This is a genomic window from Brevibacterium oceani, from assembly GCF_017948325.1.
Classification (GTDB): Bacteria; Actinomycetota; Actinomycetes; order Actinomycetales; family Brevibacteriaceae; genus Brevibacterium; species Brevibacterium oceani.
In genome coordinates this window covers 288358-344361 of the sequence record NZ_CP072846.1, presented here as the reverse complement: position 1 = coordinate 344361, position 56004 = coordinate 288358, and the positions used below count along the sequence as shown (strand labels likewise).

Annotated in this window: 55 protein-coding genes (2 of these 55 cut by a window edge); 25 read left to right on the top strand and 30 right to left on the bottom strand. The window is 65.2% G+C overall.

Annotated features, from left to right (window positions below; translation table 11 throughout):
* Window positions 1-293 carry the 3' portion of an NAD(+)--rifampin ADP-ribosyltransferase gene (locus tag J9314_RS01570; RefSeq protein WP_210604169.1) on the top strand. It extends 28 nt beyond the left edge of the window, so only the last 293 of its 321 coding nucleotides appear in the window; its start codon lies off the left edge, out of view; the stop codon is at window positions 291-293.
* Here J9314_RS01570 and J9314_RS01565 read toward each other — a convergent pair.
* The 5 genes from J9314_RS01565 to J9314_RS01545 all read right to left on the bottom strand — a co-directional run bounded on the left by J9314_RS01565 (window position 290) and on the right by J9314_RS01545 (window position 5471).
* On the bottom strand, window positions 290-760 hold the full coding sequence (locus J9314_RS01565; protein WP_210604168.1) for a carboxymuconolactone decarboxylase family protein: 471 nt from the start codon (window positions 758-760) through the stop codon (window positions 290-292). The two genes, J9314_RS01570 and J9314_RS01565, sit on opposite strands and share 4 nt — an antisense overlap.
* An 8-nt stretch (window positions 761-768) precedes the next feature.
* Window positions 769-1143, bottom strand: coding sequence for a GNAT family N-acetyltransferase (locus J9314_RS01560; protein WP_210604167.1), 375 nt, complete (start codon window positions 1141-1143; stop codon window positions 769-771).
* A 123-nt stretch (window positions 1144-1266) separates the two neighbouring features.
* Window positions 1267-2322 carry a pirin family protein gene (locus J9314_RS01555; RefSeq protein WP_210604166.1) on the bottom strand — a complete coding sequence of 352 codons (1056 nt, stop codon included), beginning with the start codon at window positions 2320-2322 and terminating at the stop codon, window positions 1267-1269.
* Window positions 2323-2408: 86 nt separating this feature from the next.
* Window positions 2409-2870: a MarR family winged helix-turn-helix transcriptional regulator gene (locus tag J9314_RS01550; protein ID WP_210604165.1), complete on the bottom strand. Its 462-nt coding sequence runs from the start codon at window positions 2868-2870 to the stop codon at window positions 2409-2411.
* Between the two features lie 273 nt (window positions 2871-3143).
* The gene (locus tag J9314_RS01545; RefSeq protein WP_210604164.1) at window positions 3144-5471 is read right to left on the bottom strand and encodes an MMPL family transporter; all 2328 of its coding nucleotides are present in this window, start codon (window positions 5469-5471) and stop codon (window positions 3144-3146) included.
* 120 nt (window positions 5472-5591) lie between these two features.
* Between J9314_RS01545 and J9314_RS01540 the strand changes: the two genes are divergently transcribed.
* The gene (locus J9314_RS01540; protein WP_210604163.1) at window positions 5592-6653 is read left to right on the top strand and encodes a VanZ family protein; all 1062 of its coding nucleotides are present in this window, start codon (window positions 5592-5594) and stop codon (window positions 6651-6653) included.
* Here the strand turns inward: J9314_RS01540 and J9314_RS01535 are convergent.
* Complete coding sequence (locus tag J9314_RS01535; protein WP_210604162.1) at window positions 6625-7101, bottom strand: Lrp/AsnC family transcriptional regulator; 477 nt, start codon at window positions 7099-7101, stop codon at window positions 6625-6627. The two genes, J9314_RS01540 and J9314_RS01535, sit on opposite strands and share 29 nt — an antisense overlap.
* A gap of 119 nt (window positions 7102-7220) precedes the next feature.
* On the opposite strand from J9314_RS01535, the gene J9314_RS01530 reads away from it, so the two are divergent.
* From J9314_RS01530 to J9314_RS01520, 3 genes are read left to right on the top strand one after another with little or no spacing between them, the layout of a single operon-like run.
* Window positions 7221-7808 carry an amidohydrolase gene (locus J9314_RS01530; RefSeq protein ID WP_210604161.1) on the top strand — a complete coding sequence of 196 codons (588 nt, stop codon included), beginning with the start codon at window positions 7221-7223 and terminating at the stop codon, window positions 7806-7808.
* Window positions 7809-7823: 15 nt separating this feature from the next.
* Window positions 7824-8438: a M20/M25/M40 family metallo-hydrolase gene (locus J9314_RS01525; RefSeq protein WP_210604160.1), complete on the top strand. Its 615-nt coding sequence runs from the start codon at window positions 7824-7826 to the stop codon at window positions 8436-8438.
* Window positions 8435-9523, top strand: a complete 1089-nt coding sequence (locus J9314_RS01520; protein ID WP_210604159.1) for a pyridoxal-phosphate dependent enzyme — start codon at window positions 8435-8437, stop codon at window positions 9521-9523. The genes J9314_RS01525 and J9314_RS01520 overlap by 4 nt, the downstream gene beginning before the upstream one ends.
* 60 nt (window positions 9524-9583) lie before the next feature.
* Here J9314_RS01520 and J9314_RS01515 read toward each other — a convergent pair whose 3' ends face one another.
* Window positions 9584-11119: a PepSY-associated TM helix domain-containing protein gene (locus tag J9314_RS01515; protein ID WP_210604158.1), complete on the bottom strand. Its 1536-nt coding sequence runs from the start codon at window positions 11117-11119 to the stop codon at window positions 9584-9586.
* Window positions 11120-11244: 125 nt separating this feature from the next.
* Window positions 11245-11931, bottom strand: a complete 687-nt coding sequence (locus tag J9314_RS01510) for a hypothetical protein (protein ID WP_210605477.1) — start codon at window positions 11929-11931, stop codon at window positions 11245-11247.
* Between the two features lie 81 nt (window positions 11932-12012).
* Here J9314_RS01510 and J9314_RS01505 point away from each other — a divergent pair, with 81 nt between their 5' ends.
* Both J9314_RS01505 and J9314_RS01500 read left to right on the top strand, forming a co-directional pair.
* Window positions 12013-12465 (top strand): hypothetical protein, encoded by a 453-nt coding sequence (locus tag J9314_RS01505; RefSeq protein WP_210604157.1) that lies wholly within the window; start codon window positions 12013-12015, stop codon window positions 12463-12465.
* A gap of 2 nt (window positions 12466-12467) precedes the next feature.
* On the top strand, window positions 12468-12884 hold the full coding sequence (locus J9314_RS01500; protein WP_246490551.1) for a PadR family transcriptional regulator: 417 nt from the start codon (window positions 12468-12470) through the stop codon (window positions 12882-12884).
* A 63-nt stretch (window positions 12885-12947) separates the two neighbouring features.
* Here the strand turns inward: J9314_RS01500 and J9314_RS01495 are convergent, their stop codons facing one another.
* Window positions 12948-13898: a ketopantoate reductase family protein gene (locus J9314_RS01495; protein ID WP_210604156.1), complete on the bottom strand. Its 951-nt coding sequence runs from the start codon at window positions 13896-13898 to the stop codon at window positions 12948-12950.
* Window positions 13899-14031: 133 nt separating this feature from the next.
* On the opposite strand from J9314_RS01495, the gene J9314_RS01490 reads away from it, so the two are divergent.
* Window positions 14032-14751: a TetR/AcrR family transcriptional regulator gene (locus J9314_RS01490; protein WP_210604155.1), complete on the top strand. Its 720-nt coding sequence runs from the start codon at window positions 14032-14034 to the stop codon at window positions 14749-14751.
* On the opposite strand, the gene J9314_RS01485 is transcribed toward J9314_RS01490, so the two are convergent.
* The 3 genes from J9314_RS01485 to J9314_RS01475 form a co-directional block, all read right to left on the bottom strand.
* The gene (locus tag J9314_RS01485) at window positions 14729-16201 is read right to left on the bottom strand and encodes a DEAD/DEAH box helicase (protein WP_210604154.1); all 1473 of its coding nucleotides are present in this window, start codon (window positions 16199-16201) and stop codon (window positions 14729-14731) included. The genes J9314_RS01490 and J9314_RS01485 overlap by 23 nt on opposite strands.
* Window positions 16129-18234 (bottom strand): SNF2 helicase associated domain-containing protein, encoded by a 2106-nt coding sequence (locus J9314_RS01480; RefSeq protein ID WP_210604153.1) that lies wholly within the window; start codon window positions 18232-18234, stop codon window positions 16129-16131. The genes J9314_RS01485 and J9314_RS01480 overlap by 73 nt, the downstream gene beginning before the upstream one ends.
* Before the next feature lie 139 nt (window positions 18235-18373).
* Entirely contained in the window at window positions 18374-19012 is a 639-nt protein-coding gene (locus J9314_RS01475) for an isochorismatase family protein (RefSeq protein ID WP_210604152.1), read from the bottom strand.
* Window positions 19013-19211: 199 nt separating this feature from the next.
* On the opposite strand from J9314_RS01475, the gene J9314_RS01470 reads away from it, so the two are divergent.
* Entirely contained in the window at window positions 19212-20162 is a 951-nt protein-coding gene (locus J9314_RS01470; RefSeq protein ID WP_210604151.1) for a GlxA family transcriptional regulator, read from the top strand.
* A 48-nt stretch (window positions 20163-20210) separates the two neighbouring features.
* On the opposite strand, the gene J9314_RS01465 is transcribed toward J9314_RS01470, so the two are convergent.
* Together J9314_RS01465 and J9314_RS01460 are read right to left on the bottom strand one after the other, a co-directional pair.
* Window positions 20211-21071: an aldo/keto reductase gene (locus J9314_RS01465; RefSeq protein WP_210604150.1), complete on the bottom strand. Its 861-nt coding sequence runs from the start codon at window positions 21069-21071 to the stop codon at window positions 20211-20213.
* Between the two features lie 227 nt (window positions 21072-21298).
* A complete protein-coding gene (locus J9314_RS01460; protein ID WP_246490550.1) occupies window positions 21299-21688 on the bottom strand; it encodes an MmcQ/YjbR family DNA-binding protein in 390 nt (129 codons plus the stop codon).
* A gap of 87 nt (window positions 21689-21775) precedes the next feature.
* On the opposite strand from J9314_RS01460, the gene J9314_RS01455 reads away from it, so the two are divergent.
* Window positions 21776-22969, top strand: a complete 1194-nt coding sequence (locus J9314_RS01455) for an ArsB/NhaD family transporter (protein ID WP_246490549.1) — start codon at window positions 21776-21778, stop codon at window positions 22967-22969.
* Between the two features lie 50 nt (window positions 22970-23019).
* Here J9314_RS01455 and J9314_RS01450 read toward each other — a convergent pair whose 3' ends face one another.
* From J9314_RS01450 to J9314_RS01435, 4 genes are all read right to left on the bottom strand, one after another.
* The gene (locus J9314_RS01450; protein ID WP_210604148.1) at window positions 23020-24420 is read right to left on the bottom strand and encodes a dihydrolipoyl dehydrogenase family protein; all 1401 of its coding nucleotides are present in this window, start codon (window positions 24418-24420) and stop codon (window positions 23020-23022) included.
* Window positions 24421-24570: 150 nt separating this feature from the next.
* A complete protein-coding gene (locus tag J9314_RS01445; protein ID WP_210604147.1) occupies window positions 24571-25911 on the bottom strand; it encodes an enolase C-terminal domain-like protein in 1341 nt (446 codons plus the stop codon).
* Between the two features lie 11 nt (window positions 25912-25922).
* Window positions 25923-27557 (bottom strand): aldehyde dehydrogenase (NADP(+)), encoded by a 1635-nt coding sequence (locus J9314_RS01440; RefSeq protein ID WP_210604146.1) that lies wholly within the window; start codon window positions 27555-27557, stop codon window positions 25923-25925.
* Window positions 27558-27563: 6 nt separating this feature from the next.
* Window positions 27564-28511: a 5-dehydro-4-deoxyglucarate dehydratase gene (locus tag J9314_RS01435; RefSeq protein WP_210604145.1), complete on the bottom strand. Its 948-nt coding sequence runs from the start codon at window positions 28509-28511 to the stop codon at window positions 27564-27566.
* A 218-nt stretch (window positions 28512-28729) separates the two neighbouring features.
* Here J9314_RS01435 and J9314_RS01430 point away from each other — a divergent pair, with 218 nt between their 5' ends.
* From J9314_RS01430 to J9314_RS01420, 3 genes are read left to right on the top strand one after another with little or no spacing between them, the layout of a single operon-like run.
* Window positions 28730-29854 carry an L-talarate/galactarate dehydratase gene (locus tag J9314_RS01430; RefSeq protein WP_210604144.1) on the top strand — a complete coding sequence of 375 codons (1125 nt, stop codon included), beginning with the start codon at window positions 28730-28732 and terminating at the stop codon, window positions 29852-29854.
* A gap of 14 nt (window positions 29855-29868) precedes the next feature.
* Window positions 29869-31149 (top strand): glucarate dehydratase family protein, encoded by a 1281-nt coding sequence (locus J9314_RS01425; protein ID WP_210604143.1) that lies wholly within the window; start codon window positions 29869-29871, stop codon window positions 31147-31149.
* Between the two features lie 31 nt (window positions 31150-31180).
* Entirely contained in the window at window positions 31181-32500 is a 1320-nt protein-coding gene (locus J9314_RS01420) for an Nramp family divalent metal transporter (protein WP_210604142.1), read from the top strand.
* Between the two features lie 153 nt (window positions 32501-32653).
* Here the strand turns inward: J9314_RS01420 and J9314_RS01415 are convergent, their stop codons facing one another.
* From J9314_RS01415 to J9314_RS01395, 5 genes are all read right to left on the bottom strand, one after another.
* Window positions 32654-33589 (bottom strand): NAD(P)-dependent oxidoreductase, encoded by a 936-nt coding sequence (locus tag J9314_RS01415; RefSeq protein ID WP_210604141.1) that lies wholly within the window; start codon window positions 33587-33589, stop codon window positions 32654-32656.
* 96 nt (window positions 33590-33685) lie between these two features.
* Entirely contained in the window at window positions 33686-34081 is a 396-nt protein-coding gene (locus tag J9314_RS01410) for a universal stress protein (RefSeq protein WP_210604140.1), read from the bottom strand.
* Complete coding sequence (locus tag J9314_RS01405) at window positions 34078-35592, bottom strand: tripartite tricarboxylate transporter permease (protein WP_210604139.1); 1515 nt, start codon at window positions 35590-35592, stop codon at window positions 34078-34080. The genes J9314_RS01410 and J9314_RS01405 overlap by 4 nt, the downstream gene beginning before the upstream one ends.
* A gap of 13 nt (window positions 35593-35605) precedes the next feature.
* The gene (locus tag J9314_RS01400) at window positions 35606-36190 is read right to left on the bottom strand and encodes a tripartite tricarboxylate transporter TctB family protein (RefSeq protein ID WP_246490548.1); all 585 of its coding nucleotides are present in this window, start codon (window positions 36188-36190) and stop codon (window positions 35606-35608) included.
* On the bottom strand, window positions 36162-37163 hold the full coding sequence (locus J9314_RS01395) for a Bug family tripartite tricarboxylate transporter substrate binding protein (RefSeq protein ID WP_210604138.1): 1002 nt from the start codon (window positions 37161-37163) through the stop codon (window positions 36162-36164). The genes J9314_RS01400 and J9314_RS01395 overlap by 29 nt, the downstream gene beginning before the upstream one ends.
* A 140-nt stretch (window positions 37164-37303) precedes the next feature.
* On the opposite strand from J9314_RS01395, the gene J9314_RS01390 reads away from it, so the two are divergent.
* Window positions 37304-38179, top strand: coding sequence for a LysR family transcriptional regulator (locus tag J9314_RS01390; protein WP_210604137.1), 876 nt, complete (start codon window positions 37304-37306; stop codon window positions 38177-38179).
* 75 nt (window positions 38180-38254) lie between these two features.
* Here J9314_RS01390 and J9314_RS01385 read toward each other — a convergent pair whose 3' ends face one another.
* The 4 genes from J9314_RS01385 to J9314_RS01370 all read right to left on the bottom strand — a co-directional run bounded on the left by J9314_RS01385 (window position 38255) and on the right by J9314_RS01370 (window position 42163).
* The gene (locus J9314_RS01385; RefSeq protein WP_210604136.1) at window positions 38255-39013 is read right to left on the bottom strand and encodes an HpcH/HpaI aldolase family protein; all 759 of its coding nucleotides are present in this window, start codon (window positions 39011-39013) and stop codon (window positions 38255-38257) included.
* 134 nt (window positions 39014-39147) lie between these two features.
* Window positions 39148-39699 (bottom strand): dihydrofolate reductase family protein, encoded by a 552-nt coding sequence (locus tag J9314_RS01380; RefSeq protein WP_210604135.1) that lies wholly within the window; start codon window positions 39697-39699, stop codon window positions 39148-39150.
* A gap of 272 nt (window positions 39700-39971) precedes the next feature.
* Entirely contained in the window at window positions 39972-41585 is a 1614-nt protein-coding gene (locus J9314_RS01375; protein ID WP_210604134.1) for a GMC family oxidoreductase, read from the bottom strand.
* Complete coding sequence (locus J9314_RS01370) at window positions 41585-42163, bottom strand: hypothetical protein (protein WP_210604133.1); 579 nt, start codon at window positions 42161-42163, stop codon at window positions 41585-41587. Before J9314_RS01370 ends, J9314_RS01375 begins: the two co-directional genes overlap by 1 nt.
* 152 nt (window positions 42164-42315) lie before the next feature.
* On the opposite strand from J9314_RS01370, the gene J9314_RS01365 reads away from it, so the two are divergent.
* The 3 genes from J9314_RS01365 to J9314_RS01355 all read left to right on the top strand — a co-directional run bounded on the left by J9314_RS01365 (window position 42316) and on the right by J9314_RS01355 (window position 44505).
* Window positions 42316-43101 carry an IclR family transcriptional regulator gene (locus tag J9314_RS01365; protein ID WP_210604132.1) on the top strand — a complete coding sequence of 262 codons (786 nt, stop codon included), beginning with the start codon at window positions 42316-42318 and terminating at the stop codon, window positions 43099-43101.
* 178 nt (window positions 43102-43279) lie between these two features.
* Window positions 43280-44065 (top strand): SDR family NAD(P)-dependent oxidoreductase, encoded by a 786-nt coding sequence (locus tag J9314_RS01360; RefSeq protein WP_210604131.1) that lies wholly within the window; start codon window positions 43280-43282, stop codon window positions 44063-44065.
* A gap of 110 nt (window positions 44066-44175) precedes the next feature.
* The gene (locus J9314_RS01355) at window positions 44176-44505 is read left to right on the top strand and encodes a putative quinol monooxygenase (RefSeq protein ID WP_210604130.1); all 330 of its coding nucleotides are present in this window, start codon (window positions 44176-44178) and stop codon (window positions 44503-44505) included.
* Between the two features lie 166 nt (window positions 44506-44671).
* On the opposite strand, the gene J9314_RS01350 is transcribed toward J9314_RS01355, so the two are convergent.
* Window positions 44672-45175 (bottom strand): NADPH-dependent FMN reductase, encoded by a 504-nt coding sequence (locus J9314_RS01350; RefSeq protein WP_210604129.1) that lies wholly within the window; start codon window positions 45173-45175, stop codon window positions 44672-44674.
* Between the two features lie 352 nt (window positions 45176-45527).
* Here J9314_RS01350 and J9314_RS01345 point away from each other — a divergent pair, with 352 nt between their 5' ends.
* The 8 genes from J9314_RS01345 (at window position 45528) to J9314_RS01310 (ending at window position 54537) form a co-directional block, all read left to right on the top strand.
* The gene (locus tag J9314_RS01345; RefSeq protein ID WP_210604128.1) at window positions 45528-47048 is read left to right on the top strand and encodes an amidase; all 1521 of its coding nucleotides are present in this window, start codon (window positions 45528-45530) and stop codon (window positions 47046-47048) included.
* A 100-nt stretch (window positions 47049-47148) separates the two neighbouring features.
* Window positions 47149-48438, top strand: a complete 1290-nt coding sequence (locus tag J9314_RS01340) for an MFS transporter (protein ID WP_210604127.1) — start codon at window positions 47149-47151, stop codon at window positions 48436-48438.
* A 61-nt stretch (window positions 48439-48499) separates the two neighbouring features.
* The gene (locus J9314_RS01335) at window positions 48500-49027 is read left to right on the top strand and encodes a MaoC family dehydratase (RefSeq protein WP_210604126.1); all 528 of its coding nucleotides are present in this window, start codon (window positions 48500-48502) and stop codon (window positions 49025-49027) included.
* Window positions 49028-49116: 89 nt separating this feature from the next.
* Window positions 49117-50277 carry a CaiB/BaiF CoA transferase family protein gene (locus J9314_RS01330; protein ID WP_210604125.1) on the top strand — a complete coding sequence of 387 codons (1161 nt, stop codon included), beginning with the start codon at window positions 49117-49119 and terminating at the stop codon, window positions 50275-50277.
* A 4-nt stretch (window positions 50278-50281) separates the two neighbouring features.
* Window positions 50282-51436, top strand: a complete 1155-nt coding sequence (locus tag J9314_RS01325; RefSeq protein ID WP_210604124.1) for an acyl-CoA dehydrogenase family protein — start codon at window positions 50282-50284, stop codon at window positions 51434-51436.
* Window positions 51437-51450: 14 nt separating this feature from the next.
* Window positions 51451-52818, top strand: a complete 1368-nt coding sequence (locus tag J9314_RS01320) for an MmgE/PrpD family protein (RefSeq protein ID WP_210604123.1) — start codon at window positions 51451-51453, stop codon at window positions 52816-52818.
* Window positions 52811-53668 carry an HpcH/HpaI aldolase/citrate lyase family protein gene (locus J9314_RS01315; RefSeq protein ID WP_210604122.1) on the top strand — a complete coding sequence of 286 codons (858 nt, stop codon included), beginning with the start codon at window positions 52811-52813 and terminating at the stop codon, window positions 53666-53668. Before J9314_RS01320 ends, J9314_RS01315 begins: the two co-directional genes overlap by 8 nt.
* A 179-nt stretch (window positions 53669-53847) precedes the next feature.
* Complete coding sequence (locus J9314_RS01310; RefSeq protein ID WP_210604121.1) at window positions 53848-54537, top strand: FadR/GntR family transcriptional regulator; 690 nt, start codon at window positions 53848-53850, stop codon at window positions 54535-54537.
* A 409-nt stretch (window positions 54538-54946) separates the two neighbouring features.
* Here the strand turns inward: J9314_RS01310 and J9314_RS01305 are convergent, their stop codons facing one another.
* Window positions 54947-55636, bottom strand: a complete 690-nt coding sequence (locus J9314_RS01305) for a helix-turn-helix domain-containing protein (protein ID WP_210604120.1) — start codon at window positions 55634-55636, stop codon at window positions 54947-54949.
* Window positions 55633-56004, bottom strand: the 3' end of a protein-coding gene (locus tag J9314_RS01300) for a tripartite tricarboxylate transporter permease (RefSeq protein ID WP_210604119.1). 1143 nt of this gene lie beyond the right edge of the window; 372 of the gene's 1515 nt are visible here — the last part of the coding sequence; its start codon lies off the right edge, out of view — the gene reads right to left on this strand; the stop codon is at window positions 55633-55635. The genes J9314_RS01305 and J9314_RS01300 overlap by 4 nt, the downstream gene beginning before the upstream one ends.

Genomic DNA, 56004 nt, shown 5'->3' with positions numbered 1-56004 from the left:
TCGACGGTGCCGGGCTCGCCGCCGAGATCGCCGCGCTCGGACCCGACGACGACAGCCCACGGGGAGAACCGCACGTCTACGAGGTCGAACCACTCGGCGAGTTCGTCGATGACCCGAACGTCACCGACAAGAAGTTCCCGGGCAACCCCACCCGCTCGTACCGGAGCACCGAACCGCTGCGCATCATCCACGAGGTCGAGGACTGGAAGCGGCTGAGTCCGCAAGACCTGCAGATGTGGCGGGAACGGCTCGCCGCGATCCGCGAGGACGACGACAAGCAGATCCTCAACTAATCCTGCTGGGCTCCGAACACCGGATGGTCGCTGGCGATCGAGATGCGGTTGAACGCGTTGATGAGGACGACCGACCACTCGATCGCCGAGATCTGCTCTGTGCTCAGGTGCTGAGCGGCATCGGCGGCGATCTGGTCGCGATCGGCGGTCTTGTCGAGCACGGTCAGCGACTCGGCGAGAGTCAGTGCCGCGAACTCCTGATTGCTGAAGATCTCGGCCTCGTGCCAGCTGGGCAGCACATCAAGCTTGAGCTGAGAGACCCCGGCCTTCCGCGCTGCCGGAGCGTGGATGCTCAGGCACGTGCGGCAGCCGTTGATCTGCGAGACCCGCGTGTTCACGAGCTCGATGAGCCCGTCGTCGAGTCCTGCGGCACGCGAGGCCTTCCGGGATGCCGCGGCCGCCTGGGCCATGGCCCTATAGTTCTCGGGATGGATCTTGTCGATGAAGGGGCGACTCGCGTTGCTCATCGGCCCGCTCACGCCTGCCGCTTGACGATGTCGATGTCGGCGCCGGTGGCATTGCGGAACTTGCCGCCCTGTGCGGTGTAGTCATCGCCGGTCTCCTGCAGCTTCTTGACGAACAGCGGGCACACCGGCACCACCGTGACTCCGCGTTCACGGGAGTCATCGAGCGCCTCGGCGACGAGGAACTTCGACAGTCCCCGACCGCCGAACTCCTCGTCGACGACCGTATGGAAGAAGATGCGCTCGGTTTCGGCCTCAGGACCGGGCAGGTAGTACGCATGCCCGGCGACCGTACCGTCGGCGACGGTGATCTCATAGGACTGGGTGTCCTCGTTGAGTGCCACGGTCACCTCGGCGCCGGTCTTGTCCTCGAATGTCTTCGCCATGGCAAGAACTCCTTCGTCGTAATCTGCGGGAGTCGGCAAACTGATGCCGACCTGTCGGTACTGGGTGGAGCGGAATTCGGCGCGGTTCTATTCCGCGGGTCCGTACTGTTCCTCCGGTCCGATCTATTCCGCGGGCCCACCTTGGACCTGAGGCGGAGGATTTCTCCGCGGTCTGATCGTGACGTCGGGCAGCCTCGGCGCGGGAAGCCTTCCCATGTCATCGGCATTGCGACCGGGTCCGCCCTTGCCGACGTAGCCGTCGACGACGCCGAAGCGGTCGCCTTCGGCCTGCCATTCCTCGCGGAATCGGGCGATCTCCTCATGGGTGCGGCCGACGAAGTTCCACCACATGACGATCTCTTCGGGGAAAGGTTCCCCGCCGAGGAGGATGAGTCGGGCGGGTTCGTCGCTGCGATTGGCGATGCGCAGCTCCTCAACGCCGGTGCCCGTGTAGCCGACCGCCGCGACGGGCAGGTCGACGTTCTCCAGCGCGATGTCGCCGGAGTCGACGAGAAGGCCATGCTCGAATCCCGGGTTCACGGGCAGGTCGATGCTCGCACCGGGGTCGAGTCGGATCTCGGCGCCGAGCAGCGGCGAGTGAGTCTGCACCGGAGATTCCGTTCCCCAGAGTTTTCCGAGGAAGACGAGCATCTCCCCACCGTCGAAGGACACGGGCGTGGGTTCGAAGTGCTCGAACTCGCGTTCGGGCTGGTGACGGGTGGCATCGGGCAGCGCCAGCCAGAGCTGGACGCCGTGGAGGGTCGTGGTCTCCTCGGTCGAGACCTCTGAGTGGCAGATGCCGGCCCCGGCGGTCATGAGATTGACCTCGCCGGGCAGGACGAGGCCGGCGTTACCGCCGGAGTCGATGTGCTGGATGGCGCCGTCGAACAACCAGCTCACGGTCTGCAGCCCGGTGTGCGGGTGCGGGGCGACGTCCATGCCGCCGGTGACCGAGACGTCGGCGGGCCCGTAGTGGTCGACGAAGCACCAGGGGCCGATGAGGGAGCGCTGCCGTTGGGGCAGGGTGCGGCGCACGGTCATCGCCCGCGGGCCGCCGAGCGGCACGTCTCGGGAGGTGATGATCTCGACCGGGGAGCGTCCCTGCTGGTCACATGCCGGACCAGGCAGTCCCCCGGCCTTGCAGACGACTTGATCGGGGCGAGTCTCGACGTTGCTCATGGCCACATCGTAGTCCTCTTCGCAGTGGGTGGGGAGTCGGACCGTCTCCGATCAGGAACTGGCTCCCGCCTGAGGAACTGGCTCCCCTACTCGACAGGGCGGACCTTCGACACGAGTTCGAAGATCTCGTCGGCCTCGGCATCGGTGAGCCCGGCGAAACCGGCAAGGATGATCTCCGCATTCGTCGCGGCCGCCTCGTCGCAGAGCCGCAGTCCCTCCTCGGTCAGCGCCACGAACACGCCGCGATGGTCCTCCGGGTCGGGCTCCTGCCTCACGAGACCTCGCTCCTCGAGCTTGCCGAGCAGCCGACTGAGCGCGCTGCGGCCGATCACCAGGCTGCGCAGCAGGTCACGGTGGCGCACCGGCGACTCAGGTCGGGCATTGATGAGCACGTCGAACTCGTTGACGGTCAGTCCGTGCCGGGTCCGGAACTCCTGTTCGAACCTCGTCATGAAGTCCCGATACTTCTCCATCATCAGACGCCAGGCAGCGATCTTGATCGGACCGTTCTGCCTGATCATGCTGCTCACCGGAGTCGTCGTGTCCATCGGTCCGCCCTCGCTAGTCGATGTGGCATGCCACACTCTTGTTGCATAGTCAACAAAACAGTAGTTCAATGGTATACCCGGCCCCGTTTCAGGGGCTCGTCGACCACCCCTCGACGTCGATATCCGGTACATCCCCAACGTGCCCCCGGCTGCAGAGGTCGGACAGAGTCGCCCCACGACTCCGATCTCACTCCGGGGGTATCGTATTGCCGGCTCGGCTCCCCTGCCGTCATTTCGACCTCGCCGAGGTGGCTCGCCCGGTCCGCGCCCAGCTCAGTCCCGCGGGATCCGCTTCCGCCACGGCCACCACACGCCGCGTCCGATGTCGTGGACGAGCGCCGGGACGATGAGCGAGCGCACGAGGATCGCATCGAGCAGCACACCGAAGGTGACGATGAAGGCGAGCTGGACGAGGAACATGATCGGAATGACTCCGAGGGCGGCGAAGGTCGCCGCGAGCACCACACCCGCCGAGGTGATCACCCCACCCGTGGCCACGAGCCCCTTGAGCACGCCGGCCCGTGTGCCGACCTTGAGTGATTCCTCGCGCACTCTGGACATGAGGAAGATGTTGTAGTCGATGCCGAGTGCGACGAGGAAGACGAAGGCGTAGAGCGGCACCGACGGATCCGCCCCGGGGAAGCCGATGATGTGGTTGAACACCAGGGCCGAGACTCCCACGGCGGTGCCGAAGGACAGCACGGTCAGGGCCACGAGCAGCAGCGGTGCGAACAGGGATCGCAGCAGCAGGATGAGGATGACCGTGATGACGAGCAGGATGATCGGGATCGCCAGGGCACGGTCCGCCTCGGCGGTGGTGTTCGTGTCGAGGTCGACCGCGGTCTCCCCGCCCACCAGCGCATCGGGGTCGATGCCGTGGACGGCGTCGCGGATGTCCGTCACCGTCGTCTCGGCGGCCAGGGAGTCCGCGGCGTCGGAGAGAGTGACCTCGAGCAGGACCTGACCGTCGACCTCAGTGGGCTCGATCGTCACCGAGTCGCCGGGTGCGCCTCCGCTGCCCGCCGCGCCTCCGCTGTCGGAACCGCCCTGTGGGGGCTGGAGCTTCCCGTCCTCGTCGATGCCGATAGTTCCGCTCGGGGAATCCTCGGCCGCCACGGTCATGGATCCGACACCGCCGAGGTGGCCGACCGCCTCGGCGGCTGTGCTCAGTTCGTCCGCGTCGATGACGACCTGGGTCGGGGTCCCGGACCCGCCGGGGTAGTGCTCGGCCAGGACGTCCTGACCGTCGCGGGCCTCCGAGTCGCCGAGGACGAATTCGCTCTGCGCCACCCCGGAGGCCTTGAACTGCGGGACGGCGAGGAGCGGCAGGACCAAGAGGACGACGAGACCGACCCAGATGAGCCGCGGACGGGCGGCGATCACCTCGGCGATGCGGGCCCACAGGCCCTTCTTCTCCGGCCTCGCCGAGGCGGCCGCCACCTGGGGTCGGAACGGCCAGAACACGGCGCGACCGATGATGATGAGCGCGGCCGGCAGGAAGGTCAGCGCGGCGAGCATGGCCACGGCGATGCCGATGGCCGCGACCGGCCCGAGCGCACGCGTCGAGGCGAGGTCGGTGAGCAGGAGGACGAGGAGGCCGGCGATGACGGTGCCTCCGGAGGCGGCGATCGGTTCGGCCACGCCCTTGAGCGCGGCGAGCCCGGCACGCACGCGATCCGGCTCGGTTGTCAGGGCGTCGCGGAAGCGGGCGACGACGAGGAGGGAGTAGTCCGTGGTGGCGCCGACGACGAGGATGAAGAGGATGCCCTGGACTTGGCCGTTGATGAGGAGGATCCCGGCGTCGGCGAGGTGCCAGATAACGAAGATCGACGCAGACAGCGCGGCCACGGAGGTGAAGAGGACGATGACCGGCAGCAGCGGTGAGCGGTAGACGATGACGAGGATGACGAAGACCGCGATGAGGGCGACGAGAAGGAGGATCCCGTCGATGCCGGCGAAGGCCTCGGAGAGGTCGGCCGCGAATCCTGCCGGGCCGGTGACGTAGACATCGGCGACCGTGGCCGGGGTCGGAACATTGCCGGACTCGTCCGGGGTGGCATCGGCGGCGTTGGCGGTCGGGAAGGCGCTGCTGATGATGTCTCTGATCTTCTCGACGTCGTCGCCCGTGGTGTCCGAGGAGACGGGGAGGATGATCTGGAGGGCGTCGCCGTCTTCGGCGGGGATGACCGGTGAGGCGTCGGCGGCGAGCAGACCGTCGTCGTCGAGCTGTTTGGCCACGTCGTCGAGGGCGGCTGTGTCGTCTTCGGTGACGCCGTCGGTGTTATCGAGGACGACGATGGCGGGGACGTAGTCATCGTCGCTGAAGCGGTCGATGATCTCCTGGGCGCGGGTGGATTCGGCGGATTCGGGGAGGAACGAGGAACGGTCGTTCGTGGCCACCTCGGAGATCTTGCCGAAGTAGGGGCCACCGACTCCGGCGATGCCGACCCAGGCGACGAGCAGGATCGCGAAGAGGGTGATGAGGTTGCGGCGGGCAGGGACGGGGGCGCGGTGGGTGGGGGCACTTGCCGAGGGGCCTGCAGTTCGATCGTTGTCGGGGCGAGGGGGCTGGGGTGTACGGGTCAGCAGGAAGTGCGGCATGAGTCCAGCCTACGCGGCGGATCGCGGCGTGGGAGAGGAAAACCGGGCGACGCTCCTGCAGACACCACCTCGACTCGTTCCGGCTGCCGCTGACCTGGGCGAACACGTAGGGTTACGAGCATGAGCTCCTTCGTTCTTCCTGCCTTCGTGGCCGTCCTCGTCGGCTGCGGCATCGCCGTGCTCGCGTTCGTGCCGTTCGTCGCGATCAGCTATCGTCGCCGAGGCGGACTGACGTTCTGGCGCACGTTGATATGGCTGGCCGCCGCGATCTACGCGATGGCGCTGTGGACGTACACGCTGTTGCCGGTCCCACCGGCCGATGAGGTCACCTGCGCGGCCGTGCAGCTGGTCCCGTTCCAGTTCGTCAGCGACATCCTCAGTTTCGACACCGGCAGCGTCCGCGCCCTGATGACCAACCCTGCGGTTCTGCAGGCGGCTCTCAACGTCATCCTCTTCGTCCCGCTCGGCTGGTTCGTCAGGCAGCTCGCCGGACGCGGCATCGTCGTGGCGACGATCACGGGACTGGCCGCCTCGGCGCTCATCGAGGTCACCCAGATCACCGGGATCTGGGGCATCTACTCCTGCGCCTACCGGGTCTTCGACGTCGACGACCTCATGATGAACACGTTCGGTGCATTCCTCGGCTCCTTGGCGAGCCTGCTCCTCCTTCGCAGGCAGGAGGGCCTGCAGGCACCCGATGCTCCCCGCCCGCTCACGCTGACCCGTCGGCTGACCGGCATCCTCTGCGACCTGCTCATCTGGGGGCTGTTCGGCTGGACGGTCGCCCTCGCCGTCGGAGTCATCGCGGCTGTCCTCGGCGACGGGACGATCACCGAACCGGGGCAGATCGTCACATTCATCGGCTTCGCTCTGCCCTTCGCCGCACAGCTTTTCTCCGTCCTCAGCCGGGGAGTCACCCTCGGCGAACGGCTCGTCCTCATCGCGGCCGTGCAGGTGCGGGGCCCGGTTGCGGTCGGTCGGGTCCTGCGGTTCCTCTTCGGCATCGGCGGTTACATGCTGCTGTCGCAATGGACGTTCCCGCTGTCCGGACTGCTCCTCTTCTTCCTCGTCGTGGTCTCGGCCGTCATGGTGTTCACCACCCGCCGCCACCGCGGACTGGCATGCGTGGTGTCGGGGACCGAGATCGACGACGTCAGAGCGACGGCCGCAACGGCACCGTGAGGCCGACCTTCGCGGCGTCCATGACGACCTGGGTGCTGAAGCGGCGGATGTTGTCGTTGCCGAAGAAGAGCTGCCGGGTCAGCTCCGTGTATTCGGCCATGTCCTTGACCAGGAGGATGAGCACGAAGTCCCACTCCCCCGCCACGTAGTAGCACTGCTGGACCTCCTGACCTTCGACCAACGAGGCACGGACCGCATCGAGCTTGTCCAGCTGTTCGCTCTCGACGGCGAGCTGGGCGATGACCCGCACCGGGCGACCGAGGAGTTCCGGGGCCAAGGTCAGAGTGCTGCCGAGGATGATGCCCGCCTCGGTCAGCCGTTTGAGACGCCGGTTGACCGCCGCAGTCGACAGCCCGACGCGCGCACCCAGAGCCGATTGGGGCAGACGCGCATCGGCCTGCAGGGCTTCGAGCAGTCTCAGGTCGATGTCGTCGAGAGAGGTGTCCACCCCCTCAGTCTCAGCGTTCCGCACACGCGGCGCAATATCTTTGCGTGAGACCCGGCTGAAACCGACCACTTTGTCAGTTCCAGTTGAACGACTTCACGCCTCTGCAGGATTCTGAGGACATGACAGCAGAACACATCGACCTCGCCACCCAGTGGCGCAGGCACCTCCACCAGATTCCGGGCACCGAATTCGACGTCGCCGAGGCCGCCGACTTCGTCGCCCGCACCAGCACCGACCTCGGCTGGGAGGTCACCACCGGTGTCGGTGGCAGCGGTGTCGTCGCCTCCCTCACCCGCGGCACGAGTCCGCGGACGATCGCCCTGCGCGCGGACATGGACGGGCTGCCCATCGAGGAACGCACCGGCGTGCCTTACGCGTCGAAGAACGTCGGCGCCATGCACGCCTGCGGGCACGACGGGCACATGGCGATGGTACTCGGAGCCGCCTCGGCGCTGGCGAAGGACATCGCCTTCGGCGGAACCGTCCGTCTGTTCTTCCAACCGGCGGAGGAGCCGGGCACCGGCGCCGAGGCGATGATCGCCGACGGACTGTTCGACCGGTTCCCCACCGACGAGGTCTACGGACTGCACAACATTCCGGGCCTGCCGGCCGGCGAGATCCATACCCGCCCCGGACCGCTCATGGCCGCCGAGGACAACTTCGAGATCCGCATCTCCGGCCGCGGCGGGCATGCCTCGGCCCCGTAGCACGTCATCGACCCCATGGTGATCGGCGCCGAGGTGGTCCTGTCCCTGCAGACGATCGTCGCCCGCAGCGTCGATCCGCTCGACGCGGTCGTCGTCTCCTGCACAGAGCTGACCACCGACGGCGCCCGCAACGCCATCCCCGATCAGGTGGTCATCCGCGGGGACGCGCGGACATTCACCGACACCGACAGTGCGCTGGTCGAGACCCGTATCCGGGAGATCGCCGAGGGTGCCGCTCTGGCCCATCGCGCCTCAAGCGAGGTCATCCACACCCGCGTCTTCCGCCCGACGATCAACGACGTCGACTGTGTCGGCCATGCCGCCGCGGCAGCCGAGTCAGCACTCGGAGCCGACAAGGTCGACGCCGCCTGTCGACCGATCACCGCCAGCGAGGACTTCGCCGCCTATGCCCGCGCGGTACCGGCCTGCTTCGCCTTCCTCGGCGCCGGCGAGATCACCGAAGGCGGCGCGGCCGATGGTGGCGGCGCGGCCGGAAGTGGCACTGTCGGCGGCGGTATGGCCCCGCTGCACAGCCGCGACTTCGACTTCAACGACGCGATCCTCGGCGCGGGGATCGACTTCTACACCGCACTCGTCACCGCCCGCTTACCCGAAGGGAACCGCTCATGACCACCACCACCGCTGCCTGGACCGCCAATGACCGTGACCGCTCCTGGTCGAGTCCCGACCAGGACGATGCGGCCCTGGACTTCCACCGCAGCCTGGCCGGGTACGAGCCCACCGCGCTCACCCCGCTGCCGGAGCTCGCCCGCGAACTCGGGGTCGCCGCGGTCTTCGCCAAGGACGAGTCGACGCGGCTGGGCATGCCCGCGTTCAAGGCCCTCGGTGCCTCGTGGGCGGTTCACCGTGCCCTTGAGTCGGCGCAGGCAGGCACCGACGCCGAGGTGGTCACCGCCACCGATGGCAACCACGGCCGCGCCGTGGCCCGGTTCGCGCGGGAGGCGGGACGTCCGGCTCGCATCTTCGTGCCGGCCGGCGGCATCCATCCGAGTGCCGTCGCCGCGATCCGCGGTGAAGGTGCGGAGGTCGTCGAGCTCGAGGCCAACTACGACCAGACCGTCACAGCGGCCGCCGACTACGCGGCCGCCAATGGCGGGGTGCTCGTCCAGGACACCGCGTGGGAGGGCTACGAAGAGGTTCCCGGATGGATCGTCGACGGCTACTCGACGCTGTTCCGTGAGATCGACGCGCAGCTGAGAGAGGCCGGCCGCCACGCGCCCGATCTGGTGTGCGTGCCGACCGGGGTCGGCTCCCTGCTGCAGGCCGGGCTGGCGCACTACCGGCGGGCGAGCGCCGGCGGCGACACAGCAGTCGTCTCGGTCGAAACCGAGGCGGCGGCGTGCATGGGGCCGAGCCTCGAAGCAGGCCACCCCGTGACGGTGGAGACCGGACAGACGATCATGTCCGGACTCAACTGCGGAACCCCCTCCTCGCTGGCGTGGCCCTTGATTCGCAACGGCCTCGACGCCGCGGTGACGGTCAGCGACGCCGCCGCCATCGATGCCGCCCACCGGCTCGCCGATCTCGGGGTGGCCGCGGGACCCTGCGGAGCCGCCTCGTTGGCGGGGGCCCGGGAAGCACTCACCGGCGCGGACGCGGAAACCCATCGTCGGCACCTGAGGGTGGACGCCGACAGCGTCGTCGTCCTCACCATCACGGAGGGGTCCGAAGCCAACCCGGTGCCCGACGCCTGAGGCTCGAAGCCTGAAGCCTGTCGCCTGAGTCGCGCCGGCACCGGGGAGGCTTCGCCGCGATCAGCTCGTCACTGGTCCTCGTCGTCTCGCTCGGAGACCGAGGGCCACGTCGATGATGAGGAACACCACGAGGCTGATCCCCACCATCGGCAGGAACACACCGATGCCGAACGCGGCGAGGACGACCGCCCCGAGCCCCCACCACGGCGCGCCTCGCAATGCTCCTCGGGGTGGGAGGACCCCGAAGCGCCTCGACGGATCGTGCTTCGGACGGCGCTGCCACCACATGAGATAGCCCCAGACCACCATCGAGGCGATGCCGATGGCGAGGACGAAGAGCACGATCTGGTTGGCCAGTCCGAACAGGGAGCCCATGTGCAGGTCGATGCCCCAGCGGGCGAGCTTCGCCGCGATGCCGTAGTCGGCGAAGTCGACCCGATCGGTGACCTCCATCGTTCTCGGGTCGAAGGCGACGGCGTCGACCTTCGTGGGGAAGCTGCGCTGGATCTCCTGGACCACCCACGCCGAGTTCGCGTCCGCAGGCGGCAGAATCTCGACCTGACCGGTGTCGATGTTGACCCCGTGCGCCATGGACAGCATCATGTCGAAATCGGCCGGATCGACCTCGGACGTTGCCGACGCAGTGCCGGATCCCGTGCCGTCCGTGTGGCCCTCATGGCCTTCGTGGCCGGAATGGCCTTCGTGGCTATCGTGCCCGGATTGGTCACCGGCACTGCCGGCATCAGCCGAACCCGTAGCCGACTCCCCCGCGAGCTCCGTCGAGACCGCCGGCGTCTCCCAGCTCAGTGCCGCACGCAGCTGCGTGACGTTCGCACCGCCGAGCTGGGACCAGGTGATCCCGGTGGCGGAGAGGAACAGCATTCCGATTGCCGCCCAAATGCCGACCGAGGCGTGCCAGGAGAAGGTGCGTCGCAGGCCCGTATGCTTTCGGTTCGGGCGCAGCATCTGTCCTGGTCGGCGCGTTCGTCGTGCCCGTTGGATCCAGAGCACGAGACCCGCGGCCGCGACGATTCCCAACCATGAGGCGGCCAGTTCGCTGTAGAGACGTCCGACATCGCCGAGGTGGAGGCTGCGGTGCAGCTGGTCGATCCACGTCCGCAGCGGCAGGGCACCCGAAGTTCCGTACACGGTGAGGTCACCGACTACCTCGGCGGTGGATGGGTCGACGAAGATCGCTCGGGATTCGCTCTCCCCCAGGCTGGGGTCGGCGTACATCACCCGGGTGGTGTCTCCGGGTTCGGGGGCCGGGCGCACCGCCGAGGGCTCGGCACCGCCGCCGAACGTCGCGTTCGCGGACTCGATCTGCGCGGCCAGCGGAAGCGGGTGATCGGTCGGGGGAACGCTCAGCTGGTCGGCGTAGACGATCTTTTCGAGTTGCGGACTGATCGCGTAGGCCGCCCCGCTGAGCGCTGCGATGAGGATGAACGGGCCGATGAGGATGCCCGCGTAGAAGTGGAGGCGGCGCAGGAGCGGGCCGAACCACGGGGAGGGGCGCCGGTCCGATTGTCGTTCGTTCCGGCCGCCGGTCGAGACTTGGCCCGAGTTTTCGGGCATGGTGTCAGAGGGTGTTGTCATGATCATGCTTTCTGTCGGATCTGCGCTGAGGCAGACCCAGGCGACCAGGGCAGACCTGATCGACCGGGTGCGGTCAGCAGAGATCGCATCGGCTCACGGGAGCCGATGTACGGATGTGATGGGTGTCAGAAAGCAGGCTGTGGTGGGCCCCGCCGCAGTACCGGGGACCGGAGCACGCCGAGGCTGCGCGGCACCACCGGTTCGACGCTGACCTGCGTGCGTGGTCCGGATATCGGTGTCCGCAGGAGGATGAGTCGCGGGATGATCGCCCCGATGATGAGGCGGGCGAACTCGCCGAGCATGACCGGCAGCCGCTCGGCCCAGTAGATCATCGCGATCGTCACGATCCCGGCGATGCAGTGGGACACAAGCATGGCGGGTGAGGCGTGGGAATGCATCGCGTGCTCGGTGGCCATGGTTGTGTCCATGGTCGGCATTGACGCGTGCGCGGCGTGAGCTCCCTGCATCGAGTGAGCTCCGGACATCGCCCGACCAGCAGCGAGATGGGCCGAGTGGCCGCCGAGGAGGCCGCTCAGCCAGCTGCCGGCCCCGGTCGCACCGGTCTGGGTGAACAGGGAGAAGAGCAGGTGGAACAGGGCTTGGCTGACCCCGACCGAGACCGCCAGTCGTGGCAGTGAGAGTCGCCGTCCGGCGAGGAGGACGCAGATGAGACTCGACAGCGCCAGCGGCACTATGATGCCCATCGCAGTCGGGAGGGCTCCCCCGCCGAGCAGGTGCGAGGTCAGTGCGACGAAGGTCGCCGCTGCCGCGGCCAGGATGCCGCGCAGTGTGCGCCGGTGCCTGGCTCTCATCTCCACGCAATCATTCTCACACAGTGCGCTGGGAGGATGTGCCTCTTGAATCAAGCAATGAACCATAGGTACAGTACCAGTATGTCTACAATGTCGCAGACCTCATCGCCCGCCAACGCTCGAACACTTCTGCTCCCCTATGCGCTCGGCCTCATCATCGCCATGCTCATCGTCCAGGTCGTCATCGCCGCCACCGGCGGAGAGGTCACAGTCCTCGCCGGGATCCTCACCGCCATTGTGGCTCTGGGAATCGCGGCGTGGCTGTGGAAGAACCTGCGCGTGCTCAAGCGTGTCCGCTTCGGAGTCGCCATCGCACACGTCATCGCGTTCGTCACGGTGACCACCTCGTACAACTTGCACGCGATCGTTCGCCTCATGGCCGCGGGCGCTGTCGACAGGACCGCTTCGGACATTGCTCAGGCCGCCCTCGGTGGCTCGTGGTTCGGAGTCACCATCGTCATGAGCGCCCTCTGGGGCTTCGGCCTGCTCATCCACCTCGTCGGCGCGGTCCTCGGCCGCGGCTGGGAGGACTGAGCGTGGCCGAGACGTCACGCGCCACTGGGGACGGCGAAGCCGCCGGCAAGATGGAGGGCGCGCCCAAACGATTCCTCTCCCCGGAGGAACAGGAGTGGCTCGACCATCGCGTCGACTCCTGGGTTGAGACGTACAAGAAGTCGATGCTCACTCCGGTCACGCTCTCCCTCGTCGCCGCGCATCAGCCGGCCGAGATCTCGACCATCGCCGAGGCGGTCACCGCCGCCACCGGCTGGCAGATCACCGAGCGCGGCCTCTACCGCACGATCAAACGTCTGCAGGATTCCGGCCTGCTGCAGAGCACCGCCGTCGCTGCCCCGCGGACCGGGGCGAAACGCAAACTTCTGTCCCTGACCCCGCTGGGGGCGAGCTTTCTCGACGGAATCAGGGGCAACCTCGTCGAGGTTCCGAGTCAATAGCGCCCTACCGTCATCGCCTCGACTCCCGACGGACCCGATCGTCCGGCCAACGGTCGTACGAACCTATGCGAACGCGGGCTCATTCGCTTCGAGCTTGGGAACCGCGACTCCCAGACGCCTGGCATCGGCAAGGACATCTCGCGGGTAGATGGCCTTCGCCTCATAATCGATATGACCGGTGTCCTGAGCCTGTCTCATCGCGACAGCGGGGACCGTGTCGGCGGCCAGCAGCTTCTTCATCACAATGGCGAGGACTCCCGCAGGAACATACTTCGCCGCGGCCGCGCCGAGCCTCGCGGTGCCGCCTTTCGCCGTGAGTACGGGGATCATGTCGCGGATGAGTCGGACGACTTCGCGCAGCGCCGGCCGCGATCGAACGAGAGCATCGAAACTTCCCATTCTCAGCCAACCGACCATGATGGCGGCATCGAGGATGATGTGAAACCACAGCCAGCTCCGGAAGTCTGCCACGTGCGAGATCGAGAATCCGGCGGCTTCGAAGAGCTCGGTGACCTCACGATGTCGGGTGGTGCGACTCGACCCATCGATATCGCCGAAGAAGACGGCTTTGACGAATCCGCCGCGCAGCGTATGACCGGAGAACCCTCCCCCGCCGCCGGGGAAGCCCCACACGACCTGCTCGTGCGGCAACGCCCTCACCACGTCTGCGGGCTCGGCCCAGACGTTGCTGAAGATGAGCACGGTGGCGCTGCCGACCCGAGTGCTGAGGAAGTCGACCACGGCCTCCAGTTGGTCGTGATTGACGCTGACGATGATGAGATCGTAGTCGTGATCGGGTTCGAGATCCTCACGCAGCGTGATCGGCCACGACCCTTTCACCGGCGTCCCCTTCACCGACTTCTTCCTGCCGTCTCTGATGTCCAGATCGACCGACCGGCCGAAGTCGGCGGCACGTCCGGGACGAACGTAGAAGTCGACATCGTTGCCCGCCTTGTCGAGGGCCCATCCATACAGCGTCGAAATGACGCCGCGTCCGAACATCAGTACCTTCATCTCCGCCACTCTCCTCTGCACCCTACGGTGCCTCTCGCTGCCCCACAGTATGTGGAACGCAGTTTCCACTTACGGATAGGCTAAGCGGAGGAATCATCGCTGCATTCCGAATCCGGAGGAAGTGAGAGAAGAAATGGCCGAGCCGACTCAGATCGACGCGCAGGACACCGGCAGCCACACCCCACGCACAAGGCTGCGAGCTGATGCCGCCCACAACCGTGCTCGTATCATCGCAGCGGCCAGGCAGCTCTTCGCTGACCGCGGCATCGACGTCCCCATGACCGCAATCGCCCGGCGAGCGGGGGTCGGCGCGGCCACCCTGTTCCGTCGGTTCCCAGATCGCAGGTCACTCATCGACGAGGTGTTCTCGACTCAGATCACGCATTGCGAATCGGTCCTCGACGATGCCGCGGCCGACCCGGACCCGTGGCACGGTTTCTGCACCTTCGTCGAAGAGCTCGGCCAGATGCAAGTCGAGGATCGTGGATTCACCGAGGCCTTCCTCACCACGATCGCCGACGACTCGGATTTTGACGAGAAGAGCAATCACGCAGAATCGACGTTTGCGAGACTCGCCCACCGGGCACAGGAATCCGGCCGACTGCGCCGCGACTTCGACCCCTCCGATCTGCTGCTCATCTTCTTCGCCAACAGCGGCGTCAGCATGGCTCCACCCGAGCACGCCCACGCACTCTCCAGGCGCCTCATCGCCTACCTGCTCCAGAGTTTCGACACGAAGGGTCACGGTAGCTGGCAGCCACTACCCCACCCCGGGCGAATGGCGCTCAAGGACGTCTTCGATTCTGCTTCTCAAACGGGTCGTCGACCGCTCACCCCTCCAGCAGGCCCTTGATGTCCGCGGCCGAGATCACCTCGCTGAACGCGCTGCCCTCGTCCATGAGCGCGGTGAAGAGTTCGGCCTTCTTCGTCTGCAGCGCGAGCACCTTCTCTTCGATCGTGTTCTCGGCGACGAGTCGGTAGACCATGACCTGCCGGGTCTGACCGATGCGGTGCGTCCGGTCGACGGCCTGATTCTCGGCCGCGGGATTCCACCACGGGTCGAGCAGGAACACGTAGTCAGCCTCGGTGAGGGTGAGTCCGAATCCGCCGGCCTTGAGGCTGATGAGGAACACGGGAGCGCTGCCCTCACGGAAGGCTTCGATGACCTTCGTCCGATCCGTCGTGGACCCGTCGAGGTAGACGTAGTCGATCCCGTTGTCCTCGAGTTCGGTCGCCACCGCACGCAGGTAGCTCGTGAACTGACTGAACACGAGCGCCCGGTGACCCTCGTCGCCGACCTCGCGAAGATGACTCATGAGCACCGCGAGTTTGCTCGAGGCGATCCCGGAGTCCGCGTAGGCGGCCACGATCCCGGGATCGAGCGCGAGCATCCGCAGCAGGGTCAGCGACCGGAAGATCGCGAACCGGTTCTTCTCGAAGTCGCCGAGGAGGCCGAGCACCTGCTTGCGTTCGCGCTGCAGCACCGTGTCGTAGAGTCGCCGGTGCGCGGGTTCGAGTTCGACGGTGAGCACCTGTTCCTGCTTCTCCGGCAGGTCTGCGGCGACGAGGTCCTTGGTCCGGCGCAGCATGAATGGGCGCAGCCGCGACCGCAGCCGATCCATCCGGCCCGGGGCCTCGCCCGATTCGATCGGCCGGCCGTAGTCGTCTCTGAAGCGCTTCGCGTTCGGAAACAGTCCCGGCGAGGTGATCGCCGTCAGCGACCACACATCGGTGAGCGAATTCTCCATCGGCGTGCCCGTGATCGCCAGCCGGAACGGGGCCTCGAGCCGACGGGCCGCTCGGTGCGTCTTCGCCTGGTGGTTCTTCATGAATTGGGCTTCGTCGAAGATGACGCCTGCCCAGTCGAGGTCGGCGAATTCGTCGATGTCGAGCCTCATCACCGCGTACGAGGTGACGACGATGTCGGCGCCGGCGACCGCCTCGGTGACGGGGCTCTTCCGCTTCTTCGCGGTCGCCCCGACCTCGGTCACGCTCAGGTGCGGGGTGAACTTGCGCGCCTCGAGCACCCAGTTCGCCACCACCGAGGTGGGAGCGACGACAAGGAACGGAGCCCGGGTCTCGCGTTCGCTCCGATCGTGGTCGATGAGGGCGAGTGTCTGCAGGGTCTTGCCCAGACCCATATCGTCGGCGAGGATCCCGCCGAGGTGGTGCTGACGGAGGAATGCCAACCACCGGAAGCCCTCCACCTGGTAGGGCCGCAGCTGCGCGTTCACGGTCTCGGGCACGGCCACCTCGGCGATGGTGTCGAGATTGCGCAGCCCGCGTCCATGAGTTCGGACCATCGGGGATCGTCGGCGACGTCATCGGCGAGGTCTTCGAACTCGTCGTACAGGGCGGTCTGATAGCGGCTGATCTGCGGATTCTCGGGCGAGAAGCCGTCGAGGGCGTTCGCCTCGGCGAGCAGTTCGCGCAGGCGATCGAAGGCGGGGTTGTCCAGGGAGAAGAACGATCCGTCCTCGAGGATGAGGTGGGACTGCTCTTGGGCGAGTGCGGTGAACAGGTCGACGAAGGGGATCTCACGGCCGTCGACAGAGACGTCGATGCCGAGGTCGAACCAGTCCGAGTCATCGGTCGCCTCCGTGCGGACGCTCACCTGTGGGGTCGCCTCGAGTTCACGGAAGTCGGGGGCGTTGTCGCTGTCTGCGTAGGTGACGGTGACGTCGTCGAGCTCGTCGATTCGGGGCAGGACCCGGGTGCTGTAGGTGGCGGCATCGATGCCGCTCAGGGTGGTCGATTCTGTTCGGGCAGCGTCGGGGTCGATGGCGCGCAATCGGCGGAGCACAGCGTGTTCGAACTTCTGGTCGCGGCCGCGCACTTGGTCGGACAGTTCGCTGTGGTGAGGCACCAAGGGGAACGTCCGTTGCGGCGAATAGTAGGTCCATGACCAGGACAGACGCATCGTCGGAGTGGTTGGGCTCTGGTCGCGGCGGTGCTTGTCGGAGCCGCGTTTGGCTGGGTCGCGCTTGTCGGGGCCTTCGTAGCTGATGTGCAGGTTGAGGTGCGGGGACTTCTCGACGGGCAGGTCGACGGATCCGTCGCTGCTGAAGACCCGCTGGTCGCCGGCGTGGTCGCTGCCAGTGCGGTCACTGCCGCGCCGGTTCGGCGGCGTCCGCAGAAGCGGGAGGATGCGGCCGAAGAAATCCTCGTGACCCGTGGCCGGAATTCTGGTCACGGCGGCGTCGCTGAGGATGGTGTGCTGCGGTGGGGTCAGTGGTTCGTTCAGTGGCGCAAGGGTGATCCGAGCCTTCGACTTGCCGACCATCTCCAGGCCGTAGACGCCGGTGCGTCCGATGGGTCGGACATTACGGGCAGGGACCTGTCGACCGTCGATGGCGATGTCGGAGCGAAGCAGGAGGTCGTCATCACTGCTGGTGAGATCGAGGTGGAATTCCGCCTGCCGACCCAGCTGGATCTCGATCTGTTTGTCGGCACTGACGAGAGGAATATCGAGGTCAGCGGCCTGGTTGAGCAGCTCCCAGAGGAAGGGCGAACCGAAGTCATCGAGCGAGAGCATTGCGGTCGCGGACGCATAGCCGGGGCGGCCGAGACCGTCGTCAAGGGTGACCAAGCGGTAGAACCATTCGAACTGGTCGGCATCGAAGCGGGAGGCGTTGAGTCGTGAGGTGAACCAGTGCCACCCCGCCTGTCCTTTGATCCAGTTGCCCTTCGCTCCGGGTACGAGCGGTCGCGCGTACAACTGCGGCTCGGGTTCGTCGGCGAGCTCGGTGACCTTGAGCCTCGAGGGGGCTCTGTTGAAATAGCTGCGCTGCGGGGGACGGTGGAGTTCGAAGCCGAGGGCCACGGCCTCCGTCTGCGGACTCGAACCGAGGGACGCCTCGACGATGCGGTCGAGCCGTTGCTGCCATTCCGGTTTCGGCGGGCACCGGGCAGGTGCCCTCCTCCAGTCGAGACTCTCTTCAACGCCGAAAGGCCCTGCACCCCAGACCGGATCCGATTCGGTGACTTCCAGCGTACGGTCGGACCCGTGGTTGAGGATCGCGGATGTCCGCAGTTCCAGCATCTGCTGGTTGTTGACGATGAGTACGGCGACACAGTGTTTGCAGCCGCCGCCGACCGGGCAGGTGCAGTCGGTGTAGAGGACCTCGCCTGGCACTTCTTCGTCCTCGAAGACGATGGTCGTCTGATAGAGCCCACCGGATCCGGCGACATCGGCGATGAGTTCTCGCTCGTCTTCGTGCCACACCATGCGCAGCACCTGACCCTGCCGCGCATAGTCACTGCCGCGCGCGAATGCACCGGGGTCAACGAGGCTCTTCAGTTCGTCCCTCGGGACGACGGTCATGGCTCGATCCATGCCACCAGTCTTCCACTTGCCGCTGACACGGCTCTCATCGCATCGGTCGGGGAGTCACCCCCTCACAGGAGCTGAACTCCCCGACGGACGGCAGCCGACCGGGCGGGCAGATCAGACCAGTCGGCTGCCGTGACCGGAATCAGGCGCCTGCGCGTTCGGCTCCTGCCATCGCGGAGCTGCCCAGGTCACTCTTCGGCAGTGCCTGTCCGGAGCCGACGGCTTCCGCCCAGGCGGCGGTGTCGGCGACGGCAGCGAAGTTCGAGTTGAGTAGGGCGAGCAGGGTCGTGTGCACCGTCTTCGCATCGGCGAATCCGGCATCGTTGGCGATGTTGATCGCTCCGGTGGCGTCGCCGAGGACCTCTGTGGTGAACCCGAGGCCTTCGGCTTCGACCGCCGAGGCGAGGATGCAGTTGTTCGTCATGAACCCGACCAAGGTCACGGTGTCGATTCCCTGCTCGCGCAGCCATTCGGCGAGGTCGGTGCCGGCGTAGACCGACCCGTTCTCCTTGACCAGAGACTTCCACGAGTCGGCCCGCCGCGATTCCACCTCGGGGTGGAGCGCGAATCCGGGAGCATCCGGGTCGAACACCGGAGCACCGCTTCCCATCGTGTGCTGGACTGCGACGACCGGGATGTCCGCGGCGGCCGCAGCGTCGATGGCCTGCGTGATCTTGGCCAAGGACTCCTGCGGGTTCGGGTACTGGATGACCAGTGGGCTGTCGGCGAAGTAGTCCCGCTGGATGTCGACGAGGACGAGGGCGCGGCGTGGGGTAGTCATTTCGGGTCTCCTTCTAGCGGGTGGCATCGGATGACTCCACTCTCGCCGTCCCGATGGATCATCACCATAGGCGCAATGACACAGTTACGATGGATTCACGCCAACATCCGGTCAGCACTCGTTCGATCGGTCGCCCACCCCCTGCGGTCACCCGCCTCGGTGATCGCCCACCCCGCAGCCGCCCGGCAGGAAGGACACCATGCGCATCGCGATCTTCGCCTTCGACGGCATCACGATGTTCCATCTCTCGGTCCCGCAGATGGTCTTCGACGAGGTCACCCGCCTCGGCGCGGCCGAGTGGTCGACCGTCGTCTTCTCCGCGGACGGGAATCCCATCCGCACTGCGGAGGGGTATGAGATCGCAGGGCTCTCCGGCGCCGAGGCGGCCGACGGTGCCGATATCATCGTCGTTCCGTCCTGGCATGAGGATGCGCGTCCGGCCGAGCCCGACCTGTGTCGACTGCTGACGAAGGAACACGAGAGGGGGTCGACGATCGTGGGGCTGTGTCTGGGGACGATCCCGGTCGCGGATGCGGGTCTGCTGACGAATCGGCATGCCGTCACCCATTGGAGGGCCTTCGATCGGCTCATCGAACGGCACCCCGAACTGCAGGTCGATGAAAGCGTGCTCTACATCGACGACGGGGACGTGCTCACCGCCGCAGGAACCGCGTCCGGGCTCGACGCATGTCTCCACCTCGTCCGCAGCCGCCTCGGCGCCGCCGTCGCGAACGAGGTCGCGCGCAGCCTCGTCATCGCCCCGCACCGCGACGGCGGTCAGGCACAGTACATTCAGCGACCGCTGCCGGCACGAACCGGGGACGACCCGATCTCACGGGTCCTCGATTGGGCGCTCGACCACCTCGGCGAACCGCTGACCATCGCCGATCTCGCCGCCGCGGCGCACATGAGCACGCGCACCTTCGTTCGGGCCTTCCGCTCCGCCACAGGAACCACTCCCGCGGCCTGGGTGCGGTCGCGTCGGCTCGATGAGTCGCGTCGCCTGCTCGAGACGACCGATCACTCGATCGAGCGGATCGCCGCGGAGACGGGTTTCGGCAGCGTCGTGACCTTCCGGCAGAGCTTCACCGAGGAGTTCCGGACCACGCCGTCGACCTACCGCCGACGCTTCGACGCCCGGCAGGGGTGAGGGAAAGCCCGGCAGGGGTGAAGCGCCAGCGGGGGTGAGGGAACGGCCTCACATCTCTTCGTGCGTGAGCGGGTCCCGGTCCTTCATCCGACCGCGCTCGAGTCCGGAGATCGCGGCCACCTCGGCGGGGGTGAGGGAGAACTCGAAGACGTCGGCGTTGGACCGCTGGCGTTCGAAGTTCGCCGACTTCGGGATCGGGATGGAACCGGCCTCGATATGCCAGCGCAGGACCACCTGGGCGGGGGTGACATCGTGGGCGGCGGCCGCCTCGGCGATGGGGGTTTCGTCGAAGAGTCCCTGGTCACGGTAGAGCGGGGACCAACTCTCGGTCTGCACGCCGATGGAGCGGTGGAAGGCGATGAGATCGGCCTGCGGGAAATAAGGGTGGAGCTCGACCTGATTGACGGCGGGGGTGACCCCGGTTGCGTCGATGAGCTCGGTGATCATGGCCTCGGTGAAGTTCGAGACGCCGATGGACTTCACGAGCCCGCGTTCGCGCAGTTCGATGAGCCCGCGCCACGTGTCGACGTACTTGCCGACGCTGGGATTGGGCCAGTGGATGAGGTGGAGGTCGAGGTAGTCGAGGCCGAGCCGGGCCAGGGATTCCTCGGTGCTCGCGATCGCCTCGTCGAAGCCGTGGTGGCGGCCGGGGATCTTGCTCGTGACGAACAGGTCCTCGCGTGGGGCGCCGGTGTTGACGATGGCTTGGCCGACCTCGCGCTCGTTCTCGTAGTTGACCGCGGTGTCGAGGAGGGTGTAGCCGTTGTCGATGCCCGATTCGATCGCGTCGACGCCCTCCTCGCCCTTCATCGCGTAGATGCCGAGCCCGAGCTGCGGGATCGCGCGCCCGTCGTTGAGGTCGAGGGTGGGGATGATGGCTGGGGTGGTGTAGTCAAAGGAGTTGGCCATGGTTCCACCCTATGTCCGCCGAGGTGGCGCTGACCAGGGTGGGGCGTTGGATTGTGCGTCCTGCGGGTGGATCCACCGCGATATCGACGCCGAATTCGGGATGGATCCACCCGCAGGAGACACCCGGAACGGACTTCCGACAACCCGTCTTGGGATAGCGTGGAGATATGGAGACAACAGCACGAGCTGCGGGCTTTGTGAGGGCGCGGGCGCGGAAGCGCTGAAACTCAGGCGTCGAGCGCCTTGACCAACCTCGCCGAGGCGGTGTTCCGGTAGGAATCGACGAGCAGTTCTCGGATCTCTCCGTCGTCGAGGTCGGCGAATTCGAGGCCGACCCAACCGGAGGGTCCGAGGTACATGGGGACGAAGCTTCCCGGACGTTCGAGGAGCACCTCGGCGTCGAGGGGGTTGGGTTTGATAAGCATCGCGTGGGGCCGTTGTTCCATCTCCTTCGGGCCGATCTTCAGTGTTCCGCCGAAGATGGCGAAGGTCTTCTTCGTGAAGAAGGTGGGCCGTCCGTGGGAGATCTTTTCGGCGGCTTCCGGCAGTGTCAGCGCGATCGTGCGGAACCGCTGCAGCAGCGGATCGTCGTCTTCGAACATATGTGGGTGCGCCATAGATCCACGGTACTGCCTGTCTCACCTCCGCGGAACCGCACACCTTCGGTGCGCGGATTGCCTCACCCACGGCGTACTGTGCATTCTGTGAGTGAAACGCCATCCCTCCGACTGCGTCAGCGCGGGGCCCGCGCGGTGACCCTGGTCCTCGCGATCGCGGCTGTCATCGTCGTGGCCGCAGGAGGCCTGACATGGGCTGAACTCGGCGAGCTGTCGACGACCACGGTGCCGGTGCTCGCGTTCGTCCTGTCGATGACCATCGTGGCGGAGCTGGCGAGCGTCGCGGGCGTCTTCACGGTCCTGGCCGGACATCTCGCGCTGTGGGGTCGGGGACGCGTAACAGTGTTGTGGGCCCTCGTCCTCGTTATGATCGTGCTCATCACTGCGTTCATGTCCTTGGACACGACCGCCGTGCTCGTGACTCCGATCATCGTCGTCCTGGCCCGGCGGATCGGCCTGTCTCCGCTGCCGTTCGCCCTGGCCACGGTGTGGTTGGCGAACACGGGCTCGCTGTTCCTGCCGGTGTCGAATCTGACGAACCTCATCGCCGGCGACACATTCGGGACCGCGCCGGCCGACTTCATCGGATTCCTCTGGGCCCCGGCCCTGGCGTCCGTCCTCATCACGATCGGCATGCTCACGATCGTCTACCGACGGTCGCTGACGGGCCGGTACCGACTCGACACTCCCACCGAGGCGCCCGACCGCCTCCTGCTCATGATCGCCATGGTGGTCGTCGGCCTGCTCGTCCCTCTGCTCGTGTCCGGAATCGATGTCGCCGTCGTCGCCGGCGGGGCCGCCGCGGTGCTGCTCATCGCGTTTGCGATCCGCAATCGCGGCGCACTGAGTTTCGGGCTCGTTCCCTGGCGGACTCTGGGATTCGCCGCGAGCCTCTTCGTCCTCGTCCAGGCGGCACATTCGCACGGCTTGGCGGCGGTCGCGACTGCCGCCGCGGGGACAGGCGATGATTTCGTCGGTCTGCTGCAGGTGGCTGCCGTCGGGGCGCTCGGCGCGAACGCGGTCAATAACCTTCCCGCGTTCATGGCGCTCGCTCCAGTCGCAGAGTCTCCCCTGCGGATGGGCGCTCTGCTCATCGGAGTGAACCTGGCACCTCTGGTCTCACCGTGGGCGTCCCTGGCGACCCTGCTGTGGCATCAGCGTCTGAAGAGCTTGGGCGTGGAGATCTCCTGGCGCCGATATGCCCTGCTCGGAGCAGTTCTCGCCGCCGTGCTGGTGCCGATCACGGTTGTCGCGCTCTGGGCTGCCGCGGCGGGTGGTTGACTCGGCGGCGATGCCGAAGGTCCAGTTCGCGTCGTTCACGGCCGCCTTCATCACTTGAGGGCGCCGAGCACCTCGTTGAGCGCTTCGGTGGCCGAGGGGTGGGTGTAGATCGTGTCGCGCAGCTCGGTCGCGGTCACGTCGTGGCGCATGGCCAGCGCGACGGTGTTGATGACCTCCTGCGAGTGCACGTGGACGAGGGCCGCGCCGAGGATGTGGTCGGTCTTCGCGTCGACGACGAACTTGACGATGCCGCGCGGGTCGCCTTCGATCTTCGCCCGGGGTGCCGCTGCGATGTCGGCCATGAGCTTCGCGCCGACCTTGATCTCATGCCCTTCGTCCCGGGCGGCCCTCTCGGTCAGGCCGACGCGGGCGACGGGCGGAGTGAGAAACATCGTGTACGGTACGGAGCTGCGGTCCTTCGTCGACCGTCTGCCCTCGCCGAGGAGTTGGTCGGCGAGGATCCGGTTGTCGTCGAGGGAGATGTAGGTGAACATCGGTCCGCCGTTGACGTCGCCGAACGCGAAGACGCCATCGGCCGTGGTGCGCAGGTGGTCGTCGACGGCGATGAAGCCACGCTCATCGGTGGCGATGCCGGCCTTCTCGAGGCCGAGGTCGGCGGTGGCGGGCTTGCGTCCGACGGCGAGGAGGACCGCCTCGGCGTCGATGGTCTTCTCTTCGTCTCCGACCGTGTAGGTCACTGTCGCGGAGTCTGCACCGTCGTTGACCGCGGTCACGGACGCGTCGTTGACGATGGTGACCCCGTCATCGGCCAGAGCCTGGGCGACCACCTCGGCGACGTCGTCATCCTCATTCGCCAGCGGACGCGGGCCGCGGTCGAGGACGGTGACCTGGGAGCCGAAGTGGGCGAACATCGATCCGAACTCGAGGCCGATGTAGCCGCCGCCGACGATGACGAGGCGCTTGGGGAAGGGATCGACGTGTTGCAGGGATTCGGAGTCGTGGATGCGGCCGCCGAGCCGGGCGCCGTCGATGGGCGGGATGTTCGCAACGGATCCGGTGTTGACGACGACGGTGTCGGCGGTGATCGTCATGGTGTCGGCACCGCCGGTGACGCGGACTTCGCGTTCGCCGGAGAACTCGGCGCGACCGTTGACAAGCAGAACCGAGTCGAGGCCGGCGAGCATCGAGTGGTTCTTCTTCCGCATCGCCCCGGTCAGTGTGTCGCGGCGTCTGACGGCCTTGGCGAAGTATTCGTCGGTGTCGTCATCGGCGCGTTTGTTCTCGGCATCGTGGACGAGGATCTTCGTGGGGATGCAGGCGATGTTGATGCAGGCGCCGCCGATCATCATCTCCGACTGCTCGACGACGGCGACCTTCTTGCCTGCCCTGGCCATGGTGCCGGCGAGGGTCTTGCCGCCCTTGCCCCAGCCGATGACGAGGAGGTCGACATGCTCGGTGTGCTCTGTTGAAGTGGTCTGCTGATCGGTCATCTTAGAGTCCTCTCACGTCGGTGAAAGTCACTCTACTCCCGAGCAGACAACACCACCGTCGTCCCTCTATTTGCTACCCGACGGCGGCCCAGCAACCTCGCGCCAAGTTGCTGGGCCGCCGTCGGGTGGTGCGGGGAGGTGGTCAACCCGTCAGCGGACTAGGGCGGGTTTCTTGGCGTCGAAGGACCAGCCGGGGACCAGGTACTGCATCGCGATCGAGTCATCACGAGAACCCAGGCCGTGTTCGACGTAGAGTTCGTGCGCTGCGGTCAGCTTGTCCTCATCGATCGTCACGCCGAGGCCCGGGGCCTGGGGCACGGCGATCTGCCCGTCGACGATCTTCAGGGGATCGGTCGTCAGCTCCTGACCGTCCTGCCAGATCCAGTGGGTGTCGAGCGCGGTGATCTCACCCGGTGCAGCGGCTCCGACGTGAGTGAACATCGCCAGGGAGATGTCGAAATGGTTGTTCGAGTGCGAACCCCAGGTCAGGCCGAAGTCGTGACACATCTGAGAGACCCGGTGAGAACCGGACATGGTCCAGAAGTGCGGGTCCGCCAACGGAATGTCGACGGCGTTCGTCCTAATCGCGTGCGCCATCTCCCGCCAATCGGTGGCGATCATATTCGTCGCCGTCCGCAGACCCGTGGCGCGACGGAACTCGGCCATGACCTCGCGTCCGGAGAATCGGCCTTCAGCGCCGACCGGGTCCTCCGCATAGGCGACGACTCCGTTCATCACCTTGCCGTATTCGATCGCGTCCTCGAGCAGCCATCCGCCGTTCGGGTCAAGCGTGATCCTCGCATCCGGGAACGCCTCGGCAAGCGCCGTGACGGTCTCCACTTCGCGATCGCCCGCGAGGACTCCGCCCTTGAGCTTGAAGTCCTTGAACCCGTACTTCGCCGAGGCGGCCTCGGCGAGTGCGACGATCGACTCCGGCGTCAGCGCCTCCTCCCGACGCAATCGGTCCCACCCGGAGGCACCCGGCTGCCGCAGGTAGTCAAGATCCGTGGCATCGGGATCGCCGACATAGAAGAGGTACCCGAGCATCGGCACGGCGTCGCGCTGCTGACCGGCAGCCAGCAGATCAGCGACCGGCAGTCCGAGGAACTGACCGTGGAGGTCGAGAAGCGCCGACTCGATCGCGGCCGTCGCGTGGACGCCGACGCGCAGGTCGAAGGTCTGGTTGCCCCGCCCACCGGCATCGACGGCTGCGAATCGCTGATGCAGCTCCGACACGATCCGATTGACCTGGGCGACGCGACGACCAGTGATATCGCGCCCGGCATCTTCGATGGCGGCCTTGATGTTCTCGCCACCAGGCACTTCACCGAGGCCGGTCCGCCCGTCGCTGTCGGTGATGAGGACGATGTTGCGGGTGAAGTAGGGCCCGTGGGCGCCCGACAGGTTGAGCAGCATCGAATCGCGACCGGCCACCGGCACGACGCGCACGGAGGCGATCCTCGGGGTGGTCACCGCGGTCTGTGTCGTCATCGCCGCTCCCTTCATGATGCGTTCATGCCTGTTCCACTGATAGCCGCGTGGTCGACCTCCGAGGTAGTCGTCACCACGCCGTCGATCGTCTGCACGACCGACCATGGGTTGTCATCGGCGATGGGTGCGGGCAGCAGCGCGGCGGGTACCGCCTGGTAGCTGACCGGGCGGAGGAACCGGTCGATGGCGAGCGATCCCACTGAGGTCGTCGCCGGCGCCGAGGTGGCTGGGAACGGTCCGCCATGGACCATCGCGTGTCCGACCTCCACCCCGGTGGGCCAGCCGTTGAACAGGATCCGTCCGCACAGGTCTTCGAGGACGGGAAGCAGCCGTCCGGCCGCCTCGATGTCGGCCTCGGTGGCGTGGATCGTCGTCGTCAGCTGCCCCTCGATCCCGGCGAGGGTTTCGAGCAGATCATCGACTCCGTCATAGCGGACCAGCACCGAGGCGGCTCCGAAGATCTCCTCGCTCAGTACGTCGTTGTTCCGCAGCGCTTCGGAGGATGCGGTGAAGACGACCGGAGCCGGGGCATTGGCGCCCGCACCCGGAGCACCGGTACCGACCGTGGACACCTCGTTTTGGGCGTCGAGTGCGGCAACACCGCGGTCGAACGCCTCAGCGATGGAGGGGGTGAGCATAGTCTGCCCGGTCTGTTGGGTGATGAGCTCACCGACCGCCTCGGCGAAGGCGTCACCATCGGTTCCGGCCGGGACCAGCACGAGACCTGGTGCCGTGCACAGTTGGCCGCTCGAGCCGGTCAGGGAGGTGATGAACTGTTCTGCAAGGCCACGGGCGCCGTCCCCAGCCAGGGCTCCATTGAGGAGGATCACCGGGTTGATCGAGCTCATCTCCGCATAAACGGGAATGGGCACAGTCCGAGCCTGAGCGGTGGCCTGCAGCGCCAGCCCGCCGGAGCGGGAACCGGTGAACCCGACTGCAGCGATCCGCGGGTCCGCGACGAGCTGCTGTCCGACGGAGGCACCGGAGCCGAAGACGAGGGAGAACACTCCCGGGTTGAGCCCATTGGAGGCGACCGCCTCGGTGATGGCTCGCCCGACGATCTCGCCGGTTCCCGGGTGCGCGTTGTGGGCCTTGACGATGACCGGGCAGCCGGCAGCGAGCGCCGAGGCGGTGTCGCCGCCGGCGACGGAGAAGGCCAGGGGGAAGTTGCTGGCGCCGAAGACGACGACCGGTCCGACGGGCACGCGGCGCTGCCGGATGTCCAAGCGCGGTGCCGGAGTGCGCTCGGGCTGAGCCGGGTCGATGCGGGCACCATGGAAGTTCCCGGTCCGAACCACCTCGGCGAACAGTCGCAGCTGTCCGACGGTGCGTCCGACTTCTCCATTGAGGCGGGCCGACGGCAGCCCGGTCTCGGCCATGGCGCGGTCGACGAGCGGTTCACGGACGGCCTCGATGTTTGCGGCGATGGTCTCGAGGAAGGCTGCCCGCTCGTCCGGGGTGGTCGCTCGGTAGCTCGCGGACGCCTGCTTCGCGGCGTCCACGGCCTGCTCGACCTGAGTTTCGTCGAGGAAGGTGTAGTCCGGTGTCAGGGTCTGTCCGGTGCTCGGATCGATGGCGTTCGTCGTGGCACCGTTGCCGGTGACCGGGTTTCCTGCGATGAGGGAGAGTCCAGTGAGTTCGGTCATGGGTGGTCAGGCTCCGATCTTCACGTCGGTCTGGGGCTGGATGTTCGCGGTCGAGATGAGGTCGGCGAGGTCGGCGACGTCCTTCTCGCTGAGGTCGTGCAGCGGCGGTCGCACGGGACCGGCGTCGCGGCCGATGGCTTTGAGGCCGCCCTTGACGATCGAGACGCCGTAGCCCTTTCCACGGTCGCGGATGTCGAGGTAGGGAAGGACGAAGCGGTTGAGCTTCTCGGTCACTGCCTCACGGTTCTGGGCGCGGACGTCGGCGTAGAAGTCGAGGGCGAACTCGGGCACGAAGTTGAACATCGCCGAGGAGTAGGTGCTCATGCCCAACTGGAGCAGCGGCAGGGCGAAGGTCTCTGCTGTGGGCAGTCCGCCGAGGTAGAAGAGGCGGTCGCCGTTCTTCGCGTAGACCTTCGTCAGGTGTTCGATGTCGCCGATGGCGTCCTTGAAGCCGATGAAGTTCGCGTGGTTGTCGGCCAGTCGTGCCACGGTGTCGGCTTCGTAAATCGCGTTGGCGCGGTTGTAGACGATGACGCCGATGCAGGTGGCTTCGCAGATCGCGGACACGTGTTGGTAGAGGCCGTCTTGATCGCATTCGGTGAGGTAGGGAGGGAGGACGAGGACGCCTTCGGCTCCGGCGGCTTCGGCGTCGCGGACATTGCGCACGGCTTGGACCGTCGGTCCGCTGGCGGAGGCCAGCACGGGAACTTCGGGGCGGGACGAGGCGACGGCGAGTTCGACGACGCGAGCAGCCTCCTCGGGGCTGAGACTGAATCCCTCGCCGGTTCCGCCGGCGGCGAAGAGTCCTGCGACGTCATAGCTGGACTGCCATTCGATGTGCCTCCGATAGCCTTCTTCGTTGAGGCTGAGGTCGGCGTTGAAGGCCGTCGCGGGGAACGAGAGCAATCCGTTCTTCAGATGATCTGCCAGGTCCTGAGGAGAGAAATGGGCCATTGTGGTTCCTTTGCTGACTGCTTCGATGGAGTGATTCGAAAGTGACTCTAGGCCGCCTCATGATGCCTGTCTAAACCCCATTCGATATCGACTCATGCACGAAAGGTATTGGCCGCCATGCGCGATCACCGGTGTTATTGAGTCGGCACTCGACTCATCCGAGCCTGGCCGATGGCTCGATGAAATCGCATCCGAATCGGCACGAACAAGGAGTTTCAATGGCGTACACCCCTGACGCGATCAAGACCATCGCGCTGTCCTCGATTCGATTGCCGTTGGAGGTGCCGATCTCCGACGCGAAAGTCTTCACCGGTCGACAGAAGCCGATGACCGAGGTGGCAATGCTCTTCGCCGAGATCACCACGACCGAGGGTCACGAAGGTGTCGGGTTCAGTTACTCGAAGCGCGGCGGCGGCCCCGCTCAGTACGCTCACGCGAAGGAGATCGCTGAGGCGGCCCTCGGCGAGGATCCCAATGACATCGCGAAGCTCTACACCAAGCTGTTGTGGGCCGGGGCCTCAGTCGGACGCTCCGGCCTGGCCACTCAGGCTTTGGCCGCCATCGACGTCGCGCTCTACGACCTCAAGTCGAAGCGAGCAGACCTGCCCTTGGCAAAGTTCCTCGGCAGCCACCGTGATTCCGTGCGCACGTACAACACCTCCGGCGGATTCCTCAACGCCTCCATCGACGAGGTGAAGGAGCGGGCGTCGAAGTCTCTGGAAGACGGCATCGGCGGCATCAAGATCAAGGTCGGCCTGCCCGACAGCGCCGAGGATATCCGACGGGTCTCTGCTGTTCGTGAGCACATCGGCGATGCGCCGTTGATGGTCGATGCGAACCAGCAGTGGGATCGGGCGACCGCGCTGCGGATGGGCCGCACTCTCGACGAGCTCGGCCTGGTGTGGATCGAAGAGCCGCTCGATGCCTACGATGTCGAAGGTCATGCCCGCCTGACGCGGACTCTCGACACTCCGATCGCCACCGGCGAGATGCTCAGCTCCGTCGCCGAACACAAGGCGCTCATTGATGCCCGCGCCTGCGACATCGTCCAGCCCGACGCTCCCCGAGTCGGCGGCATCACCCAGTTCATGCGGCTGCTCACCCTCGCTGATGAGGCCGCCCTCGACATCGCGCCTCACTTCGCGATGGAGATCCACTTGCACCTGGCCGCCTGCTATCCGCGAGAGACTTGGGTCGAGCACTTCGACTGGCTCGATCCGCTGTTCAACGAACGCCTCGAGACCAAGGACGGCCGGATGCTCGTTCCCGACCGTCCGGGACTGGGAATCACACTCAGCGATCAGGCCCGCGACTGGACCACCGACACCGTGACGATCGGCTGAGCGGAGGCCTGCAGATGACTTCATCACACACTGCCCGCATCGTCGACATCTCTCTCACGCCGGTAGCCTTCGCCGATCCCCCGCTGCTCAACGCTGTGGGAGTCCACGAGCCATTTGCCATCCGGACGATCATCGAAGTCGTCACCGATTCGGGACGCTACGGGCTCGGCGAGACCTACGGTGATGAGGCGCACCAGAAGCGCCTTCAGCTCGCCGCTGACGCCCTCATCCGCACCGACGTCTTCGACATCAATCGAGCGCGCGAAGCTGCCGAGGCCGCGTTGGCTGCCGATTCCACCGCCGGCGGTCACGGAATGAGCGGGATGATCACCGATTCATCGACCCTCGACCGGGTCTTCTCGCCGTTCGAAGTCGCCTTACTCGACCTACAGGGGAAGATCCTCGGGCTTCCGGTCTCGGATCTCCTCGGCGGCCGTGTCCGCGATCGGGTCGACTTCAGCGGCTACCTCTTCTACAAGTGGGCGGGCCACCCCGGCTCCCCCGATGACAGGTGGGGTGAGGCGCTGACAGCGGACGGCATCGTCAAACAAGCCGAGGAGATGGTCGACGAATACGGATTCACCGCTCTCAAGCTCAAGGGCGGAGTGTTTCCGCCGGACGAGGAAGCTGCCGCCGTTGAAGCACTGGCCGCACGTTTCCCCGATGTCCCTCTGCGCATCGACCCGAACGCCGCCTGGACCGTCGACACGTCGATCCGGATCGCGGAACGCCTGGATTCCACGCTTGAGTACCTCGAAGACCCGACCCCGGGGATCGAGGGCATGGCCCAGGTCCGCGCGGCGGTGAACATGCCATTGGCAACGAACATGTGCGTCGTTGCATTCGCGCAGCTGCCCGACGCGGTGGCCGCCGGCAGCAGCGACGTCATCCTCTCCGACCACCACTTCTGGGGCGGACTCCGCCGATCCACCATGCTGGCAGGCATCGCCGAGACCTTCGGTATGTCGCTGTCCATGCATTCGAATTCCCACCTGGGCATCAGCCTCGCTGCCATGCTGCACCTGGCAGGTGCGACGAAGAACATCGACTATGCCTGCGACACCCACTGGCCGTGGAAGAACCCCGAAGACGATGTCATCGTCGGCGACCCGTTCCACTTCGAGCACGGCAGCCTCGAGGTGCCCACTCGCCCAGGGCTCGGAATCGAGCTGGATCGCGAACGTCTCGCGACACTGCACCAGCGCTACCTCGACTGCGGAATCAGAAACCGCGATGACACCGGATACATGCAGAAGTTCGACCCCGACTACCACGCCGTGGCGCCGCGCTGGTGAGCGCAGGTCCACCGAAAGGACACACCTCACAATGAGTGCGAATAGCAACGACGCTGCCAGCACAGTCAGCTCCCGCAACTCGTCTCGAAACGGACCGAAGCGGCGGGGAATAGTCGGGAGCCTGCGCGAATTCGGGCCGGGAATCATCGCCGTCCTCGCAATGATGGGTGCCGGCGATCTGGTCACCGCCTCGGTGTCGGGGTCGAACTATGGCTACAACCTCATGTGGCTGCTCGCAGCCTCGCTGCTCATCCGATTCGTCATCGTCAACATCATGGGCCGCTACCAGGTCCTCAACCTCAAGAATCAGTCCATCATCGAAGGCTACCGCGATGTCGCCCGGTGGTATCCCTGGGCGATCGGCATCGCCGCCGTCATCAGCGGACACCTGCTCAATGGCTACATGGTCCGCGGAGCCGGCGAGGCTCTGGCCAGTATCTTCACCATCGGCGATCCGTTCCTGTGGTCGTGCATCCTCGTCGTCGGCAGCATCTTCGTCATCGGCAAGAACGTCTACAAGACCATCGAAAGCATCATGAAGCTGCTGCTGGCGATGATGACCGTCGTCTTCCTCGGACTCGCGATCTACAGCGTGCCCGACGTCGGTGAGATCGTGCGCGGCACCATCGGCTTCGGCATTCCGGACAACACCGGGGCGATCGGCGTCTTCGCCGTTGCGCTCTCCCTCATCGGCGCGGTCGCCGGTTCGATGGCGAACTTCCTCTACCCCTACTACGTTCGCGACAAGGGATGGCGGGGTATCGGCTTCAAGAAGCTGCAGCGCAACGACATCCTGTTCGGAATCTCCTCGGCGATCGTCATCAGCCTGTCGATCTGGGTCGTCGGTGCCGAGATCCTTCGTCCGAACGGCATCCAGGTGACCAACCTCGACGATATCTCGCAGGCGCTGTCGATCCACCTCGGCGCTGTCGGCGGAATCATCTTCTATCTCGGCGCGTTCGGCATCCTCTACAGCAGCGTCGTCGGCTTCGCCAACGGGTTCCCGAAGATCATCGTCGACTGCCTGCACATCATTCGGCCTGCGCGGCGCGAACGCTACGGAGGCCACTTCGAAGACGACCCCTCCTTCAAGTGGTTCAGCCTCTTCATCCTCGTCTCGCCAATCATCTGGGCCTTCCCCGGGATGCCCGGATTCGTCACGATGGCCGTCTTCGTCACCGGACTCCAGGCGGTCGTCGTCCCGCTCGTCGCGATCGGTCTGCTCATCCTGGCGAACAAGAAGAGTCATTTCGGGGAGCATAAGGCGAACCTCTTTGAGAACATCATCCTCGTGCTCACCACCCTGCTGACGATCTGGGTGACGGTCCAAGTCGTCATCGGCTGGTTCTAGAACCGAGCTCGAATCACTGAGGGCCTCGGCATCGTTTCCACGATGCCGAGGCCCCTATCATTACGGCGTCACGACTGTCGGGGCCGTGTGGCTCCCGCTGTTGCGGAGACGCTCCTCGTCGCCACCTCACCACGCTGCCGAGCAGCAGTGCGCTCAGTAGCTGCGCTCCAGATCGATTACCGCCTTCAGTGCTCGTCCTGCGGAGAAGCGGCGAAGATTCTCTGAGACGAACGCTGCGAAGCTCTCCGTCATGCGGCTATTCGGATTGGCGATGTGCGGGGTGATGAGCACATTGTCCATAGTCCACAACTCGTGACCGACAGGAAGTGGTTCGGGATCGGAGACGTCCAGACCGGCCCCGCTGATGATCCCCGCGTGCAGTGCGTGAGTCAGGGCAACAGTATCGAGGAGGTCACCTCGTGCGATATTGACCAGCACTCCGGGAGCCCCGTCGCGCGGGTTCGAACCGAGTGCTGCCAGCTGTTCTGCGCCGATGAGCCTGTGCGTCGCATCCGTGGAGGCACCGGCCAGAATCGCATCATCGGCCGCCGCCAACGCCGTGTTCAGGTCCCCAGCTGCCACGGTCGTCTCTGCACCGTCGACCTTCCGCCCGGAACGGTTGACAGCGATCGCCTGCGTGCCGAGCGCATTGAGCAGTGGAATCATTGCCCGACCAATCGAACCGGCACCCACGATGACGACCCGTCGACCCCGCAGAGAACGAACCGCACCCCACGTTTCATCCTTCAGCCAGGTGTTCGCCCGTGCGTGACGAGTCAGGAGCCGCAGACTGCCGAGCAGCAGAGCTACAGCGTGTTCGGCGACATCGTCGCTGTAGGCACCGACGGCGGATGTCCACGTGCGATGAGCATCGATGATGCCTGAGATGATCCACGGTCTGACACCTGCGGATTTGAGCTGAACCCATTCGATGGTCGACGGCAGATTTCGTGGGAAGCCGGTGTGGTCGGAACCCGTCCAGATCAATGCCTGAGCGTTGTCCAACGAGGTGAGGACTGCGTCGGCCGACAACAGCGCCTCGTCGAGGTGTGCGGTCGAAGTCGGCAGCACTGCCACTTTGAGAGTCATATCAGCTCCGTATTCGGTATGTTGCGACGGCTCTTGCCATCACACAGATGAGAGGCCGGTACCAGCAATGCTGGTACCGGCTCGAAGAGGACGCGCTCAGCTCTCGACCTTGACCGCCATAACCGGCATCTCTGCCTGCAGCAGGATCCGCTGCGCGGAAGAGCCCATGATGAACTTTCCGACCTGCGAGCGCTTGCGCATACCGATGACAATGAGGTCGACAGACCAGGCATCGGCCGCCTCCAGCAGTGAGTCGACAACATCATCCTCGTGGGCGAGAGTGAAGACTTCGACTTCGACCCCGGCGTCTTCGGCCCGTTTCTTCACCGCTTCGAGGTCAGCATCCTCTGCCACAGTGCCATCGACCAGTGGGCCGCGTTTGCGTGAGTTCGCAATGCGCAGCTTCACTCCTCGCCAGCTGGCCTCTTTGATGGCCGCATCGACTGCAGCTTCTCCCGTCGGTGTGGGGACGTATCCGACCAGAATGCTCATGACACGAGCTCCTTGCTTTTTGACTTGGCCTTGGCGCTGCCGAGCATCTTCTGAATGATCGGCAGAAGGATGACGATCAGGAACACGAACAGCAATGTGACGGTGATCGGCCGGGTGAACACGCCGCCGAGGTCGCCTTCGAAGAGGATGAGCGAACGACGCACGCTCGATTCCAGAAGCTCGGCCAGAACGAATGCGAGCACGAGCGGCCCCGGCTCGAAGCCGGTCTTCTTCATCAGGTATCCGATCACTCCGAAGAGTACGACGAGTCCCACGTCGAAGACGGAGTTCTTGATCGTATAGGCACCGATGAGAGTGATGAGAACAGTGATCGGAGCGAGGATCGCCGGCCGGACGCTGAGGATCTTGACGAAGACGCCGATCAGCGGGATCGCCATGATGAGCAGCAGGATATTGCCGATGTACATCGAATTGACGACGCCCCAGAACAGTTCGGGTTCGTCAGTGACCAGGAGCGGCCCAGGGGTGATTCCTTGGATCAGCAGTGCCCCGAACATCAGCGCCATCGTGGCATTGGCAGGAATTCCGAGGCTCAGCAGCGGGATGAAGGATGAAGTCGCCGCCGCATTGTTCGCCGATTCCGGTCCAGCCACGCCTTCGATAGCGCCTTTGCCGAAGCGAGAGGGATCCTTGGCGACCTTCTTCTCCACGCCATAGGCGGCCAGCGAGGAGATCGTGGCTCCCCCGCCGGGGAGGATTCCCAGCAGGAAGCCGAGAATCGATCCCCGACCGATCGCCGGAGCCGACTGCTTGAGCTCCCCTCGCGACGGCCAGACACGTTTCGGCTTAGCTGGAGCCGCCATGGCTTTGTGCCGTTCCTCGAGGTTGTAGAGGATCTCACCGAGCCCGAAGAGGCCCATGGCCACGGTCACGAAGTCGATGCCGTCACTGAGGCTGAGATTGTCGAAGGTGAATCGTTCGGTGCCCGTGAATACGTCTCGACCGACCATAGCGAGGAATACCCCGATGGATGCGGCGATGAGCGCCTTGACCTTGTTGCCGGAGCTGATCGTCGCAACCAAGGTGACACCGAGAAGCGAGAGTGCCGCGTATTCGGGAGGGCCGAAGTCGAGCGCGAAGCCGGCGATCAGCGGAGCCAGGAAGGTCAGGCCCAAGATCGCGGCTGTTCCACCGATGAACGATCCGATTGCCGCAACGCCGAGAGCCGCACCCGCTCGGCCCTGTTTGGCCATTTGGAAGCCGTCGAAGACCGTGACGACAGAGCTTGCCTCACCGGGCAGCCGAAGCAGCACCGAAGTGATCGTGCCGCCGTACTGGGCACCATAGAAGATGCCGGCGAGCATGATGATCGCCGTGACGGGTTCGATTCCGAATGTCATCGGCAACAGGATTGCCATGGTGGCGGCAGGCCCGAGACCAGGCAGGACACCGATGAGCATGCCGACGAGAACACCGATGAAGCAGTATAGAAGATTGCCGGGTTCGAGGACGGTGCCGAACCCTTCGATAACTGGACCGAAGATGTCCATGTGTTCGTCCTCCTCAGAAGAGATGAGGGAGCTGCGTCCGCAGCGCCACAACGAAGATGAGATAGAAGCCCGCGACGGTCAGAATCGAATAGAGGCCGGCGGAGCGCCAGGACTCGCCGCCCAGCCACTTCATCCACACGAATGACAGGAGCAGGGCGGGAATCTCAAATCCGATCAGGGGCAGTGCTGCGACGAAGACCAGGAGACTGATGACTCCCCAGACGACCGTGACCGAGTAGCGGTTGAATTTCTCTCCGTCGCCGCCCCGGCGGCCCAGAACGATCTGGGCCGCCGAAAGGACCGCGGTGATCAGCGAAACGACGAACGGGAAGAAACCTGGAGCAGGGTCTGTCAGACTGCCGAGGGAGAGATTCCACGACAGCACCATGCCCACGATCCCGAAGACCAGGGTGAAGGCACACGCCACGAGATTGGCGATGCCGCCACCAGGCTCGGGAGCATCCTCCTCCCATAGGGCAAGAAGCTCTTCGGGAGTCTCTGCGTCATCGCCGATGGCCTGAACCTCAGGCGGATCGTCGCTGTCTTCGAGATTGTCCACGGCTGTCCGTTCAGTCTGCGAGATCGATGTCATACTCATCAACCAGCTTCTTGTAGCGGTCGGCCAGATCGGACCAATCGGCTGCGATCTCATCGCCGGGAACCTCTGTCGGAGTCAGCAGGTTCTTCTCGTTGAACTCCTTGTAGGCGTCCGTCTCGAAGGTCGCCTTGAAGGACTTGTCGAGCTTCTCGACGACAGCATCGGGCGTACCCTTAGGCGCGACCACCGCCCGGTACTGGGAGACCGGAATGTCGTAGCCTTCTTCGGTCGCCGTGGGAACATCCTTGAGGAACTTGTTCCGCTCTTCGGAGAAAACCATGATCGGCACGAGCTTGCCGGCATCGATATGCGGCTTCGCTTCGCCCAACTGCACTGTCGAGACGTTCACCTGATTGCCGAGAGTCGCTGTGACTGCCGGTGCTCCGGAGTCGAAGGGAACCTCCTTGAAGTCGGTATCGATCTGAGCCAGCAGAAGGCTCTGCGCCAGCTGCGAACCGGTGCCGACGCCCGCCGTACCGAAGGAGAGCTTCTTATCGCTCTTCTTGATGTCATCGACGGTCTTCACACCGGCATCCGGATTGGCCACCATGACGTAGTCGTCCTGTGACACTCCGGTGATGACTTCGAAGTCGTCGATGCTCACCGCTTCGTCTTCGCCGACAGCCAGCGGAGTGATCGTGATGAGTGAAGCATTGAGAGTCGCGAGGTTATATCCATCGGCTTTAGCCGACTGGACTTCTTTGGCCGCCAGAGTGCCGTTGGCGCCGGGCTTGTTGATCACAGGCATGGCCTGACCGAGGTCGGACGAGGCACCATCGGCCAGAGCACGTGCAATGAGGTCGGTGGATCCTCCTGCGGCGGCTCCTACAGTGATGGAGACTTCCTTCGTCGGAAAGTCTTCATCACCCCCGCCGCCACCAGCAGCGACGTTGCCTCCGCAGGCAGACAGCGCGAGGGCCACGACGGACCCGAGGGCCAGCGGCCCGACAACTCGTTTGGAGATGTTCTGCATTTTCTGGTCCATTCCTTATCTGGCTCGGTCGGTACCACTGCGTACCTGTTGAGCGCTTTCGGAATGAGCCTAGAAAGCGGCGATAATATTGTCTATGTTGATATCTGCATGAAGTAATGCCCGAAAGGTATTGTCGTTCTATGTACACATTGGACCAAGTTCGGTGCTTCGTCGCGGTCGCCGAACACCTGCATTTCGGCAAAGCCGCCGAAGCTCTCTCTATGACCCAGCCTCCGTTGAGTCGACAGATCCAGAAGCTCGAGAAGTTCGTCGGAGTGGACCTTCTCGACCGCGACAACAAACGCGTAGCACTCACCGCAGCAGGCGAAGCCTTCCTCGACAATGCCCAAGTACTGCTGGCAATGGCCGACCGCGCTCCTCAAGATGCTCGACGCATTGCCTCTGGGCAGTGGGGGCGCCTGAGCATCGGCTTCACCGCGGCCAGCGGATTCGGCATTCTCGGCAGCTTAGTGACGGCAATCGAAGAGAACTTCCCCGGGATCGACCTCGACCTGCACGAAATGGTCACCGGGGTACAGCTCGAGAACCTCGCAGAAGGTCGCATCGACCTCGGCTTGGGCCGTTCCGACACCACCCCGAGCTTCATCGACTCGGAGCTGCTGCTGGCGGAGCGGCTGCTGCTCGCCATACCGGACGGCCATCGACTGCTCGACCTGAATCGACCGCTTCAGAAAGACGATGTGACCGGGGAGCCTCTGATCATGCATTCTGCAACGAAGGCGACATCGTTCTACGACCTCATCATCCGCCACTTCCCCATCGATCATCACATGGTGAAGCACTCGATCAGCCAGGTGCTCACGATGATCAACCTCGTCGCCGACAATCACGGACTTGCGTTCGTTCCCGAATCTGCCTCCCTGGTTCGCGTGCCGGGAGTTCGCTTCAAAGCGTTCGCCGACCTGCCCGAGGAGATCGTCGAACTCAAGGCCATGTGGAACGTCCAGTCGAAGAACCCAGCCCTGCGGCAGGTCGTCTCCCTGCTCCGTTCCTGACCTCCCAGAACTACCCGACGGCGGCCCAGCACCTTCGCGCGAGGTTGCTGGGCCGCCGTCGGGTAGCAATAGAGGTTAACTGCGGGCGGTGGCGAGATCCTCTCGGAAGGCTCGGCCCGCGGCTCCGAGGTCGCCGCATGAGGTGATGAAGCGGAAACCCTGTTCCTTACGCAGCTTGGCCTCGGCACCGTCGCCGCAGTGGATTCCCGGGACGATGCCCGCGGCATCGGCAGCCGTGCGGATGCGCACGAGAGCCTCGGCGTGGGCCTCGTTGTGCTGACCCGGCAGCGCACCGACGGCGAACGCGAGGTCCGAGGGCCCGACATAGACCCCGTCGATGCCGGGCACCGCGCAGATGTCCTCGACGTTGGCCAGGCCGTCCTCGTTCTCGATCATGACGAAGAGCAGCGGGCGCTCGGCCGTGGTGTCCTGCACGGCATTGTGCATGATCTCCGCGGCCGGCCCCCATGATCGATCCCCGCCCCGCGAGGGATAGTCGAGGGCACTGACGGCAGCTTCGGCCTCGGCGACCGAGGACACGAGCGGGACGATGATCGCTTCGACGCCGGCGTCGGCGAGCGCCCCGATCTCCGTGAACCGGTTCGCCGCGACCCGCGCCGTCACGAGCGCATCCCCGCTGGCGCGCACCGCATCGGTCAATCGCAGCACATCGGTGGGCCGGATCAGCCCGTGCTGCAGATCCAGGCAGACATAGTCGAACCCGGACGACGATCCGATCTTCGCAAGCTCCGGACTCGTCGACATCATCCACAGTCCGTTGTAGGTCTCCCCCGCGCGCAGGCGGGCCCGATGATTCTCAATCGCAGCAGTCATGCCTGCATCGAATCACGGAATCCGACGCGGCACCAGGGGTGCCCGATATCCGGATGACCTTCGCCGAGGTGGCCCCACCGTCCCCGCGAAACCGGGCCCCGCCTCGGTGCAGGGAATCATCCCGCCGAGGCGGCTCAGCCGTCTTCGAGGAGCGGGCCGATCACCCGGTGGCGGGCGATGACGAAGGGATCGCTGTGCCCGACTTCGAGGAGTTCGAGGTCGAGGCGGCGCGGCAGCAGGGGACGGCCCTTGCCGAGGACGACGGGAGCGGTGAAGGTGATGATCTCGTCGAGGAATCCCTCGTCGGCGAACTGACCGGCGAGGTCTCCCCCGCCCATCACCCACAGGTCGTGGTCGCCGGTGGCCGTGCACATCTCGAAGTAGTGGTCGGCGATCGAGCCCTGCGCGAAGCGAATGTCGGGTGTCTTCCCCTCCTTGCCCGCCTCGGGCAGTGCGAGCTTGCGGTGCGTCATCACCCACGCGGGAGCGCTGTAGGGCCAGGGTCCGTCGAGGTTGCGCAGCACCCATTCGTAGGTCGTCGCGCCCATGACGACCGCTCCAACGCCGTCGATGAACCCGTCATCCGGCGGCTCTCCGGACTGGCGCAGCAGCCATTCGAGCGAGTCATTCGGGTCGGCGATGAATCCGTCGAGCGTGGTCGCGGTGTAATAGACGGTGCGTGGCACAGGCGGCCTCTCCTCCCGAGCCTGCGGCGATCGTGGTGGGACTTCTGCCCGCCGAGGCTGCGTCGATGTCGGTCTCTGGCATCCTACTTGCCGTCACCTGGCCTGCGCGGAGGTTCTCCCCGGCACCAGCTCGGTGAACCGGCACCAGCTTGGTGCATGGACCAAGCTGGTGCCGGTTCACCAAGCTGGTAGATCGGAACGAACCTGGGAGGCCGGAAGCGCCCGGCGGCCGCCGTCGCCGCCGGGCTCACCGAGCTGAAGACGAAACAGCCTCAGACCTCGCCGGTGCGCAGCTGTTCGGCGATGTATTCGGCCTGCCGGATGGCGAGCGCGACAATGGTCAGCGTCGGATTCGCCGCCGCACCTGATGTGAACACCGAGCCGTCGGAGATGAAGAGATTCTTCACATCGTGCGTACGACCCCACTTGTCGACGACACCATCCTCGGGGCGTTCGCTCATCCGCGCGGTGCCGAGGTTGTGCGTCGACGGGTATGGCGGGGTGTGGTGCGAGGTCGTGGCTCCGACCGCCTCGTAGACACTCTGGCCCGCAGCGTAGGCGTGTTCGCGCATCGCCAGGTCGTTGACGTGATCGTCGTAGTGGACGTTGGGCACGGGCAGCCCGTGCTGGTCCTTCACCGTCGTGTTGAGCGTGACCCGATTCGACTCCTGCGGCATGTCCTCACCGACGATCCACATGCCTGCGGTGTTGAGGTACCGGTCGAGCAGGGCCGCGAAGTCCGGGCCCCAACCGCCGGGTTCGACGAAGGAGGCCATGAATGCCGGTCCCAGCGAGATCGTCTCCATGTAATACCCGCCCGAGAACCCGCGATCCGGGTCGTGGATCGACTCGTCGGCGATGACCCCGGCCATCGTCTCTCCGCGATACATCCGCACGGGCTTGTCGAAGTGACCCCAGACGGTGCCGGTCAGGTGCCGCATATAGTTCCTGCCGACCTGTCCCGAGGAGTTCGCCAGCCCATCGGGGAAGGACGGGGTGCCGGAGAGGAGGAGCAGCCTCGGCGTCTCGATCGAATTGCCGGCCACGCACACGAGCTTCGCGGCCTGCCGATGGAGGTTGCCGTCCTTGTCGAGGTAGAGCACCGCGTCTGCCCGGCCGTTCGCATCGTGGGTGATCTGCACGGCCTGCGACTCCGGGCGCAGGTCGAGCAGGCCGGTGTCTGCGGCTCTCGGCAGCTCTCTGACCAGGGTCGACCATTTCGACTTGTTCTTATCCCCCTGGAAGTTGAAACCATCTTGGATCGAGGCTGGTCTGCCGTCGTACTCTTCGGCGTTCGTCGCGTACGGGCCGGTGGCGTAGAACTTGTAGCCGACCTCCTTCGCGCCGTTCGCGAAGACCTTGTAGTTGTTGTTCGCCGGCAGCGGTGGGCGACCGTGGACGTGGGTCGAGCCCATCGACTTCTCCGCCCGGTCGTAGTAGGGCGCCATCTCCTCGAGCGTGATCGGCCAGTCGAGGAGGTTCGCTCCGTCGATGCGACCGTAGGTGGATCGCGCCTTGAATTCGTGGTTCTTGAACCGCGGGGTCGCACCCGACCAGTGGGTCGTCGTCCCGCCCACGGCCTTGACGATCCATGCCGGGAGGTTCGGGAAGTCGCGGGCGATCCGCCAGGACCCGGTCGTCGTCCTCGGATCGAGCCAGGCCATCTGGTTGAAGGCCTCCCACTCGTTGTTGACGTAGTCCTCATTGCGCAGGTACGGCCCGGCCTCGAGGACGACGACGGGGATGCCCTTGGCGGTGAGTTCGTAGGCGAGTGTGCCTCCGCCGGCACCGGAGCCGACGATGACGACGGCCTCTTCGTCGGGGTCGATGCTGTATCCGGTCACGCTGGCTCCTGCCTGTGGTCCTGCGTTCTGCTGAGTGGTCATCACTTCTTCACCTCACCCATGTCGGCGCGCTGCGGCGCGGGCTGATTGGTCGATCGGTCGCTGGCGGTGCCTCCGGCCGGCGCACCCGCTTTCGCTCCTTCGCCGAGTTCGGGCAGCGGCTCGTCCTCGGGGTAGAGAATGCTCGGCTCCGGCAGCCAGTCGAGGTCGTCGAACCCGCGATTGATGTAACCGCCTTTGTCGAAGGACGGACCCTCGTAGCCCAGGGTCTCCCACACCTCGGCGTCGTCGTAGAGATTGAGCACAGCGGTGCGGCGGACGAAGCCGAAGAACTCGGTGGATTCGACGCGGCGCAGCACTTTCAGCGCTGACTCCTCGTCGAGTCCGCAGAAGTCCCCGTCGGAGAGTTGGTCGAGGGAGAGCAATCCCTGGATGAGGGCGACACGGAACCAGGTCTCCTCATCGGCGGCGGTGATGAGGGTGTCCGCCGTGCGCTCATAGGGCCCGTCGGGGAAATCGGCGTGTGGGAATGCCACACGCAGAACTCGGATGAGGGTCTGGCGGGCCTCATCGGTCATCTCCATCGCGTTGAGCGACGGATATTTGGCGGGGAATGCCATCGGATGCTCCTTTGCTCCATCTCGTGCGCCCTGCCGACCGAACTCACCGGTCCGACCGGGCGCCATTGCCGTTCCGGTCTCCAGCAATCTATGTGAAGCAGAGCACGACCGACTATCCTCATTCTCACGACGTGAAAAAGTTAGGAGACACCGTGTCGAACAGTGCCGTGATCCAGCGAGTCTTCTCCGTCCTCGAGGCGGTCGCCACCACCGGGAGCGCCTCGGCGAAGACCGTTTCCGACCGCTTGGAGATCCCCCTGCCCACCGTCTACCGGCTCCTCCACGAGCTCGAGACGGCAGGCTACCTCGTCTATCTCAAGGATCCGAAGCGCTTCGAACTCGGGCCGAAGTGCTTCGAGCTCGGCCTGTCCTTCCAGCAGCGCCTCGTCGCTCCGTTCCCGATCCGCCAGATCACCGACCAGCTCCACCGCAAACTCGGCACCGCGGCGTACTTCGCGATCTACCGCGGCTCCGACATCATCCTCACCTACTGTTCGGACTGCGAGAAGCATCCGCGGCTGCGACCGCTGCGCTTCGGCTTCCACGAGGCCGCCCATGCGACCGCCTTCGGCAAGATCCTCCTGGCCGCCATGCCCGCGCCCCAGCGCACCGACTACCTCGAAGCGCGGGGGATGACGGTGCTCACCCCGCAGACGATTATCAACCGCGATGACCTCGACGATCACCTCGCCGAGGTGGCCCTGCGCGGCATCGCGTGGGAGCACGACGAATTCCTCCCGCGCCAGACCTGCGCCGCGGTTCCGGTGCGCAACGGCACGGGCGTACAGGTCGGGGCGATGGCGGTGAGCTCCCCGTCGACGAAGGCGCAGGGGCGGATGAAGACGATGGAATCGACGCTGCGCGAGCACGCAGGTCTGGCCTCGAGCTACCTGCGCGGCGGGGCCGAACTCATCCCCACCGCGGCACCGGAGCGGTGACCGCGGGACCTCAGCGCTGACGACAGCACCCGAGCGCTGACGACCCTGCACGGCCACCTCGGCGGGGATCGGCTCCTGGCTCAGAATTCTCACCACGCGAGAACGATCATGTCCCCGGCCCACATTGCGTGGAAAGAATGAGCGTGCTCACTCAAGGACGAGACATCAAGGAGTAGATATGAGCACGAGCACCAGCGTCGCAGTGGTCACGGGATCCGGACGCGGCATCGGACAGGGCATCGCGACTCGGCTCGGCGCGGACGGCCATCACGTCATCGTCGCCGACCTGCCGTCCATGCAGGACGGAGTCACCGAGACCGTCGAGGCGATCGAAATGGCAGGTGGGAAGGCCACCGGCGCCGAGGTGGACGTCACGGACGAGGACTCGCTGAGCAGCCTCGTCGAGGCGGCCGTGGAGGCGGGCGGCAAGCTCGACGTCTTCGTCGCGAACGCCGGAATCGCCCAGGTGGAACCGCTCATCGAGTACTCGAAGGCGGATTTCGAAAAGATCGTCGACGTCAACCTCACCGGCGTCTTCCTGTCCTACCAAGCGGCAGCGAAGCAGATGATCAAGCAGGGCAACGGCGGGAAGATCATCGGCGCGGCCTCGATCGTCGCCTTCCGCCCCTTCGCGTTGCTGTCACCGTATTCGGCGACGAAATGGGCCGTCCGCGGACTCACGCAGGGCGCGGCGATGGAGTGGGCCAAGCACGGCATCACCGTCAATGCCTACGGCCCGGGCATCGTCGGCACCGCGATGTGGGACCTCATCGACGAGAAGCTCGCCGCCGAGGAGGGGCTGGCCAAGGGTGAGGCGATCAAGAAATACGCCGGCGACATCCTCATGGGCCGGGTATCCGTGCCCGAGGACGTGGCGAACCTCGTGTCATTCCTCGCCGGCGAGGACTCCGACTACATCACCGGACAGACCATGCTCGTCGACGGCGGCATGCAGTTCTCCTAGGCTGGTCCTGAACAGTTACCTAGGCTGGAGCTGTACCGGTTCCGCGTTCCGTCGATCTTCCCAGACCGACCACCCGAGACTGACTATCTATCAGAGAGAAGGAAGAAACCATGATCTTCATCGTCGTGAAGTTCCCCGTCAAGCCCGAGCTGGCCGAGCAGTGGCCGGAGATCACCCGCGAATTCACCGAGGCGACCCGCGCCGAACCGGGCAACAAATGGTTCGACTGGTCCCGCAGCCTCGATGACCCGAACGAGTACGTCCTCGTCGAGGCCTTCGATGACGACGCCGCCGAGGCGCATGTGAAGTCCGACCACTTCCAGGCCGCAACCGCCGACGGCGGTCCGATGCACAGCGCGCTCACCGCGACTCCGAAGATCATCTCCCGTCAGATCGACGGCGATGACTGGGACGCCATGGGAGAACTCCAGGTCGACTGAGACTCGAACTGCTGCGCGGGCCCGCTGATTCGATCAGCGGGCCCGCGCTGCGTTCAGCGGGCCCGCGCTGCGTTCAGCGGGCCCCTCCAGGCAACAGCTTGGTCAACCTGCACCAGCTTGGTGCATGGACCGAGCTGGTGCAGGTTCACCAAGCTGACGATTCGATTCAGCGGGCCCGCGTCAGGTAGGCACCCTGCGTCTCGATGAATTCGTCGAGGACGGCCCCGCGCTCGTCGAACTTCGCGGTCGGGAACGCCAGCCCCTTCGTCGGTACGCTCGCACCGAGTTCGACGAGCAGCGGCCGCAAGGTCGTCTCAACGGCCAGGGTGTGCGCGGGTGAGCCGATGGTGAACACTGGGACCGCGGTGAGTCCGTGGAGGCCGCCCGCATCATAGCGGTCGAGGAAGGCCTTGAGCAGGCCGGTGTAACTCGCTTTGTACGTGGGAGTGGCGATGACCGCGTAGTCGGCGGTGGCCAGGCGATCGGTGAGGGTGTCGAGCCGATCGGACTTCCATTCGAAGACCTCACCGGTCACCTCGGCGAGTTCGATGGTCTCATCGACCTCGGAACCGGTGATGTCGGCGATGCGGACAGCAAGATCCTCAGCCACCTGTCGCGTGCGCGACTTCGGACTCGGGTTGCCGACGACGACGGCGATGCGTGTGGTCATGACGGTCTCCTCAAAGAGTGCTTTGCGATGCACGATGGACGGCGATGGGGAATTCTCCTCGGCACCGTCACCGCCACACTATGCGAGCCGGCCCACGGCGGGTCAGACCGAAGTCACGCAGAGTCATGGACTCGACGCTCCCACCCGACCTTCGCTTCAACGGAGCCTATTGATCTGAGTTTTATCTTCACTTTTCCCTCATAACCCATTCGCCTCCGCCTATTGACCTCTAAAGATCATAGGTTTAAGCTCGTTTCTGCCACGAGGTCACCGAACTCCCGCCGAGCTCCGCCTCCTGGCCGGTGCACGCAGTGCTGCGTCGCACCGCCCATCGCGACGAGAACGGGCAGACATGACCACCACAACAGAGAAGGTCGGCGCGGGGAAGTCTTCCCGCATCAGCTGCGCTGTGAGAGATCTCCTCGATTCTGCACCCGGCGAACGCGTCGAGTCTGTGGCCGAGGCGGTGGCATCTGCAGTTGACGATGCGTTCTCCGCCCCTGCACCACTCGAGTGGTTGATCGCCGACGTCAACGACTCAGACCATTCCTCTGATGATCTCTGGAACGACACCACTGGCGAATCCCGTCGCTCGGGAATCATCCGCACCTATACAGAGTCCGGAGTGACCGGAGCGTCCCAACGCTCCGCCGAGCTCGAGGGGCTGCGCATCACCCACAAGGACAACATCGGCATCGCCGGCTACCCACTGACCGCTGGCACACCTGCCCTCGCCGATCACCGTGCGGAAATGAACTCTCCTCTGCTCACTGCGAGCGAGAGCGCCGGCGGCGCGATCATCGGGGCCAATCATATGGCCGAGTTCGCGATGAGCCCCACCGGACACAATCACTGGCTCGGCGACGGAGTGAACCCCCTCAACGATGCCTTCCTCTCCGGTGGCTCGTCGAGCGGCTCGGCCATCTCGGTTGCCTCGGGCTCAAGCGATCTCTCCCTGGGCACGGACACCGGCGGCTCGGTGCGTCTGCCAGCCGCCTTCTGCGGCCTCGTCGGCTACAAACCGACCAACGGAATCTTCTCCACCACCGGGCTCCTCCCACTGTCGGAGACGCTCGACACGATCGGTCTGCTTGCCGCCGATGCGAAAACCGTACGCAGGGTCGCCGAGGTACTGTTCTCCAATAGCGCAGTCGTCGACAGGGACTCACGTTCCCGCCTCGAGGCACACAGCGGGTCCGATGCCTTCGGATTCGCACACCTGTCACTCCCGATGGTCGCCGAGAACTGCGACGCCGAGGTGACCGCCGCCTTCTCCGAGGCCCTCACAGCCATCGGTCAGGCTTCTGACGACGGAGGAATCGAGACCGGCGAAGATATCAGCCCCGGCGGAGACGCCGGCGAGCGCCGCACGCTCCGCGCGACCGACTTCGACGACAGCGAACTCAACCGACGATCCGTCGTGATCGTCAGCGTCGAGGCGGCCCGAAACGTCGGACGGGTACTGCGATGGAACTGGGATCTCCTCGGCGATCAGGTACTCTCCCGGGTCATCAGAGGGACCGCCATCTCGGCCATCGAGTATGCCGACGCCCTCGCTCAGCGCGCACCGCTGACCGAGCAGTTCCTTGCCGAGGCGATGCAAGGATCACGATTTATGCTCACCCCGACAAGCCCGATCCTCGCCCCAAAAGCCTCCACGGGCGACGAGGCAGAAGTCGGCCGCGCGGAGTCTGACTACATGCGGGCCAGCCGGTTCACCCGCATCATCAACTACCTGGGACTGCCCGCAGTGACCGTCCCGCTGCCCGCTATCGCCGACTCCCTCTCACCGGGCCTGCAGATCATCGGCCGCCCCTATGACGATCAAGCCCTCCTCGACTGCGCGGCACGCGTGGCCGAGGCATGCACCTGACCACACAGCACCACACGCAGACAGAAGGAAACCCCCACTGAAAGGCGCGACAACGATGTCCGTAGACACCACTGCAGAACAAGCAAAGATCGGAGCGCGCATGGACGCGCTCACACCGAACGCAGAACACCGAAAGCTCTTCGCCTACATCGGCGCCGGGGCAATGATCGACGCGTACGACGTCTACATCGCCGCCGGTGTCTCGGCAGCCCTCGTCTCGACAGGATTCGCAGGCGTCGGCGAAGTCGCCGTGTTCATGTCGATGACGTTCTTCGGCATGCTCCTCGGTGCAGCGACCGCCGGATTCGTCGGCGACCGATTCGGACGCCGCATGAGTTACCAGGTCAACCTGCTCATCTTCGCGGTAGCCGGCTTCGCCGCCGCTCTGGCACCGAGCTTCGAATTCCTCGTCGGCACCCGCTTCGTCATGGGCATCGGTCTCGGTGCCGAGCTCGTCCTCGCAGCAGCGATCCTCGGCGAGTTCGTGCCTCCTCGCAGCCGCGGGCGGTGGACAGCGATGCTCGGCATCCTCGTGAATTCGGGGCTGCTCTTCGCCTCGGCGATCGGAGCCCTCGTCATCTCGAACTTCGGCTGGCGCTGGATGTTCGTCATCGGAGCCGTCCTCGCCGTCGTCGTCTGGATCGCCAGAACGAGGTGCCCCGAGTCCCCGCGGTGGCTCGTGGTCAGAGGTCGGCTGAGTGAAGCTCAGGCAATCGTCGAACGATTCGAAGCGAAGTCAGCCACCACGATCGAGAACACTCCACCCGCACCGGTCGACGAGACCGTCGAGCCCGCGGCGACCACCAAACGCCCCTTCTGGCAACTCGCCATCCTCGGCACCGTCGTCGCAGTCGGGGTCAACATGTTCGTCTACGGCTTCATCTCCTGGATGCCGACATTCTTCGTCGAACAGGGCATCGACGTCTCGCACTCACTGGCCTACACGACAGCGATGGCACTCGGCGCTCCCGGTGGGGGACTCGTCTGTCTGCTGCTCATCAACAAGCTCAACCGCCGCACCGCGATCATCGCCTTCTCGATCATCGTCATTCCACTCGGCCTCGCCTACGCTGCAGCACAGTCGATCGTCGTCATCGTCATCATCGGCATCCTGCTCGTCACCGCGATCTACACACTCGTGACATTCGTGCTCTACTCCTACATGCCCGAGCTCTACCCGACCCGCTACCGCCTGCGCGGAACCGGCATCTCCTACACCTTCGCCCGCGGTGCCTCGATCGTCGTGCCCTTCGCCATGTCGGGACTATTCGTCGCCTTCGGGCTCTTCGGCCCCATCGGCTTCGTCTGTGCCATGGCCGTATGCATGATCGCCGTCGTCCTCGCGATCCCGGTCGAGACCCGCGGTCGCAGCCTCGAAGAGATCGCCTGACCGGCGCCAGGTCCGCGCGAAGTTTCCGCCATCCCAGCCACCGACAACAGAAAGAAGCACCATGACCACCCACGACGCCACCATCGGCCGATTCTTCGAGGACTACGCCGTCGGCGACATCTACCAACATCCATTCGGTCGCACCGTCACCGAGGCGGACAACGTCTGGTTGACGAACCTCACGCTCAATACGAATCAGAATCACTTCAACGAACACTTCGCTGCACAGAACCCGATCACCGACGGCAAGGTCATCGTCAACTCCGGCCTCACAGTCGCTCTGGTGCTCGGCCTCAGCGTGTTCGACATGAGTCAGAACGCGATCTCGAACCTTGCATTCACTGATATCGCCTTCCGCCACCCCGTCTACATCGGAGACACCATCTATGCGGAGAGCGTGTGCACCGAGGCGCGCCGGTCGAAGTCCCGCGACTACGCAGGGATCATCTCGATGACAACGCGCGGCCTCAATCAGGACGGCATCACCGTCGTCAGCTGGAAGCGCTCGGTGATGATCGCCACTCGCGACAGCGGAATCGGTCAGGGCCACTTCCCCGAGGCGGCCGACTCGGTCACCGATTACAGCTGAGGGGCGCGATGAGCATCCCCACCACCCGGACCAACCAAACAGCCCGGAACCGACCGACACACGAGAACACGATCGCAGGAGGAGACAGGATGGAACCCCTCGAGGACATCCGCATCATCGCCGTCGAACAGTACGGGGCGGGACCATGGGGGTCGATGCAGCTGGCCGACCTCGGTGCCGACGTCATCAAGATCGAGGACCCGAACACCGGCGGGGACATCGGACGCTACGTCCCGCCCTATCGCGAGGGGGAGGACTCGCTCTTCTACGAGTCCTTCAACCGCAACAAACGCAGCATCGCGCTGAGCCTGAGCGACCCGGCCGACCGTGAGATCTTCGACCGCCTCGTCGCCGATGCCGACGTCGTGTACTCAAACCTCCGCGGCGACGTACCCGCCAAGCTGTCCATCACCTACGCCGATCTCAAGCACATCAATCCGCAGATCGTGTGTTGCAACCTCTCCGGCTACGGCGGCGGGTCGGCGGCGAAACGCCCTGGATACGACTACATGCTCCAGTCCGCCGCCGGCTGGATGGACATCACCGGTGAACCCGACGGGCCACCCACGAAATCAGGGCTCTCCCTCGTCGACTTCAGCGGAGGACTCGTCGCCGCGATCTCCATGCTCGCCGCCGTCCACGCCGCCCGTCGCGACGGGCAGGGCACGGACTGCGACCTCAGCCTCTTCGATACCGCGATCTCGATGCTCACCTATGTGGGCAACTGGCACCTCAACGAGGGCTTCGAACCTCAGCGAACACGGAAGTCCTCCCATCCCTCGCTCGTGCCATTCCAGGCCTTCGAAACCAGAGACGGCTGGATGACCGTCGGCTGCGCCAAGGAGAAGTTCTATACCCGCCTCGCAGAAGTGGTCGGCGACGAGAGGTTGCACGAGCAGAGATTCTCGAGCTTCGACCAGCGCATCAAACACCGAACAGAACTCCTCGACATCCTCGACGAGGCTTTCCTCCAGCGCACCGCCGACGAGTGGGTCGGCCTGCTCGAAGCGGCCGGTGTTCCTGTGGCCAAGGTCAAGACCGTCGCCGAGGCACTTGAGGACCCGCTGGTCGCCGAACGCGGCCTCGTCTTCGACACCGACCACCACCGCTGGGGCACGATCCGCAACATAGCCACGGCCCCACGTGCAGGAAGGCGACTGAAGAGCAATCGGGCGGCACCGACCGTCGACGAACACCGCGGCGAGCTCCTGGCCGAGCTCGACATCACTACGAGCAGCAGAGGAGCCTGAGACAATGTTCGAACTCAGCGACGAGCAGAGCGATTTCAAGACATCGCTGCGAACCTTCGTCGACAGGGAGATCATCCCTGTCGCCCGCGAGATGGAAGCCGAGGGCGAATACCCCACGGCGATCATCGATGACCTCAAGGAGATGGGGCTCTTCGGACTGACCATCCCCGAAGACTACGACGGACTGGGCATCGACCCGGTCTCCTTCGGCATCGTCTTCGAAGAACTCGCACGTGGGTGGATGGGCATCGCCGGTGTCCTCGGCAGCCACACCATGGCTGCGAAGATGATCGCCGAACACGGCACCGACGAGCAAAAGTCGAAACACCTCTCGGCACTGGCATCGGGAGAGCGCCGGACAGCTCTCGCGCTCACCGAACCCGACGCCGGAACCGATCTGCAAGGGATCAAAACGACCGCGAAGAAGGTCGGCGACACCTACGTCATCAACGGGGCGAAGATGTGGATCACGAATGCCCGGCACGCCGATCCACTCCCCGTCCTCGTCAAGACCGATACGACGACCACACCTGCCCACAAGGGGATGAGCATCATCCTCGTCGAGGCGGGGACGCCGGGATTCGAGGTCACCAAAGACATCCCGAAACTCGGGTACAAAGGCCCCGAAAGCTGCGAGATCGTCTTCGACAATTGCGAGGTCAGCGCCGATGCACTCCTCGGCGGAATCGAAGGACGCGGCATGCAGCAGGTGCTCTCCGCCCTGCAGTGGGGACGCGTGAACATCGCCGGCCGCTCCGTCGGCATCGCGCAGCGGGCCCTCGAGGAGTCCGTCTCCTACGCCAAGGACCGGAAATCCTTCGGGCAGCCGATCTCGGAGTTCCAAGCGATCCAGCTCCGCGTCGGCCGAATGGCCACACGCGTACAAGCCGCACGCCAGCTGATGTACTGGTCCGCTCAATCATTACTCCATGGCCGCGCCGACGGTGAGACCGGTATGGCGAAGGTCTTCTGCTCCGAGGTCGCCCTCGAATCGGCGATCGAGGCCATGTCCATCCACGGCGGATACGGCTACTCGAAGGAGTACGAGATCGAACGACTCTATCGTGATGCCCCGCTGATGAGCATCGGCGAGGGAACCAACGACATCCTCAACACCGTGATCGCCAAGTCGATCTTCTCCGGCCGCACCACGATCTGATCCCAGGAGCCCTCATGACCAGCATCTCAGAATCCATTGCCTCATCGACTGCCAAGATCACCCTCGACGACGTCCCCGCCGAAGTCCGGCGGCGTGCCCGTCATCTGCTCCTCGACTCGGTCGGAGTCGGCCTCGCCGCCAGCACCGAGGACTTCGCCGAGGTCGCGATGGACGGACTCTCGGATCTCGGCCCAGGAGACACCCCGGTCATCGGTCGTACGTCGAGACTGTCGAAATCCCGGGCGGCCATTGCCAACGGACTGATGATCCACGGCCACGACTTCGACGACACACACATCGCTGCGGTCTCCCACGTCAGCGCATCCTCTCTGGCGGCCGTGATCAGCGCTGTCGACGAGTCCATGAGCTTCGGGGACCTCCTCCTGGGGTACATCCTCGCCATCGAGGTCAATGCCCGACTCGGCATGGCCGTTGACGGACGCTTCCACGACAAGGGCTTCCACCCCACCGGTGTTCTCGGTGCCTTCGGCTCTGCCGTCGGCGTCGGCAGACTCCGCGGGCTCAGCGCCGACCGGCTCGTCGCCGCGCAGGGCATCGCTGGTTCGTTCTCCTCCGGGCTCCTTCAGTTCCTCGACGAGGGAGCACCGACAAAGCGGCTCCACCCCGGGTGGGCCGCGAGTGCCGGCCTCCATGCGGCATCGCTGGCCGCGGCCGGCTTCGACGGACCGACGGAGATCTACGAGGGGCGGTTCGGTCTGTACCGCACCCACATCCAGGACGAGGACGCGCCCGGACCGGAGACGTTCGACAGCCTCGGCGAGGTGTGGGAAGTCGGCAACGTCGCAGTCAAACCGTTCCCCACCTGTCATTTCACACATTCCTTCATCGACATCGCGCTGCGCCTGCGGGAGAATCCCGCTTTCGATACTGATCGGATCGAGACGATCACAGCGAAGATCCACGATGTGCCGGGAAAGGTGGTCTGCGAACCGGTCGCCGACAAGCTGCGTCCCCGCAGCGAATACGACGCGAAGTTCAGCCTGCCCTACCTCACCGCCGCTGCGCTCCGGCACGGGCGGATCACCTTCTCCGAACTCGATGAGACTGCGCGGGCTGACGAGTCCGTCCTCCGTCTCGCCGAGAAGATGGTCGTCGAACATGACCCGTCGAGCCTGTACCCGAAGGCCTTCTCGGGTGATCTGGCGATCACCCTCCAGGACGGCACGACGCTGCATGAGGCGGAGCAGATCAACCGGGGTCACGAGTCACGTCCGTTGACCAACGCCGAGGTGGCCGGGAAGTTCGCCGACTGCGCGGTCCCTGCCGTCGGTGAGGAGAAGGCCTCGACGATCTCGGCGACCATCACGGAATCCCCCGAGGACCGTTCCGCGGTCGACGTGATCGGAGCGTTCTGTGGATGAGGCGCGGGCCCTGCAGGAGTCCCCTGCCCCGACCACGGTGCCGACGATCGGCGCAGCGGGGCCCGGCTGGCTCTTCGTCCCTGCCGATCGGCCCGACCGGTTCGCCAAGGCCGAAGCGATTTCCGACCAGATCGTCATCGACCTCGAGGACGGTGTTCGTGAGGACGACAAGGGGAAGGCACGGGATCTGCTCGCGGCATCGGATGTCCGTGCCGATCAGGCTTGCCTGCGGATCAACGGTTTCGCCTCCGTGCATATCGATCAAGACCTCGAGCTCGCCCGTCAGCTGAGGGTCGGTTCGATCATGGTGCCGATGGCGGAAGCAGACCAACCCTTCGAGACAGTGGCCGGCTTCCATGTGGTCGCTCTCGTCGAAACGGCACGGGGCGTGCTCGAGGCCCAGCGCATCGCTGCGCGTCCGGAAGTCGATGCGCTCGCCCTCGGCTCGGCGGATCTGCAGCTCGACCTGGGAGCCCGCGAGACAGACGCTGTCGCAGGGGTGTTCGAGGATCTGCTCGCATTCGCCAGAGCAAACCTGCTCTTCGCGGGCCGTGCCCATGGGGTACCCGTCATCGACTCGGTTCATCCGGGCGTCAACGATGACGAGGGCCTGCGCAGGACGGCTGCAGTCGCCTCGGCGTATGGATTGGACGGCAAGTTGGCCATCCACCCGAAGCAGATCGACATCATCCGATCGGCCTTCACTCCCAGCCGAGCGGAGATCGTGTGGGCGACCTCGGTGATCGCCGAAGCGCGCTCCCGCAGCGCCGGTGCCTTCGTCCTCGACGGGGAACTCATCGACGAAGTGGTCATTCGTCGAGCAGAACGGCTCGTCGCCCTCGGAGGCTGACTCCGAGCCGAATGCAGACACGGATCGATCCCAACGTGCGGGCTGGCGTCTGCTCTCGCATTACCATGGCATCACGGCCCTAGCCGCTTGCGCGCGAGTGGGCCAGCGAGCCTGACAGAGAGAAGACAGAATGCCGTTGAGTATCGACCTCGCCGCTGTTCCGAGCGAAGGTGCCTGAGGTGGTCGAGTCGAAGACCGCCTACGCTGTTGTTGCGGAGAATCTCCGACGGCAGATCCTCGACGGCACCTTCGCCCCCGGCTCGAGGCTGCCGGCGGACGCCGACCTGCGTGAGACCTATGCCGTGGGGCAGAGCACCATCCGCGAAGCGCTTCGAACCCTGTCGAGCGAGCATCTCGTCAAAAGTGTTCGGGGAGTCAACGGCGGAACCTTCGTGACGATTCCGACCGTCGGCCATCTCGGTTCTCAGTTGGAGGTCGGTGTCACGCTCCTCGCCTCAGCCGAGTCGATCTCGATCGACGACCTCATGGAGATCCGGCATGTCACCGAGGTCCCCGCCGTGGGCTATGCCGCTTCGCGGCGAACTGATGAGGACCTCGAGAAGCTGAGGAACTCCGATCCGAGTCTGCGCAGCGAGGAGTCGTCGTTCTCGAGTCATTCGACGTTCCATCAGCAGATCGTCGAAGCGGCCCACAACCCGCTCCTCGAGGTCGTGACGATTCCTCTGTTCAACGCCCTGCAGAACATCGTCGGTGAGGCCAATGCCGCCGCCAACATCGGTTCGAGCGTGAGTCACGACCATTCCGCGCTCTTTGACGCGATCGTTCGACGCGACTCCATGGCTGCGATGGCTCTCATGCGTCAGCACCTCGACTCGGTCTCCGAGTACTACCGCAGCCGCGGATTGTGATTCATAGACTCCGGGGGGCTTTCTCCCACGCGAGAAAGCCCCCCGGAGGCCCTGGACGTCCCATAGTTCACCCGGCGAGAGCTCTGGATCGCAGTGCTGCGGTCGCGGTGTCGTCGACAACCCACCGTTCGGTGTCGACGACCACCGCATAGTCTCGCTCAGCTTCCTCCGCGCTCAGATATTCGTCCCACACGTCGTGCAGGACTGCAAAGGGATCCCTCTCGAACGGATTCCCGAATCCTCCACCTGAGGGCATTCAAATGGCGCATTTCCGAATAGATCCAGATTCATCGAGCTTATAGCTTTCAAATACCTGATGTTTTCACATTGGGACTGGCCGCCGGTGGTCAACATCCTCAATGCCGCGAGTAAGTTCAGCCCGTCGGTGCGAATTCCGCGTCCCCGCCCCCTACTTCTTCGCCCCGAGCGCCAGGCGTGCGATGTCACGGAGCACCGCGAGCTCCTCGCTGCCGGCGAGCAGCGCTGGCAGCTCTCCGGCGGCCTGGGTCAGCAAGGCCCGGTACGCTCCGGCGACGTTCTCGGGTTCCCGCGTCAGCGGGTATGACACGCAGAGCGCGAAGACCGTCGCCTCGACGGTGAAGGCCACGCTCGCCGAGGCGACGTCGGGCATTCGGGCCTGTTTCGTCGCATAGAACTCCACAGGATTCCCCGGCCCGCACAGTGCCAATGCCGCTGACCCACCGTCGGTCAGAGGCAGGATCGTACCGACGCCGCGCGAGACCCGCAGCTCATGATCGGCCTCGACGTTGCGCACGCACACCCGGTCCTCGCCGGCCCGGATCCACAGTTGCACGGACTCATTCGTCAGCGTCCGCAGGTGCTCGAGCACGGAGTTCGTCGTCGCGATGCTCCGCCGGCCCGGGAACGGCCCCAACCGCAGCAGCCCGGTGGAGTCGCGGACGATGAACCTGTGGGAGCGCAGGTCGGTCAGCAGCCGGTAGGTCGTCGACTTCGAGTACCCGAGTCGTCGGCACACCTCGGCGGCGGTCATCGGTTGGTCCTGCAGCGCCGTGAGGATCGCGGCACTGCGGTCGAGGACCCCGATCTCCGACGTCGAAGCGTCGTCTGAGTCCCTCATGACACGCTCACGTCCGCAAGCAGTTTCCGGCGGCTCACCCACCAGCGGAAGAGCACGGGTCCGACGATGCCGAGGACCATGAGGATGATGATCGACAGCGACACCGGCCGAGTGACCAAGGGGGCGAACGATCCGCCGGAGATCTGGAGCATGCGGCGGAAGTTGTCCTCGAGCAGCGGCACGAGCACGAGCGCGAGGATCGCCGGAGCCAACGGGATCCCGCCCTTCTCCATGAGGTAGCCGATGACGCCGAAGATGCCGAGCATCATCAGCCCGAAGAGGCTGAACTCGATGGCGTAGGCGCCGATGACGACGAGCACGAGGATCGCAGAGAAGAGGATCTCTTTGGGCATCTTCAGCAGTTTGAC

What these genes read in the sequence shown, in the direction of transcription:
- J9314_RS01565 (WP_210604168.1), bottom strand. Translation starts at nt 760, where the DNA reads ATGAGCAACGCGAGTCGCCCCTTCATCGACAAGATCCATCCCGAGAAC.
- J9314_RS01560 (WP_210604167.1), bottom strand. Translation starts at nt 1,143, where the DNA reads ATGGCGAAGACATTCGAGGACAAGACCGGCGCCGAGGTGACCGTGGCA.
- J9314_RS01555 (WP_210604166.1), bottom strand. Translation starts at nt 2,322, where the DNA reads ATGAGCAACGTCGAGACTCGCCCCGATCAAGTCGTCTGCAAGGCCGGG.
- J9314_RS01550 (WP_210604165.1), bottom strand. Translation starts at nt 2,870, where the DNA reads ATGGACACGACGACTCCGGTGAGCAGCATGATCAGGCAGAACGGTCCG.
- J9314_RS01545 (WP_210604164.1), bottom strand. Translation starts at nt 5,471, where the DNA reads ATGCCGCACTTCCTGCTGACCCGTACACCCCAGCCCCCTCGCCCCGAC.
- J9314_RS01540 (WP_210604163.1), top strand. Translation starts at nt 5,592, where the DNA reads ATGAGCTCCTTCGTTCTTCCTGCCTTCGTGGCCGTCCTCGTCGGCTGC.
- J9314_RS01530 (WP_210604161.1), top strand. Translation starts at nt 7,221, where the DNA reads ATGACAGCAGAACACATCGACCTCGCCACCCAGTGGCGCAGGCACCTC.
- J9314_RS01525 (WP_210604160.1), top strand. Translation starts at nt 7,824, where the DNA reads ATGGTGATCGGCGCCGAGGTGGTCCTGTCCCTGCAGACGATCGTCGCC.
- J9314_RS01520 (WP_210604159.1), top strand. Translation starts at nt 8,435, where the DNA reads ATGACCACCACCACCGCTGCCTGGACCGCCAATGACCGTGACCGCTCC.
- J9314_RS01515 (WP_210604158.1), bottom strand. Translation starts at nt 11,119, where the DNA reads ATGACAACACCCTCTGACACCATGCCCGAAAACTCGGGCCAAGTCTCG.
- J9314_RS01510 (WP_210605477.1), bottom strand. Translation starts at nt 11,931, where the DNA reads ATGAGAGCCAGGCACCGGCGCACACTGCGCGGCATCCTGGCCGCGGCA.
- J9314_RS01505 (WP_210604157.1), top strand. Translation starts at nt 12,013, where the DNA reads ATGTCTACAATGTCGCAGACCTCATCGCCCGCCAACGCTCGAACACTT.
- J9314_RS01495 (WP_210604156.1), bottom strand. Translation starts at nt 13,898, where the DNA reads ATGAAGGTACTGATGTTCGGACGCGGCGTCATTTCGACGCTGTATGGA.
- J9314_RS01490 (WP_210604155.1), top strand. Translation starts at nt 14,032, where the DNA reads ATGGCCGAGCCGACTCAGATCGACGCGCAGGACACCGGCAGCCACACC.
- J9314_RS01485 (WP_210604154.1), bottom strand. Translation starts at nt 16,201, where the DNA reads ATGGTCCGAACTCATGGACGCGGGCTGCGCAATCTCGACACCATCGCC.
- J9314_RS01480 (WP_210604153.1), bottom strand. Translation starts at nt 18,234, where the DNA reads ATGGATCGAGCCATGACCGTCGTCCCGAGGGACGAACTGAAGAGCCTC.
- J9314_RS01475 (WP_210604152.1), bottom strand. Translation starts at nt 19,012, where the DNA reads ATGACTACCCCACGCCGCGCCCTCGTCCTCGTCGACATCCAGCGGGAC.
- J9314_RS01470 (WP_210604151.1), top strand. Translation starts at nt 19,212, where the DNA reads ATGCGCATCGCGATCTTCGCCTTCGACGGCATCACGATGTTCCATCTC.
- J9314_RS01465 (WP_210604150.1), bottom strand. Translation starts at nt 21,071, where the DNA reads ATGGCCAACTCCTTTGACTACACCACCCCAGCCATCATCCCCACCCTC.
- J9314_RS01460 (WP_246490550.1), bottom strand. Translation starts at nt 21,688, where the DNA reads ATGGCGCACCCACATATGTTCGAAGACGACGATCCGCTGCTGCAGCGG.
- J9314_RS01450 (WP_210604148.1), bottom strand. Translation starts at nt 24,420, where the DNA reads ATGACCGATCAGCAGACCACTTCAACAGAGCACACCGAGCATGTCGAC.
- J9314_RS01445 (WP_210604147.1), bottom strand. Translation starts at nt 25,911, where the DNA reads ATGACGACACAGACCGCGGTGACCACCCCGAGGATCGCCTCCGTGCGC.
- J9314_RS01440 (WP_210604146.1), bottom strand. Translation starts at nt 27,557, where the DNA reads ATGACCGAACTCACTGGACTCTCCCTCATCGCAGGAAACCCGGTCACC.
- J9314_RS01435 (WP_210604145.1), bottom strand. Translation starts at nt 28,511, where the DNA reads ATGGCCCATTTCTCTCCTCAGGACCTGGCAGATCATCTGAAGAACGGA.
- J9314_RS01430 (WP_210604144.1), top strand. Translation starts at nt 28,730, where the DNA reads ATGGCGTACACCCCTGACGCGATCAAGACCATCGCGCTGTCCTCGATT.
- J9314_RS01425 (WP_210604143.1), top strand. Translation starts at nt 29,869, where the DNA reads ATGACTTCATCACACACTGCCCGCATCGTCGACATCTCTCTCACGCCG.
- J9314_RS01420 (WP_210604142.1), top strand. Translation starts at nt 31,181, where the DNA reads ATGAGTGCGAATAGCAACGACGCTGCCAGCACAGTCAGCTCCCGCAAC.
- J9314_RS01415 (WP_210604141.1), bottom strand. Translation starts at nt 33,589, where the DNA reads ATGACTCTCAAAGTGGCAGTGCTGCCGACTTCGACCGCACACCTCGAC.
- J9314_RS01410 (WP_210604140.1), bottom strand. Translation starts at nt 34,081, where the DNA reads ATGAGCATTCTGGTCGGATACGTCCCCACACCGACGGGAGAAGCTGCA.
- J9314_RS01405 (WP_210604139.1), bottom strand. Translation starts at nt 35,592, where the DNA reads ATGGACATCTTCGGTCCAGTTATCGAAGGGTTCGGCACCGTCCTCGAA.
- J9314_RS01400 (WP_246490548.1), bottom strand. Translation starts at nt 36,190, where the DNA reads ATGAGTATGACATCGATCTCGCAGACTGAACGGACAGCCGTGGACAAT.
- J9314_RS01395 (WP_210604138.1), bottom strand. Translation starts at nt 37,163, where the DNA reads ATGCAGAACATCTCCAAACGAGTTGTCGGGCCGCTGGCCCTCGGGTCC.
- J9314_RS01390 (WP_210604137.1), top strand. Translation starts at nt 37,304, where the DNA reads ATGTACACATTGGACCAAGTTCGGTGCTTCGTCGCGGTCGCCGAACAC.
- J9314_RS01385 (WP_210604136.1), bottom strand. Translation starts at nt 39,013, where the DNA reads ATGACTGCTGCGATTGAGAATCATCGGGCCCGCCTGCGCGCGGGGGAG.
- J9314_RS01375 (WP_210604134.1), bottom strand. Translation starts at nt 41,585, where the DNA reads ATGACCACTCAGCAGAACGCAGGACCACAGGCAGGAGCCAGCGTGACC.
- J9314_RS01370 (WP_210604133.1), bottom strand. Translation starts at nt 42,163, where the DNA reads ATGGCATTCCCCGCCAAATATCCGTCGCTCAACGCGATGGAGATGACC.
- J9314_RS01360 (WP_210604131.1), top strand. Translation starts at nt 43,280, where the DNA reads ATGAGCACGAGCACCAGCGTCGCAGTGGTCACGGGATCCGGACGCGGC.
- J9314_RS01355 (WP_210604130.1), top strand. Translation starts at nt 44,176, where the DNA reads ATGATCTTCATCGTCGTGAAGTTCCCCGTCAAGCCCGAGCTGGCCGAG.
- J9314_RS01350 (WP_210604129.1), bottom strand. Translation starts at nt 45,175, where the DNA reads ATGACCACACGCATCGCCGTCGTCGTCGGCAACCCGAGTCCGAAGTCG.
- J9314_RS01345 (WP_210604128.1), top strand. Translation starts at nt 45,528, where the DNA reads ATGACCACCACAACAGAGAAGGTCGGCGCGGGGAAGTCTTCCCGCATC.
- J9314_RS01340 (WP_210604127.1), top strand. Translation starts at nt 47,149, where the DNA reads ATGGACGCGCTCACACCGAACGCAGAACACCGAAAGCTCTTCGCCTAC.
- J9314_RS01335 (WP_210604126.1), top strand. Translation starts at nt 48,500, where the DNA reads ATGACCACCCACGACGCCACCATCGGCCGATTCTTCGAGGACTACGCC.
- J9314_RS01330 (WP_210604125.1), top strand. Translation starts at nt 49,117, where the DNA reads ATGGAACCCCTCGAGGACATCCGCATCATCGCCGTCGAACAGTACGGG.
- J9314_RS01325 (WP_210604124.1), top strand. Translation starts at nt 50,282, where the DNA reads ATGTTCGAACTCAGCGACGAGCAGAGCGATTTCAAGACATCGCTGCGA.
- J9314_RS01320 (WP_210604123.1), top strand. Translation starts at nt 51,451, where the DNA reads ATGACCAGCATCTCAGAATCCATTGCCTCATCGACTGCCAAGATCACC.
- J9314_RS01305 (WP_210604120.1), bottom strand. Translation starts at nt 55,636, where the DNA reads ATGAGGGACTCAGACGACGCTTCGACGTCGGAGATCGGGGTCCTCGAC.